Raw genomic sequence first — 57,671 nt, 5'->3', positions numbered from 1 at the left:
TTCTCCCTGATTCGAATCAAAATTCGTCGGACATTAGTCCCACACCAGTATTTTGCCAAATTATTGAGAAATAGTGACCAAGATTTTTGATAGGCTTTGCCTCTAATTATGAGGGGCTTAAAGGTTGAGATTTAAATTTTCTTCTGTAATATGAAGACGGTATTCTAACGGAGCTGAGTAATGACATGCTAAACGGTCGCAAGAGTCTTCCTCCATTGGACCATCTATTGGCGTTCCAGGTTACGGGTAAAACAGGAAGTTTTACTTCAGCATCCAAAGAGTTGAATATCTCAGAGTCATCGATAAGTAGAAAAGTTAAATTGTTGGAACAACATTATGGCGTTCAATTGTTTAATAGGGGTCATAGGTCTATTTCTATTACTCCAGAGGGTTTTGAACTACTGTCATCTGTATCAGAAGCAATCGATATTTTGAAGGAGGCTTCCTCTAGACTTCTCGAGAAGGAGTCGTCTGGTTCTATAACTTTGGCAGCCACAAATTCAGTGGCTTCGCTATGGATAATGCCGCGTTTAAATAACTTTCAAGCAGTTAATCCAAACTTAAATATCGCCATTGTATCATCGGATGATGATGAAGAGTGTATGGCAGAAAGTAATGATCTTGTAATTCTTAGAGGTAATGGAGATTGGCCGAATTTCCACAGCGAGCTTCTCTTTGGGGAAACTGTTTTTCCAGTTTGTTCGCCCGATTTTTTAGCGAATAACCCAGATGTCACATCAAAAAAATATATCAAAAATATGGACTTAATTGATGTTGCTAGTAGCCATCTTGAGTGGATGAATTGGACCACTTGGTTAAAAAATCACAACCTGAATAACCTTCGAAGTAGTAGGCGAACAATTGTGAACACTTATCCTCTAGCAGTTCAGGCTGCTGTAGATGGACTTGGAGTTGCGCTAGGATGGCAGCATCTGGTTGACCGTTATTTAGAATCTGGGAGGTTGTTATGCCCGCTTGGTGATAAACATGTAAAAACCTCTGATGGATACTACCTTTTAGTTCCAAAGAATGCGAAAAGCTCAAAAGAAAGAGACGTAGTTCGAAATTGGCTTCTTCAAATAAGTCGAGAAAGTGAGAATACCTTTTCAAATATGAAAATAAAAAGACCTTACTTGAAATCTGTTTCATAGGTCTTCACCTACCCCGAATTGGCAACATATTCGTATCTGTATTTTTCTGTGTCGCTTTCAGGTGTTGATGAATTTCTGAGAATTTATAAACTCAACATGATTGGATTCTGATATTAGTCATAAGTGTGGGAATATATAAAATTTAACTTTTGGATGATTGCTTAAACTTTTTCAGTAATTGACCTGTGGTTAAAAATTTTTAATATTAGGAAAAAAAATTAGTGGGACGAAATGTTAGACGGCATTTGGAAAAATGGTTCGGGTAAGGGCAGGAAGACGCCTAAGGGCCGTCAGTATGACGACAACGCCCTAAAAGAAGTTGAAGAAGTACTTAGCAATCTCGAATTAAGGTCAGATCTTCTCATTGAGCATCTGCATCGGGTACAGGATGAATTTGGTCATCTATCCATGAGACACTTGCGTGCATTGGCAGAATTATTAAAGATGTCAATGGCTGAAGTCTACGAAGTTGCCACATTTTACGCGCACTTTGATGTAATAAGAGAAGATGAAAAAGAACCCCCGGCGCTTACAATTCGTGTTTGCGATAGCCTTTCATGCGAGCTTGCTGGTAGTAACGAGTTGAAGGTTGCCCTGGAAAATGGGCTTGATGTCGATCAAGTCCGAGTTCTTCGAGCACCATGTATGGGGCGTTGTGATACTGCTCCAACTTTGGAATTGGGTCACAACCACATTGATAATGCTACTATTGAAAAGGTACAGGCCGCAATATCTTCTGGCGATACTAACGTAAAAATTCCGGACTATGAAACCTTAAAAACGTATTTAGAGAAGGGTGGATATTCAAAGCTCAAATCGTTCGAGAAAAGTGGCAATTGGCAAGAGGTGCAGGAAACAGTTCTATCTGCAGGTTTAAGGGGGTTAGGAGGGGCAGGCTTTCCTTCTGGAAAAAAATGGGAATTTGTTAGGGCAAATTCTGGACCTCGATATCTTGCGGTTAACGGCGATGAAGGTGAACCAGGCACTTTTAAGGATCGTTATTATTTAGAGCGGTCACCTCATTTATTTTTAGAGGGAATGTTAATAGCGGCGTGGGCAGTAGAGGCTGAAAAGGTATTTATTTACATGCGGGATGAATATCCAGCTGTATTGAAAATTTTGAGAACTGAAATAAGCGCCCTCGAAAAAAAGAAAATAGTATCCCCTGGTTACATTGATTTGCGTAGGGGGGCTGGAGCATATATTTGCGGCGAAGAGAGCGCTATGATTGAGAGCATTGAAGGCAAGCGAGGTCTTCCAAGGCATCGCCCTCCATTTGTGGCTCAAGTAGGAATATTTAATCGACCGACGTTAGTGCACAACGTAGAAACTTTGTATTGGATTGCAAGAATTTGTCGTGAAGGTCCAGAAATTCTAAATTCTGTAGAGAAAAATGGAAGAAAGGGCTTGCGAAGTTATTCAGTGTCTGGACGCGTTAACAATCCGGGTGTCCATCTTTTACCAGCTGGGTCTACCATTAAAGATATAATTGAAGCGGCTGGTGGAATGCCTGAAGGTCATAAATTTAAGGCGTATCAACCTGGAGGACCTTCATCCGGTATTCTTCCAGCTTCAATGGATGATATTCCACTCGATTTTGACACTCTACAGCCCCACGGTAGTTTTATTGGTTCCGCTGCGGTTGTGGTTTTGTCTGACCATGACAGAGCTCGTGATGCTGCTTTAAATATGCTTCGTTTTTTTGAGGATGAAAGTTGTGGTCAGTGTACCCCATGTCGGGTTGGTTGTGAAAAGGCAGTAAAATTGATGCAAGCAGAAGTCTGGGATGCAGATCTTTTAAACGAACTCGGTGACACTATGGTTGATGCTTCTATTTGTGGCCTAGGGCAAGCGGCTTCCAATCCAATCAAACTTACAATTAAGCATTTCCCAGATGAGGTGAGTTAGATGTCTGAGATTGTTCGCTTCACTTTAGATGGTAGAGAAGTAACTGCCAGTAAGGGCCAAAGCATTTGGGATGTTGCCAATGATGGAGGTTTGGTAATTCCTCACCTTTGCCATAAACCAACAACTGGATATCGGCCTGATGGAAACTGTAGAGCCTGCATGGTAGAGATCGAAGGTGAGCGTACTTTAGCAGCATCATGCGTTCGTGAACCTACAGTGGGCATGGTGGTACATTCAAATAGCATCCGAGCTACTTCGGCCAGGAAAATGGTTGTGGAAATGCTTATGGCTGACCAACCTGAAAGTGCTGAAGCGCACGACAGTTCGAGTCATTTTTATGAAATGGCAAAAATGAACGATGTTAAAAGTAGTCGATTGCCTCCTATTGAGCCTGATAGAATACCCATCTTAGATGATAGCCACATTGCTATGAGCGTTAATTTGGATGCATGCATCCAATGTGGTCTGTGCGTTAGAGCCTGTAGGGAAGTTCAGGTCAATGATGTAATAGGAATGGCAGGTCGCGGGCACGATAGTTTTCCAACTTTTGATTTTAATGATCCCATGGGTGAAAGTACCTGTGTGGCATGTGGGGAATGCGTTCAAGCATGCCCAACGGGTGCTTTGATGCCTTCAAGCGCAGTTAATGATGAGCAAGTTGGTGACAGTGGGGATTTTGATGAAGAAGTGAAGTCAGTTTGTCCATTTTGTGGGGTGGGGTGTCAGGTTAGTATCAAAGTCAAAAATAAGAAAATAAAATATGTCGAAGGGATTAATGGGCCAGCAAACCAAGGTAGATTATGTGTTAAGGGTCGGTTTGGCTATGACTATATAGATCATCCGCATCGTCTTACCAAACCGCTTATTCGCCGAAGTGATGCACCAGCAAAGGGTCTAAATGTTGATCCGGGCAATTATAAAAATGTTTTTGAAGAAGTTAGCTGGGCTGAAGCATTGGATTTTGCAGCTTCAGGTCTCAAAAGATTGCGAGATGAAAAGGGTGGGGCTGCAGTAGCAGGCTTTGGGTCAGCAAAGTGCTCAAACGAGGAAGCTTATTTATTTCAAAAATTAATTCGTCAGGGCTTTGGACACAATAATGTGGATCATTGTACAAGACTTTGTCATGCTTCATCTGTTGCGGCTCTTCTTGAAAATGTTGGTTCTGGAGCAGTCACTGCAACATTTAACGAAATCGAAAATGCAGATGTTGCAATTGTAATTGGTGCGAACCCGACAGAAAACCATCCGGTTGCGGCAACGTATTTTAAACAATTTACAAAACGTGGCGGAAAGTTAATTGTAATGGATCCTCGCGGCACCGCTCTCAAAAGATTTGCTACTCATATGCTACAATTTAAACCGGGTGCCGATGTCTCAATGCTAAATGCGATAATGAACGTTATCGTAGAGGAAAAGCTTTATGATCATGACTATATTTCCCATCAGACCGAGAACTGGCAAGCGGAAAAAGAGCATTTGAGTGCTTTTACTCCAGAGGCAATGGAAGACATTTGTGGAATCCCTGCAAATGAATTGCGAGCTGCAGCGCGTACCTTTGCAAGAGGGAAGGCGGGAATGATATTTTGGGGCATGGGCATAAGTCAACATGTTCATGGGACCGATAACAGCCGTTGTTTAATTTCATTAGCGCTGATGACAGGTAATGTTGGAAGGCCAGGTGCTGGCTTACATCCATTAAGAGGTCAAAACAATGTGCAGGGTGCATCAGATGCCGGCCTAATCCCTATGTTTTTACCTGATTATCAAAGCGTTACCGATCAAAAAATAAGGCATTCGTTTACTAAAGTTTGGCAGTCAGATGATTTTTCAAATGAAAAAGGCTTAACAGTCACAGAGATTATGGACGCAATACACGGCGATAGCATATTGGGCATGTATATTCTGGGTGAAAACCCCGCAATGTCTGATCCAGATGTTGAGCACGCTCGTGAGGCATTAGCGAAGTTAGATCATTTGGTAGTTCAAGATATATTTCTTACTGAGACGGCCAATTACGCAGATGTTATTCTTCCTGCGTCAGCTTTTTATGAAAAGTCTGGGACGGTCACAAATACTAACCGTCAAGTTCAAATGGGTCGTCGTGCTGTCGCACCACCAGGAGAAGCTAAAGAGGATTGGTGGATTGAAGTAGAGTTGGCTAAAAGGCTTGACTTGGATTGGGATTATAAAGGACCTGACGAGATATTTGCAGAGATGAAATTGAATATGAAGTCTCTGGATAATATCACGTGGGAAAGGCTAGAAAATGAAGGGGCTGTGACTTATCCCTCTTTATCATTTGATGATCCAGGACAGTCAATAGTCTTTGGAAATGGATTTCCAAGAGGTGGTGGTAAAGCCCGTTTTGCTCCGGCTAGTGTAATACCTCCAGATGACGTGCCAGATGCCAATTTCCCAATGGTTTTAACGACCGGTCGCCAGCTTGAGCATTGGCATACTGGTTCAATGACTCGTCGCGCTAGTGTACTTGATGCGGTAGAGCCGGAGGCAAATTGTTCTTTAAATCCCAAAACAATGGATCTTCTCGGAGTGCAGCCAGGTGAACATGTTAAGCTCTCAACAAAGCGTGGGAGTATAACGATAATGGCCCGGGCAGATAGAGCAATAGCGGAAGACATGGTTTTTTTGCCATTTGCTTATGTAGAAGCGGCAGCCAACATTCTTACAAACCCTGCCTTGGATCCATATGGCAAAATCCCAGAGTTCAAATTTAGCGCCGTTAAAGTTGAGAGCATCGCAAACTAATTAATCAAAAGGAATATTCGAGATGAGTTATAAGTCAGACATAGAAATTGCGCGAGAAGCTCAAAAACGGCCTATACAAGAAATTGGGTCTAAGCTTGGAATTCCATCCGAACATTTGCTTCCATATGGTCATGATAAAGCCAAAGTTAGCCAAGATTTTATCAATTCGGTGCAGAAAGATGATGATGGAAAGCTTATTTTAGTTACAGCAATTAATCCAACACCTGCAGGTGAGGGAAAAACTACTACTACTGTGGGTTTAGGAGATGGGTTAAATCGCATTGGCAAAAAAGCAGCTATTTGCATCAGAGAAGCCTCTCTTGGACCTTGTTTTGGTATGAAAGGGGGGGCTGCTGGTGGGGGATATGCGCAAGTAGTTCCAATGGAAGAAATGAATCTTCATTTTACCGGAGACTTTCATGCAATAACGTCTGCTCATAATTTACTGGCTGCTATGATTGATAATCATATTTACTGGGGTAACGCTCTAGAAATTGATGAGAGACGAGTGGCCTGGCGGCGAGTTATGGATATGAATGATAGGGCTCTGAGAGATATTGTTACTTCCCTCGGTGGAGTATCCAATGGGTTTCCTCGGCAAACTGGATTTGATATTACTGTAGCATCCGAGGTCATGGCGATATTATGCCTTGCAACTGATTTAGATGATCTTCAAAACCGACTAGGTGATATAATAGTTGCATACAGACGGGACAAAACCCCAATCTATTGTCGTGATATTAAGGCCGATGGTGCTATGACTGTTCTGCTAAAAGATGCCATGCAGCCAAATTTGGTTCAGACTCTTGAGAATAATCCAGCATTTGTTCATGGTGGACCTTTTGCCAATATTGCGCACGGGTGTAACTCTGTCATGGCCACAACTACAGCATTAAAAATTGCAGATTATGTAGTAACAGAAGCAGGTTTCGGTGCGGACTTAGGCGCCGAGAAGTTCATGAATATAAAATGTCGAAAAGCAGGCTTGGCCCCATCGGTTGTAGTTGTTGTGGCCACAATTAGAGCCATGAAAATGAATGGTGGCGTTGCTAAGTCAGACCTGGGAGATGAGAATGTGGATGCTGTTATTCAAGGCTGTCCAAACCTGGGAAGGCATATTGAAAATGTTAAATCTTTTGGAGTTCCAGTTGTTGTGGCTATCAATCATTTTGTTACCGACACTGACGCAGAGGTGAAGGCTGTGCAAGGCTATGTATCGGATATGGGTTCTGAAGCAATCTTATGCAAGCACTGGGAGAAAGGTTCTGAGGGAACATTAGACCTAGCTGAACGGATAGCAGAAATAGCAGACTCTGAAATTGGAAACTTTGCACCATTGTACAATGATGAGATGTCTTTACTTGGGAAAATCGAAACAATAGCAAAACGCATTTATCGTGCGGATGAGGTTTTAGCCGATGCGAAAATCCGAAACCAATTGAAGGAATGGGAAACTGCTGGTTACGGCAACTTGCCGGTTTGTATGGCCAAAACACAGTATAGCTTTACAACTGATCCAAACAGGAGAGGTGCGCCAACTGGCCACTCTGTACCGGTGCGCGAAGTTAGACTAAGTGCGGGGGCTGGTTTTATCGTAGTAATTTGTGGTGAAATAATGACTATGCCTGGACTGCCATCAAAACCTGCTTCAGAGAGTATTATGCTGAATGAAACTGGTCAGATAGAGGGATTATTCTGATCTAATCCAGCAATTTTAGTTTACCAAATAATTCAAATCAAAAAGGAAAATAAGCTATGTCTGCGGATGTGATTGATGGAAAAGAATTTTCTTTGAGAGTACGAAATAAGGTCGCCGAAGGTGTAGCAAAACTTAAGAAAGATTATGGTGTAAAGCCAGGTTTAGCCGTGGTTCTGGTCGGTGAAGACCCAGCCAGCCAAGTATACGTTCGATCTAAAGGCAAGCAAACCGTTGAAGCTGGTATGAATTCATATGAGCATACATTAGATGCTACCACGTCTGAAAGTGATTTGCTAAAGCTAATATCGAAATTGAATGAAGATCCTGATGTGCATGGTATATTAGTTCAATTACCCCTTCCTGGTCATTTAAATGAAGATTTGGTCATCAATTCTATCGCTCCTCAAAAGGATGTTGATGGGTTTCACATTTCTAATGTTGGGATGCTTGGTACTGGCCAAAAATCAATGGTACCATGCACGCCTTTGGGTTGTTTGATGATGTTACGTGATTATCATGGTTCTTTGTCTGGATTGGATGCAGTTGTAATTGGTCGATCGAACATTGTTGGAAAGCCCATGGCACAGTTATTACTTGGAGACAGCTGTACTGTCACAATAGCTCACTCTAGAACTAAAGATTTAAAAGATGTAGTTAAACGAGCTGATATCGTAGTTGCGGCCGTTGGCCGTGCAGAGATGGTGCCTGGGGATTGGATCAAAGAAGGTGCTACTGTAATTGACGTGGGAATCAATCGTATTGACAAACCGGAAGGTGGTACTCGCCTTGTCGGTGATGTCGACTATGACAGCTGCTCAGCTGTCGCAGGTGCCGTCACTCCTGTTCCAGGCGGCGTTGGACCAATGACAATAGCCTGTTTGCTAGCTAATACATTAACAGCTGCATGTAGGGCAAATAATGTTGAGGAACCAGTCGGTTTAACTGCTTAATATGACAGTATAGTCAACCCAAAAAACACGAACAATATGGCTATCCACTGCTTAGGGGAAATCCTTTCTTTTAAGATGAATGCCGCTAGTAAGATTGTGACCAGGCCGAATAACGATGCGCTGATAGACGCAAAAACTGGAAATTCTAGTTTGCCTGAGCTGATTACAAAGCCTTGAGCTATAGCATCTAGTAAAGCCATAAAAGCAAAGGTTCTCCATTCAGACAAATCCGGGACGATAGGCATATTTAGGTATTTGGCAATAAAAATTAAAGCCACAAGAGCAGAGACGCGATTTGGGAGCAAAAGTGCATATTGATCGCTTGAATTCGAAGCATACTGTCCTAGAGCAAAACTTGAGGCAAAGCTAAAACTTGATGCTATTGCCCAAAAAATTGCTGATTTTTTGTTTGATAGCGACCCTTGGTTTTCTTCTTTAGAAGCAGCTACGTATCCTGCAGAGATGACGATTATAATTACTGCCCCAAAATGTATATAGGTTGGTAGGTTTCCATTTAGACCAGAGAAAATTAAGGAGAAAACGGGATATGCACCAACAATCGGTGCAACTAGCTTTATTGGCCCAATTACAAAGGCTTTGTATAAAGCTATCCCAGCAAGTGCAAAAAATGATCCGGACGCTACTGAAACTGATAAGGCAAGATATGATATCTCAGAAAAATCCGCATAGAGAATTATCACTGGACTTTGAAACAAACATCCAAAAAATAGAACAGCAGCTATAGAGGCATAAATCCCTCTTGGTTGCTTAAGAATTCTGATAATAAAATCATGAAGACCCCAGCAAACAGCAGCTACTAGGCCAAATGTTAAAGACAGCATAAGCAGACGCCTTATTTGTAGTCATTGGTGACTTGGATACTCAGATTTTAGATATCTAGGGTGTTTTCCTTTTCCCAAGATGAAAAATGTGAAACGAAAGAGTTCCATTCTTCCATCTTAAGTTTCAAATAAGCTTCAGAGAACTCTTTACCCATCGCCTCCTTAAGACCTTTATCTTTGTCATATGCGCGCAGTGCATCAAGCATATTTAGCGGTAATTTGGGTGCACCTCTGACCGTATGGCCCTGAGCATACATGTCTATATCGTAACGTTTACCCGGATCAGCTTCGGATTTTACTCCCGATAGACCAGCTGCAATTATTACTGCCTGCAGCAGATAGGGATTTGTCGCTCCGTCTGCTAACCTCAGTTCAAAGCGGCCTGGTCCTGGCACACGAACCATATGAGTTCTGTTATTCCCAGTCCATGTGACTGAATTGGGTGCCCAGGTCGCTCCTGACATAGTTCTAGGGGCATTTATTCGCTTATAGCTATTAACTGTAGGGTTAGTTATCGCTGCAAAAGCCGAAGCATGCTTCATTATTCCGCCAAGGAAATGCCGTCCTTTTTCTGATAGGCCTAGTTCAGACGTTTGGCTATCCGTACTCGGGGTCGTCGCAAACACATTTGTCTTTGCTTTAGACCCCGGGGCATCCCAAACGGATATATGAGCATGACATCCGTTTCCAGTTAAACCTTCAACTGGTTTAGGCATAAAAGTCGCACGGAAACCATGTTTTTCAGCCACAGATTTTGTCATAAATTTAAAGAAGCTATGTTTGTCTGCAGTAGCTAAAGTATCATCAAATTCCCAATTCATTTCAAATTGGCCGTTAGCATCTTCATGGTCATTTTGATAAGGACCCCAGCCCAACTCGAGCATATAATCACAAATTTCTTTTATAACGTCATATCGACGCATCACCGCCTGTTGATCATAGCATGGCTTAGAGGCAGTGTCGTATTCGTCCGAAATTTGTGATCCATCCGGTGATAACAAGAAAAACTCAGCCTCGATTCCTGTCTTTACATGCATTCCGTCGGCTGCAGCCTGATCTATAAGCCGACGCAGAACATTGCGTGGAGCCTGGGCGACATACTCACCCTCCATTACACAATTTGCCGCTACCCAAGCAACTTCCGGTTTCCAGGGAAGCTGAATAACACTATTTGGATCGGGAACTGCTAGCATATCTGGATGTGCAGGCGTAAAGTCTAACCATGTCGCAAAGCCTGCGAAACCTGCACCTTCATCTTGCATATCCGCAATTGCCTGAGTTGGCACAAGCTTAGCTCGCTGACCTCCAAACAGATCAGTGTATGATATCATAAAATATTTTACGCCTTTTTCTTTGGCAAATGCTGCTAAGTCTTTCGTCATTATATTCTCCTAATCCAATTCATTCAGCTGCAATCTGCTTGTCAATCAGCTTTAATATGATGTTCCTGGCTTTCCAGGATACCAATCAGTTCCTGCAAGAGGTACTTGAGCCATAGCAGCAGCCTCTATTGTAAGAGCAACTAAATCTTCTGGCTCTAAATTATGCAAATGATTTTTTCCGCAAGCCCTAGCTATTGTTTGAGCTTCCAAAGTCATGACCTTAAGATAATTTCGCAATCTTCGGCCACCCTCTATAGGATCGAACCGCTTCATTAGCTCAGGATCCTGTGTAGTAATGCCTGCAGGATCCATACCCTCATGCCAGTCGTCGTAAGCTCCTGCAGTTGTTCCAAGTTTATTGTACTCTTCTTCATAAATTGGATCATTATCCCCTAAAGCAATCAATGCTGCAGAACCAATAGCTACTGCATCTGCACCCAAAGCTAGTGCTTTGGCGACATCGGCTCCATTACGAATGCCGCCTGAAAGTATCAACTGAACTTCACGGTGCATTCCTAAATCCTGGAGTGCTTGCACAGCTGGGCGCACAATTGCGAGAGTTGGCTGCCCTACATGCTCGATAAAGACATCTTGAGTAGCGGCCGTTCCGCCTTGCATTCCGTCTAAGACGATCGCGTCTGCGCCAGCTTTGATGGCTAAAGTGGTGTCGTAGTAGGGACGTGCTCCAGCTACTTTTACGTAGATCGGGACTTTCCAACCCGTAATTTCGCGAAGCTCTAATATTTTAATCTCAAGATCATCCGGACCGGTCCAGTCAGGGTGTCTGCATGCAGAGCGCTGGTCTATTCCGGTTGGCAGATTTCTCATTTCCGCAACACGATCTGAAATTTTTTGACCTAATAGCATGCCACCCCCACCGGGTTTTGCTCCTTGACCAACGACTATTTCAATAGCATCAGCCTTCCGAAGGTCATCTGGGTTCATGCCGTAACGTGATGGAAGGTATTGATAAACTAGTTTCGTTGAGTGTCCGCGCTCTTCTGGGGTCATCCCACCGTCCCCTGTCGTTGTTGAGGTTCCTGCTGCAGATGCACCTCTACCTAGAGCTTCTTTTGCAGGCCCTGAAAGGGCGCCGAAACTCATACCAGCTATTGTTATTGGAATATCCAATTCAATTGGATTTTTAGCATACCGCGTCCCGATCGTTACGCTCGTTTCGCATTTTTCTCGGTACCCCTCCAGTGGATATCTCGAAATAGAGGCTCCCAGAAATAATAAATCGTCAAAGGTTGGAAGTTTCCTTTTCGCTCCACCACCTCTAATGTCGTATATGCCTGTGGCAGCAGCACGGCGTATATCGCTGTTTACGTCGTTTGAGAATGTTGCAGAGTATCTAGGAGTTGTATGTGGTATTTTTGTTTTTCCAATTTTATTCATTTTATCCACCCTCAATATGCATCTGAATTATCAATATTAAAATTATACAATTTTCTTGCAGACCCATATCTAGTAAATTCCTCGGGTTTTGCATCGCACTCAGCCTCGGAAAGTAACTGTTCGAGTAGCTCTAGGTGTTCAGGCCGCATTTCCTTCTTTTCACAATCCGCTCCCAGACTTTTTACATTCCCTCTTACGAATAATTTCGCTTCGTAAAGGCTGTCGCCGAGTGCATCTCCAGCATCACCGCAAACAACAAGGGTACCTGACTGAGCCATGAAGGCAGACATGTGTCCAATATTTCCGTGAACGACGATGTTTATGCCTTTCATTGAAATTCCACACCGCGAAGAGGCATTGCCCTTTATGACTAAGAGGCCCCCGTGGCCGGTAGCCCCAGCATACTGGCTGGCATCGCCGTCAATTACAACTTTGCCACTCATCATATTTTCTGCTACACCCGGGCCAACTGAGCCTTTAACATTAATGTTGGCCAGCTTATTCATTCCGCCGCAGTAATACCCTGTTGAGCCTTCAATGTTTACTTCGATGGGTGCGTCTATTCCAACAGCAATTGCATGGCTCCCCTTTGGATTTGTTATTTTCCATACTGTCTGATTGCTATTCTCTTTCTGATCATGCAACGCACTATTCAGCTTTCGGAGTCCATTTTCCTGAAGGTCAAATTCTAACATTTTAGTGTTTCCAAAAATATACTGTTGCAGGCTCTGGTTCCCAAACATGGGCACTTTCAATTTCTGGTAAATTTACCAATGCCCGATATTCACTGCCGAAGGCGACATATTGATCGGTTTCTGCCATAACCGCTGGTTTGCAAGCGATAGGATCTCGAACAACCCCAAATCCATCCTCTGTTCCCACTAAAAAGGTAAAAAACCCATCCAAATCCTCCAAAGAACTTTCCAACGCTTCGCCTAGGGTTGCACCGTTTTGCATTTTCCAAGTCAGATAGGCAGCTCCTACCTCGGTATCATTTTCTGTCTCTATATGAACACCCTCTCTTCTCAACCTTCGGCGTAAAGAGTTGTGATTAGATAGAGACCCATTGTGAACTAAGCATTGATCCAGACCAGTATTGAATGGGTGAGCTCCCATAGTCGTGACAGCAGATTCTGTCGCCATTCGGGTGTGACCGATGCCGTGCCGTCCAGACATCTGCGGAATATTGAACCGTTGGGTTACTTGTTTAGGCAATCCAACTTCCTTGTAAATTTCTAATGACGAGCCACGGCTCATTATTCGTATTTCTGGATTGAAAGATGCTAAAGCTTCTGAGAATTTACTCGTTGCGCTTTCATCTATTATGACTACTGAATGGGTATCGTTAACTTTGGTCTCTACCTTGCAATTCAGATGCTTGCTTAGATAATTTGGTAAAGCCTCAAAATCTGTTTTAGCGTTTTCAGATTGAATGGTGAACTTAGATCTGCCAGTTTCCTTATCGGCGTAGATAGCGATTCCTGCACTATCAGGCCCTCTGTCACTCATAGAAATCAGCATGTCACTTAGAAGATTACCGAGATTAGCTTCTAAACTGTTATCTTTCAAAAACAATCCTACAATGCCACACATCAACCTGCTCCATTTTTTTAACCAGACCTTGTCCACAACGCAGAACAATGACAGATACCTTTATAAACATCTGTACAGGATTAACAATTGGCATGAATAAAATTTTCATTTGAGTTAATTAATGCTGATTATTTTTTAATCGATTTAAATGATTTGCCTAATTCAATAAATAGCTTTCGATAGTGTCGTCCATCGCATCTTTCCATGGAGTGTGATGTATCGGTGCCATTGAGCCTGTGATTACAGACTTGTAAGAATTGTCTCTAAAGGTCATAATGTTCGTCTTCTTATGCCCTTTCCATTCCTTAAAAACTTTACACGCACCCTCAACATCAAAAGCCGGGTAGTCAGTCTCATCGATTAATTCCTTTACATAATCGCCCTGGTACCAAATAGCGTCATAATCATCCTGCCCAGCATCTTCACGAGCCACGCGATCGTTTACATCGCTGATCATAACTTCTTGGGTAGGCAGGTCAATTTTGCCCATGATTACATCCCTCGACCACCAAGCTTGGGCGTCAAACATATTGAAAGTAAACCACTGATCCTGCATTCCTATGTAGTGTATTTTGGGATTATGAATGAAAGCTACTCCCTTATAAAGATCGGCAGTTGCTAACCTATTCGCGGTAACTAGTCTCAGCTTATCTTCCATGAATGGGAAATAATGCAAATATCCTGTACATAATACAATTGCATCAATAGTTTTTGAGGATCCATCTTTAAAGTAAGCTGTTTGACCATCGACCTTTGTCAGCAAAGGGACCTCTTCCCAATTTGCGGGCCAGTCATACCCCATGGCAGCAGTTCGATGACTAACTGTTATAGACTTGGCGCCATACTTCCAGCACTGACTGCCAATATCCTCTGCAGAATAACTTGTGCCTATAAGGAGGACATCTTTCCCTTGGAATTCTGTTGCGTCACGGAAGTCATGGGCATGGAGGATACGGCCGGGAAATCGTTCAAATCCGTCAAAGCTAGGCATATTTGGCGTGCTAAAATGACCTGAGCAAACAATCACGTGATCAAAATATCCGACATTTGTGTTTGAAGTTGTTAAATCACATGTTGTTACCGTAAAACCACCATCAGACTCCTCAACATTTTTTACGGCTGTAGAAAATTTAATCCAGTCTCGCACATCAGTTTTCTTAATCCGGCCCTCAATATAATCAAATAAAACTGATCTGGGAGGGTAGCTTGCAATCTGTTTCCCAAAATGTTCCTCGAAAGAGTAGTCTGCAAACTCCAATCCCTCTTTAGGACCGTTAGACCATAGATATCTATACATAGAGCCATGAACTGCCTCACCATATTGATCGAGGCCAGTTCGCCAAGTATAATTCCATAGGCCACCCCAGTTATCTTGTTTCTCGAAGCAAACTATTTCTGGGATTTCATCGCCATTCGCCTTTGCAGTTTGAAAAGCACGGAGCACCGCTAAACCTGATGGGCCAGCTCCAATCACAGCTACTCTTTTTGTCAATTTTCATCCTCCTGACAATTTGAAATGTTCTAATACACTCAATTGTTTCCTTAGAATGCACGTTTATGAAAATTTTTCAACTCTCAGGAAATAATAGTGAATTTATGGAAAAAAAAACTTTATCTTTTACCACTTTTAGTGTTTGAGTGAGAACGTCATACCATAGGTGTGATTACAATTTGAGCTAATAGGGAGCTGAAAATGGAAAGTCAAATTGCGGAATTAACCGCACAAATCGCTGCTCTTCAGAGTAGTGCAGGCGTTACAAATACAAGTTTCGCCGAAGTTTTTTATTATTTGTCGATCCCACTTATGATCATAATTCACGCTGGATTTTTAGCGTATGAGATGGGGGCGTCGAGGGCCAAAAATGTATTGTCATCAGGTACTAAAAACTTGCTTGCATTTGCGTTCATGATACCAACCTTTTACTTCTTTGGTTGGTGGGTGTACTGGGGTTTTCCTACAGGGTTAACTTTCAGCGAGGGTCCCAATGGGATTTCTGGTGCGGCCTATGCAAGCGCAATAGCCTGGGGATGGGGCGAATCTGCCCAGTATATGGGGCCAAATGCTGCTGATCAGGCTTCTGGCGTTTTCTTTGGAGCGTTTGCCTTGTTTGCAGCTACAACAGCATCGATTATGTCTGGTTCGGTAATTGAGCGAATTCAAACTGTTGGGTTTGTTATACTAGCAGTGATTCTTGGTTCATTTGCCTGGGTCGTGGCAGCTGCTTGGGGTTGGCATGCCGACGGTTGGTTAGTGACACAGTTTGGAGTTCATGACTTTGGAGCTGCTGGCTTAGTGCACGCTGTTGCAGGTTTCTTCGCTTTGGGAGTGCTGATCAACTTGGGTCCACGTATTGGAAAATTCAATGCTGACGGGACTGCAAACCATATTGCAGGTCACAATTTACCGCTGACAGTTATCGGACTTATGTTCATTATCGTGGGTTTTTGGGGCTTCTTGATGGCGTGCGTTATTTTGCCAGGGGAAGCGTGGTCGTGGTTAGGGCACATGCCTACTACTATTTACGGCACTCCGATAACCTTTTCAGCTTTAGCGTTTAATATATTGATGGCTATCGCAGGTGGTATAATTGGCGCATGGGTAATGACCAAGGATCCATTTTGGATGATGTCAGGTGCTCTTGCCGGAATTATCTCAACAGCATCTGGCTTGGATATTTATTATCCAGCACTAACCTTTATAATTGCTTTTTCCGCCGGTGTGATTTTGAAATACTGCGCGACGTGGTTAGAACGTAGAGGAATTGATGATGCAGTTGGTGCAGTCACAGTCCACGGTACGATCGGGCTATATGGCGTGGTATTGCTTGGAATTTTTGGATCTGGCTTTCCTGCTCTTGGAGGAGATGTTGGGGTTCCGACAATCACGTTGTACGGGCAAATAGTTGGTGCGATAGTATTCTTTTTGCTTGGTTTTGTTCCGGGATACATAGCTTCATACATCCTAAATATGTTTGGCATGCTTAGAGTGCCTGCAGGAGCAGAAGAGGCCGGAATGGATACCGTTAAGGTTCCAGCACAAGGATATCCAGAAGGCATTGCGCAATCAGCGCCGCCTGCTGAGTAAACAGATAGAAAGGAAAAGAAATGTTTCCATATAGTGAAGCTTCATGGTCTGTTGTTGATGGAGCAATGTTTATGGGATGGGGAACAGCCCTTCCAGGCATTACGACTTTGATTGCAGCAGCGATATGTGTTTTTGTCCTAGTTGTTGGACAAAGCTCAGAAGCAAAGAAATCTTCAAAATTTTAAAATTAATGAGGCCGGGCTTTGTTAGCCCGGTCTCAACTAACCAAACAACTTTTCTCCAAGTTGTAAAATCAAAATCTTTTAATTTGTATTTTTTTTGTTATTTATCTAACGGATACGAGATAATTGATAAAAATCGAGCTGGAAGTTTATCAAGAGTTACAGGCCCGTGCGGTGTATTAGCATCAAAGAACAATGTATCTCCCGGCTGAAGTTTATACTCCCCATCACCATGCCGATAAGTTATTTCACCAGCTAACATATAAATAGTTTCTAAGCCGCCATGCTGAAATGTCTTAAATGTGTCGGTTTCACTGGTCAGCTCAATTAGATACGGCTCTACGATTACACCGCTATCATTAGATCCTAAGTGACCGAGCAAATTGTACTGATGCCCCGCTCTAGTTCCTTCTCCCTCAACCTCAACACCTTCGTTTGCTTTGGTATGAATGCATTCCCGCTTTTGCTCAAATTGCTTAAAGAAAGCAGTCATTGGAATTGAGAGGGCATTGGATAATGTTTGTAATGTAGAAAGTGACGGAGACGTATTGCCATTTTCAATTTTCGACAACATGCCAGTAGATAAGCCTGTCATCTTTGATAGATCAGATACCGTTATCTCCATTTGTTTTCGATAGATCCGTATCTGACGCCCAATTGCAACTTCGAGAACGTTTTCTCGATATTCACTCAAAGAGTGAGGGTTTTGTTTCGATACAGAGTTTATTTCCACCTTTGGCATTATGGTCTCTTATTTTTTCTAAAGTATACTTAAGCTTACTTGATTTGTACAAAGCTTAATTTGAAATAAAAGCATTATTTTTTGACCTATGTGCCTCTCAAAAGGACCCAAATTGTTAGATTTTATTTTGGCGTAGCATTAAATTTAAACAAGGCTTGTCCATCAATTTCGTAGCCGTTTATCATACTTTTAGCTGTCGTAGAGGTTAGCCAATTCTCGAGCTTTTCTACTAAGTGATAGTTTACATGTGTATGAAGACTTGGGTTTATAGGAATGAAAGAGTATTGATTGAATAAAAGCTTATCCCCTTCAAACAAAATCTCTAAATCAGATTTATTTTTGAAGTTTAACCAGCTTGCTCTGTCAGAAAGAATGTATGCACCCAAGCTCGCGCTTACGTTCAATGAAGCTCCCATCCCTGACCCGACAGACTTATACCATTTCCCAAATTTGTCTGGATCAAGACCACTATACTTCCATAAACCAACTTCCATTTTATGGGTTCCGCTATCATCGCCCCTGCTTACAAACGAGGCGGAGTTTTGGCTTATTAAAGTTAATGCCTCATGAACACTTTTAGAATTTCTAACAATTGCTGGATCATGTTTTGGCCCTATGATTACGAAGTCGTTGTACATAATTTCTCGCCTGTGAAGGCCATATCCATCTGTAACAAATTGCTCTTCGGCTTTTTCTGAGTGCACTAAAATTGCATCAACATCACCTGCAGCTCCAAGTCGGAGTGCTTGCCCGGTTCCCACCACAAGTAACTTAATGTTCAAGCCAATATCAGACTTAATTCTTGGCAGCAGTACGTCGCTTAAACCAGAATTATTAAATGAAGTGGTTACAGCCAACTTAATATTATCCGCAATAGAAGTTGTCGCAATAAGTATAAAAATTGGCACACAAATTAGCTTAAAAAATCCCATCATTCAAGTATCTCACCTGCTATAAATTTTTCGGCATTCGGAGACTTTGGCTCAAGAAAAAAAGTCTCGGCTAATTGATTGCTTTCTAAAATTCCTTTATTCAAAAAGAGGATATTTTTTGCCAATCGTTTTGCTTGACCAATATCATGCGTCGACATCATAATAGTTGTTCCGTTTTTTGTGCAACTTTTTAGCAGATTCTCAATCTCTACGGTTGTTTTGCCGTCTAATGAGGCGCTGGGTTCATCTAGAAATAACATTTCTGGTTCTGTAATTAATGCTCGCGCAAGCGCTAATTTTTGTTTTTCTCCACCTGATAATCTGGTTGCGGAAAGTTGCATGATTTCTTTTAAACCAATCTTTTCTGCCCACTCAGTGGCTAATCTATGTACTTTTGAGTTTGAAACTTTTCGAAGTAAAAGTGGGTAAGTTAAGTTTTCAAGAACTGATCTGCGGAGCATGATTGGGGTTTGGAAAACAAACATTTGTTTTTGCATGCTAGACTTATCTGAACAAGACCATTTTATTGAGCCGCGTTTTAGTTTCATAATGCCATGTAAGCTTTTCAAAAGAGTGGTTTTCCCAGATCCATTAGGCCCAAGAATTAACGAAATATCGCCTTTGTTAACAGTAAGGTCTAGAGGGCCAAGAATGTGTTTTCCATTGAACTCCACGACTAAATTTTCTGCAATTAGAGGGAACATTACCAACGGCCCTCTCTCTCTGTTTTACTAAGCCAATGCGTCGCCAAGTTTAACGCAATAGCAATTAGAATAAGAACAAATCCCAATGCGAGCGCTAATGCAAAATCGCCTTTAGATGTTTCTAGCGCTATTGCTGTCGTTAGTACGCGCGTCGCGTTATCTATATTGCCACCCACGATCATAATTGCACCAACTTCTCCTATTGCACGCCCAAACCCCGCCAGGGAAGCTGTTAAAAGTGCTCTGCGGGCATCCCATAACAATGTCTTAATTCTTTGTATGTGAGAGGTATTCATAGAAATCAGCAGGTCATGATATTCTGACCATAATTCTCGTAACGACTGGTGTGCAATTGAGGTAATCAATGGCGTTATTATAACTATCTGTGCAATAACCATGGCTGCTGTTGTGTAGAGTAAGTCCAAAGCGCCAAAAGGTCCTGAACGAGATAAAAGTATGTATACTATTAGGCCTACTACTACAGGTGGAAGTCCCATCAGAGCGTTCAGGAGTGCTATTATAAATCGTCTAAATTTAAATCTTTTTACAGCTAAAACTGCTGCAAGTGGCAATGCAAATAATGAACTTATCACCAAGGCTGAAAGTGTAACTTGAAGAGATCTTACGGAGATTTCAATTAAATCTTGGTCTAGAGTGTATATAAGCTGACACGCCTGTAAGATACCGTACCATATATCATTCATCGAGGCTTCCATGAATAGCAAATTGATCCAGCCCGGCGTCTTCAGGATCTATTATTCGAAATGTCTCTTTTACTCCTGCTTCGGTCAGTTCTCGAGAAACGACCAACAAAGTATTGTCGTCATGTTCGTCACAAAGATCAGCCATAGCCTGCAATTCAGCACTTGCTACGGGGAGTGCAAGCTCCTTACTAGGAGCGCCATAGTATGTTACAAAATGATCAGCTAAAAGCTCTTCAAGATGTGATACTTCTTGTGAGGTAACCTTTGCAACAGCAACAAAGGTTACTCGCCCTGAAGTTTCTAGTCCAAACCATCCATTTGAAAAAGCTTGCTTAGCCTTTCCGTCTAAATCAGCTTCCGACCAATTAGAAAATTCGAACCCACCTGAAACACACCATTCACCGGTACGAGCAGAGTTACTGTATACACGTGTATCACTTTCATCGAAATGAATGGCTCTAGCTAATTTCATATTTATTCCTCAAGTAAGGCTGTTAAAGGTATGTTTGATGTCGTTCCGTCTTCATCTCTTAACAACATACCAAAATTATCATCCACTCCCATAAAGACTGCGTTTGAATCTTTCATGTAGGTTTGTTTTTCTCCAATCCCATGTGCAAGGCCGCGCCACTCGTTGTGAACCGTTCTTGCCCCATCTGCTTCCCATCTGGTCAACCAGTTTAAAGTATGGCGCGCCCAAGCTTCGAGCAAGGTCGAAGCGTCAACCTCTGAGCATCCCTCAGCGTATAGTGCTGTTTCGTTTGGAGTTTCCCCCATATTCTCGGAAGCTGGCCATAAGTCTAATTCTAACCCAACACAAAGCCAATCTGGTACCTTTGTTGGATCTTGATGGTTTGCTGAAACCCTTAATTTCCCACAACGAGCTCCATTGATTAAAACACCTCCACTCCAAAGCAAGTGAACAGCAACTTCAGGGGGAGCCAGAGCCCCGAGAGCATTTTGAAAGCCAATACCGCATATTGGCAACATAATCATTGCTTGGTTGAGTGAAACTTCTGGAGTAAAAATAAAAGTGGCTCTTAGAGCCTCATGAGTAAGATTATAGACCACAAGACCAGCCTCAACCCCTTGGATTGCCTTGCTTTTAGCTACCTCAAATGGGTCATGACCAGGTTTGTCCAACTCGTAACCATGCATTAGAGGGGGAAACACTAAAGACATTGTCAAGCTTGCCCTTGTTCGATCATTGATTTTGCTAATGCGTTAAAAACGTTAGCTTGTGGGGAGCTTGGGTCAGACACTACTATTGGAACCCCACCGTCAGAGGCAGATCTTATATCTAGATGTAGCGGCACTTCTGCAAGTACGGGCACACCTATTTTCTCAGCTTCTTTTCGCACGCCACCATGTCCAAACACGTGTTCCTCATGCCCGCATTTAGGACATATGTGAGTAGACATATTTTCAATCATACCGTGAATGGGTACATTAAGCTGGTTGAACATATCGATGCCTTTTCTGGCATCAATGAGAGCAACGTCTTGAGGAGTAGAAACGATTATTGCACCGCTTACTTCTGTTTTCTGGGCGAGGGTCATTTGCACATCACCAGTTCCTGGTGGCAAGTCAACAATTAAAACATCTAAAGCTCCCCACTGAACCTGCATCATCATTTGCTGGAGTGCCCCCATTAACATTGGACCGCGCCATACAACTGCCTGGTCTTCATTTGTCATCAGGCCGATTGACATCATAGTAACGCCGTGGTTCCGAAGTGGGAGGATAGTTTTTCCATCAGGACTGGAAGGCCTTCCTGAGACTCCAAGCATCCTTGGTTGGGATGGCCCATAAACATCGGCATCCAGCAGACCAACGCGCCTGCCTTGGGCTGCTAGAGCGCAGGCAAGATTAGAGCTTACAGTAGATTTGCCGACGCCACCTTTTCCTGACGCGACTGCTAAAACGCGATCTACCCCAGGTATTTTTTCTGGACCCTTTGGTTCCGATTTTCTGTTTGGCTTCAAGTCAGGAGGGGCTTTTTGTAAAGCATGTGCCGTAAGCACTACAGAAACTTCGCTGGCACCAAGTTTTTTAAGTGCAACTTCAGATGCGTCCTTAATTTTGGAGTATTCATCGGCAAGCGCCTGATCAATTTCTAAAACAAAACGCACATCTTTTTCACCAACATCAAGAGCTCGCACTTCTCCGCCAGTTACGATATCCTGACCCTTCGGGCCCTGAATGGTCTTTAATGCCTCGATAACACTTTCTCTGGTAAGAGCCACTTTTTAATCTCCATTTTTAATTGTGCCGGAAACCGTATGCTCCATCCCAATATCTTTAATAGTAATTTTGGCCTCTACTATATATTCACCATTATTTGCATCGCGCAATGCATCTTCTATGGCTTTTTGAGAGGTTACTCCCACCTGCTTCAAAAATTTACGCATTGACATATTGAAATCATCGTTCATTTTATTCTCCCAAATTACTCGCTTTTTAATTCGAATACCAATCTTAAACATAGCCAATTACAGCCATTTAAGGTTTTCATGCGAATAGTAAAATATATATGCTCTGTTATTTTGCTGGTTACAAGCCTCAGCTATGCAAATGCCGAAGAACGCATTGTCACAATAAGCGCCCCGAATTCGTTGATTGCCTCCGGATTTTTCGATTATATTATTCCTCGCTTCAAGTTAAAAACTCAAATATCGGTTAAATTAGTTCCCGACTCTGCAATGATCGCAATTTCGAAGAATTCAGGTCGGGCGTTTCTTCAGATGGGTGATATAGTATTTAAAATTGATATTATCGAAGAAAATAACTACTCACAGAGGTTTTTTAATTGGTTAAAAAGTGACGTTGGTAAGAAAACTATTTCATCTATTCAAGAAAATGATGCGCCCGTTTTTGTTTCATTAGAAATTGAAGAAGAGGCGACAAGGCAAGTTAGACTTTCTGGTAATGCAAAACTAGGCTTGGAGCAATCTCAGCAAAAATGTGCGCGGTGTCACGTTGTCGAAAAAGGACGTAAAAACTCTATCGGATCAACGCCGTCATTCTTTGCTCTAAGAACTTTTGATGATTGGGATTTGAGGTTCAGTGGTTTTTATCTCCTTCGGCCTCATCCAGCATTTACAATAATACCCGATGTGACTGAACCATTCGATGATAGTAGACCGGCGCCAATTGTGCCGATCGAATTAGATCTAAACGAACTCCAGGCGATAATTGCATATGTGCAAAATATCCCTCCCGCAGATTTAGGTGAACCTGTAAAACATCAGTGATCTTTGCGCTTTGAAAGGTAATCTTCTGTTGTCCGCACTCTTGGGCGCTCACCGCCGGCAAACGGGTTATTGTCCGAATGGTACTGGGCATTAATCCGACAATCATCACACATCTGAATTAGTTTTGTTGCATCTGAATTTGAAAACATTGAGTGCTTTCCTGCAAGCTTATCAATTATGCGCTCAACGGATGATTTTACCCCAAACAAGCTGCCGCACTCTATACAAGCAAACGGCTCCTCTTCCTTTAGAATGGTTTGCTCCAGAGCGGCGTTTGATAGATTAAGGCGTTTTTCATAAGAGATTGCGTTTTCAGGGCAAATGTTTGAGCATAATCCGCACTGTAAACATGCATCTTCTTGAAATCGAAGTTGTGGTAAGTCTGGGTTTTCTCCCAAAGCTCCAGAAGGACATAGAGAGACACAAGATAAACAAAGGGTGCAACTGTCATTATCGAGAAGAACGGCGCCGTACGGTGCATGATCGGGTAAGGGCAAAATTTCTTTTTCTGGGTTTAGTGTTTTGGACGCTACCCTCGTAACTTGCCGCCTGCTTCCCATTGGTTTGCTTAGTTGAGTTTTATTAGCTCGCTTAGCCAGCCCCTCAAATATATTGGAGAGTTCTAATGGATCGTTTACCTCAACTACTCGAAGGGCGTTCTCAAATATAGCATTTGCTATTTCTGCTTCGCCTAAAATTGTGTCTGTATCAGATTTTGGGCCTGTAAGTAGAAATACTTCTTCAAAGCCGGACGCATGTGCTGCGAGTGCTTCAGCATGACCAAATGTGGCGATCGCATCTAATTGCATCGGAATTACGTTTGACGGAAGGCCGTCTCCGTATCTGGCCGAAAAAGAAATCAATTCTCTTCCATGGCCGTCGTGAACTAAAAGAAAAGGATTTTTTCCACCCGCGTCTTTATAATATTTTTGAATCACAGCCAACCGAGCTAAAATCCAAGAAATTGGTCCTGGCTCATACTCGATAGCCCCAGATGGACAAACAGCAGCGCAAGCTCCGCATCCAGCACAAATGCCTGGGTCAATGGTCACGGTTTCACTACTCGAAAGAATAGCTCCTGTTGGACAAACGTTTATGCAGTTAGAACAAGCAGGTTTCTCGGCTCGACTGTGCGCGCAGACAGAAGCCTCGTATTTGATGTATAAACTTTTTTCAAATGTCCCTTGCAGCTGTGATGCATTTAGAATTGCTGAAGTAAATTTGGTTTTTTGACCAATGTCTGCACGAATATATCCATCTCTTTTCTCCGAAGCTGGAAACAATGCATCATCTTTGGAAAGGTCTAGTATTATATCGCAGGATGATGTTGCTCCATCTTGTGCGTGTGTCCATTTGAAGGGTCCGCGCCCAGAAGGAACTAATTCCTGCAAGTTATCAAAAACAATAGTAAAATTTCCAAAACTACCTTTGGCGTTCTTGATCTTGCCAAGCACTACGTCGAAACCATTAACATTTAAAATTTCATCGCCATCTTTGGGATCAAGCAATGCCGTAACAGATAAAGCTTCTTGTAAAATTTGAGCTGCTTCAAGAACCGATTCACAATCACCAAAGATCAAGCACCGACCTTGCGATGTAACGTCTTTTGTCTTATGGATAGGTTTTTCCATCAATGCTTCAGCTGTCAGAGCGGCCATTTTTGGCACCAATGTTTTCTTATCGACGGTCCAGCCAGCCCTATCTCTTATGTCAAATACTATCGGTGGGTCTTTATCAATATCGGCTGCAATTTCATCAAAAATACTAGATTGTTGTTCGCAGCAAATAGCTGTGTCACCTGATTGAATAGCTTTCTCAACTATGTCTAAATTTTTTATGCATAATTCAGAGTATACCTTTGAACATTTTAGGCCAGTTGCGTCTGCTAAGGCTGCACTGTCAACTTTTTGCGATCCTTCGCAATCGCAAAGCAGCAGTTTTTCAATTTTATCAACCAATTTTTCAATCCCTTGCTTAACGTTCTGATAGTTTCTCTGGAAAGATACAAAACACTTGGCTATTCGATTTTAATGGGGAGAAAGTAGCCTTTTCCGTTGAATTTACCAGCTTTAAAATTTTTTACAAATTCCGGATCAAATAAAAATTAAGAAAATGTTCTTTTTTTGGATTTAAAAAATTGACAGATGAGTATTATGGGGGTTACTCTTTTTTTAGGGACAATAATCAGTTCGCAATTAGGAATAGAAACACTTTAAGGTAGTGGAGGACCTGAGTGTACTTCAACCCAAAGCGATACCAATCCATGCCAGTTGGGGTGGTGGTAAGAAAGACACCAGGAGTGACAAAATGGTCTGAATGGTCATGGGCAGTTAGTGCTGTGCTTCCTGGTGCCGGACCGGCAGAAAATCGTATCTTGAGAACTGAGGGAGATTGCACTGAATATCACTTTTCCACAGTAAATATTGAACTTCACGGTGCTGAAACAGAAGCCTATATGACTGGCCTCGCCTCCAAAATTCCAAGTGTTTATGTTGTCCTGAGAGAGCAAGTTGGAGCTGAAATTCCTCTGGAAGTTTTGCTCGTAACGGCTTCTCCATACGAAGCTCAAGATTATACTGATAGTGGTGAAGAAATTGTTGAAAAGGTGCCTATGCCGGTCGGTTTAATCGCATGGGTCCGAGATTTTATAGAGAATCATCACGTTGAAGAAGCGTTTGTAAAACGCAAAAGAGATAAAAAAAGGGTAGACATTCACCAAGATGGAATCGGTGATCCTCGGATTGAGCAGATATCTGATGTTTACCGCGCCCCCTCCTCAAGAAAAGTGGGGTTCATCCAATGAGTGATTTTTGGAGCAGACGCAAATCAGCTGTAAAAGAAGAGTTTGAAGAGGAAAGACGTCAGGCGGAGATAAAGCGAGCTTCGGAGATACAGGTCGAGCTTGATGTAAAAACTGATGAGGAGGTTCTGAAAGAGCTTGGTCTGCCTGATCCTGATACACTCGAGCCGGGAGATGATTTTAAGGTCTTCATGAAAGAAGTTGTTCCTGAGCGTCTCAGGAGAAGGGCTTTGAAGAAACTTTGGCTATCTAATCCGTTGCTCGCAAATGTAGATGGTCTGGTTGATTACGGAGAAGATTTCACAGATGCGGCCGTTGGAGCTGGTTTTGTTGAGACAACGTATCAGGTTGGTAAAGGTATGTTGAAGCACATCGAGGAGTTGGCTCGAAAAGAGCAAGAAAAGCAGAATGATAAGCCTCCCGAAGTCGCAGATGATGAGCTATTAGCTGAGGCTTCAAGAGAAACTGAGGAAGCCGAAAATGTAGAAGTCAGCGAAGACCCAAGAAGCATTAATGACCTGTCAGAGCTACCACTTAAGTCGAATGCGCAAAATTCCGACCAAGAGATAATCGAAAGTTCTGAAGCTTCCGTTTTCATCGAAGAGGAGCCGGTCATCCCTGTGCCTCGCCAGCGAATGAAATTTGATTATGGCGGAGCAGCGGCGTGAGCAGGCAGGATAGAATAGAAATGGACGAAAGAATGGACCTGAAACACAAGGCGGATGTCTCTCAAGAAGACCGTAGTAGAGCTGATATGTATAATTTTCTTGGGCTTGTTTTGGCTCGTCCAGCCGACGAAATTCTATTGGAGCAAATGTCGCAACTCAGTGGTGATCAATCCGAGTTAGGCAAGGCCGTCGAAACCCTCAAGCGGGTTTCCAAGGTTTCCAAGCCTAACTCAGTGGAAATTGAATTCAATAAACTGTTCATCGGAGTTGGCCGTGGTGAACTTTTACCTTATGCGAGTTACTATTTAACAGGCTTTTTGAATGAGAAGCCCTTAGCTGCTCTAAGGCGAGATATGGTTAATTCGGGCCTTTCCCGCGCGAGTAATGTTTATGAGCCAGAAGATAATATCGCTAGCTTGATGGAAATGATGGCTGCTCTGATTGTTGGGCGCTTTGGTTCGCCTGTCTCATTAGGCAAGCAATTAAAGTTTTTCGATAAACATATTCGTCCATGGGCAGGACATTTTTTTACAGATTTGGAAGCAGCGGAGTCCTCTATTTTGTATGCGTCTGTCGGTTCAGTCGGCAGGCTATTCATGGAAATAGAGGTTGAAGCGTTTCGAATGAGTGCGGAGAAATCTGCGTAATGTGATTTTTGATCACGTAACCATGTGGCCCTTGGCCGCAATAACAAGAGGGGAGGAGAACTCTCATGACTAAGAAGAACGACACGGATGGAACAAGCCGTCGAGATTTTCTCAAGTTAGCTGGGGCTGGTGCTCCGGTTGCAACCGTTGCTTTAGCCGCATCAAGTTCAGTGGCAAACGCAGCTAATGATCCTGATTTAAGCAAAACATTAATTCAGGATACTGAGCACACACGTGCTTATCTAGACTCTATTCGGTTTTGATACTGAATTTGAAACCGCTATCGACGACTGGTTGCGTGACGCCCGACAGTTGATAGTAAATGTTAGTACTTAGGGCCAAATGGTCCAAGGGAGGAAAAAATGCTTAGGAAAAAGACCAACGGGGTTGCGCGACGCTCCCAAAGGACAAGTATCCTTTCAGAAGTAGCCAATAAATCTGTAGATAGACGTGATTTTTTACGTGGTTCAGGTTTGGCAATCGGAGGATTGACAGCAATAGCCGCAACAGGTGGCGCTGTTACTCAGGCTGCAGCAGCATCAGCTGCTAATCAGTCGGTAGAAACTATTAAGTCAGTGTGTACTCACTGTTCGGTAGGCTGCACGGTTGTAGCTGAAGTGCAGGATGGAGTTTGGACTGGCCAAGAGCCTGGCTGGGATAGTCCATTCAATTTGGGCGCACATTGTGCCAAGGGCGCTGCTGTAAGAGAGCATGCGCACGGCGAAAGAAGACTTAAATATCCTATGAAAAAAGAGGGTGGCGAGTGGATTAGAATTAGCTGGGAACAGGCCATAGATGAAATTGGCGACGGCATGATGAAGATCCGTCAAGAAAGTGGCCCAGATAGTGTTTATTGGCTAGGTTCTGCAAAGGTAAATAACGAACAAGCCTATCTATTCAGAAAATTTGCCGCTTATTGGGGTACAAATAACGTAGACCACCAGGCGCGAATTTGTCACTCAACCACAGTTGCCGGTGTTGCAAATACATGGGGCTACGGCGCCATGACCAATTCCTACAATGACATTCACAATTCACGTGCAATCTTCATTATAGGCGGTAATCCGGCAGAAGCACATCCTGTTTCATTGCTCCATGTAATGAAGGCGAAGGAACAAAATAACGCACCTCTGATTGTTTGTGACCCAAGGTTCACAAGAACGGCAGCCCACGCTGACGAGTATGTTCGCTTCAGACCTGGATCAGACGTAGCGCTTATTTGGGGCATTTTGTGGCATATTTTCGAAAACGGTTGGGAAGATAAGGAATTTATCCGAACACGCGTTTGGGGTATGGACCAAATCAAGGAAGAGGTTGCTAAGTGGACACCTGAGGAAGTTGAAAGAGTCACGGGTACTCCGGGTTCTCAGCTTAAGCGTGTTGCTAGAACTATGGCAAACAATCGCCCTGGAACAGTTATCTGGTGTATGGGCGGAACGCAGCATACGAATGGTAACAACAATACGCGTGCATACTGCGTGCTTCAGTTAGCATTAGGAAACATGGGTACAACCGGAGGTGGTACTAACATTTTCCGAGGTCACGATAACGTGCAAGGTGCAACTGATTTAGGTATTTTATCTCATACATTGCCAGGCTATTATGGTTTGTCTAAGGGCGCCTGGGGTCATTGGGCTCGCGTTTGGGGTGAAGATTTCGATTGGCTTTCTAATCAATTTGCTACGGTTAAAGGAGCAGATGGTAAGGATAAAAACCTAATGAACCTTACCGGAATTCCAGTTTCGCGCTGGATAGACGGCGTTCTAGAAGATCCAAATAATATGGATAACCCTGACCGTGTACGCGCGATGGTTCTTTGGGGCCACGCTCCGAACTCTCAAACACGAATGACTGAAATGAAAACGGCAATGGAAAAACTAGACATGCTAGTTGTTATTGATCCATATCCTACTGTTTCAGCTGTTTTGAGTGATCGAACTGATGGTGTATACTTGCTTCCTGCATGTACTCAATTCGAAACTTATGGTTCAGTTACAGCTTCTAACCGTTCAATTCAATGGCGTGATAAAGTTGTCGATCCATTATTTGAAAGTAAGACAGACCATGAAATCATAGGTTTGTTTGCTAAAAAGTTTGGTTTTCATGATAGATTTTTCAGAAATATCAAGATTGAGGCCGACGGGGTTACACCTAATATAGAGGATACCCTCCGCGAGATTAACAGCGGTATGTGGACTATCGGGTATACAGGGCAATCTCCGGAGCGTTTGAAATTGCATATGGAGAACCAGCATACATTCGACCGTACAACGCTTCGCGCTAATGGTGGCCCAGCAGATGGTGATTATTATGGACTTCCATGGCCGAGCTGGGGAACTCCTGAGATGAACCATCCCGGAACTCCAAACCTGTACGACATGAGTAAACCTGTAGCTGAAGGTGGATTGACCTTTAGAGCACGTTTCGGTGTCGAACGAGATGGTGATAATCTTCTGGCTGAAGGTGTTTCAAACCCTGGAGCAGAACTACAAGATGGTTATCCTGAATTCACAATGCAGATGCTAATGGATTTAGGTTGGGATGGCGATTTAACTGCGGACGAACGTGCCGCAATCGACGCCGTTGCTGGGCCAAAGACAAACTGGAAGACAGATTTGTCCGGTGGTATCCAGAGGGTTGCCATTAAGCATGGTTGTGCTCCGTTTGGAAATGCGAAAGCTAGAGCAGTTGTCTGGACTTTCCCTGATCCTGTTCCTCTGCATAGAGAACCCCTCTATACAAACAGACGGGATCTCGTGGAAGATTATCCAACTTATGAAGATCGTAAGTTTTACAGACTTCCTACTCTTTATGCTTCAATTCAAAAGCAGGACTTTAGTAAGGAATATCCTATGATACTAACGTCAGGTAGACTGGTTGAGTATGAAGGTGGGGGTGATGAAACGCGGTCTAATCCATGGTTGGCTGAGCTTCAACAGGATATGTTCGTTGAAATAAACCCTCGGGACGCCAATAATTTGGGGGTCCGCGATGGTGCTCAGGTTTGGGTTGAAGGTCCTGAAGGCGCGAAAGTCAAGGTTATGGCCATGATTACAAATCGCGTCGGCGAGGGGGTCGCGTTCATGCCGTTCCATTTTGGAGGACACTTCCAGGGTGAGGACTTGCGTGACAAGTATCCAAAAGGTGCAGATCCATACGTACTTGGTGAGAGCTCAAATACTGCTCAAACTTATGGCTATGACTCTGTTACTCAAATGCAAGAAACCAAAGCAACGCTTTGTAAAATCTGGTCAGCGTAGGGAGGATAAGATATGGCAAGAGCTAAGTTTTTATGTGATGCCGAGCGCTGCATCGAGTGTAATGCTTGTGTAACTGCTTGTAAGAATGAGCACGAGGTGCCCTGGGGTATTAACCGCCGAAGGGTGGTTACTATTCAAGATGGTAATCCTGGAGAGCGTTCTATTTCAGTTGCATGTATGCATTGTTCCGATGCTCCGTGTATGGCTGTATGTCCGGTGGACTGCTTTTATCAAAATGAAGAAGGTGTTGTATTACATTCCAAGGATTTGTGTATTGGGTGTGGATACTGCTTTTATGCCTGTCCTTTTGGAGCTCCGCAATTTCCTCAAGCAGGAAATTTTGGGTCTCGTGGTAAAATGGATAAGTGTACATTCTGTGCTGGTGGTCCAGAAGAGAACCATTCGTCAGCGGAGTTCTCTAAATACGGTCGTAACCGAATTGCTGAGGGTAAGCTTCCTGTTTGTGCTGAAATGTGTGCAACTAAAGCGCTACTTGCGGGAGATGGCGATATCGTCGCTTCTGTGTATCGTGAGCGAGTAGTTGCGCGTGGTTTTGGCTCAGGTGCTTGGGGCTGGGGAACAGCTTACGAGCAAAAAGGCGGCTAATATATCTAAACATTGGAGGGCAGACGAAATAAGTCTGCCCTTTTATATTTTTCCAGCTAATTCATTTTAGGGTGAGGTAAATATGCGTTCAGTATTGAGTTTCATATTGGTATTTTTTCTGGCGTTTCCATTAGTTGCACAGGAACAAAAAGTTGATAGAGCTTCCACAGGTGGTGCGCAAACTTTGGAAGACATAATGGCGAGGCAAAAGGGATTGTCTGTAGATGATAACGATCGTCGAAATAGTACCGGTGGACCCGGCTCCGCTAAGGGAATAACAGATCAACTGGGTACCTTGGGCGGAGCATCTGATCCAGAATTATGGAGAGCTATACGATATGGATCCGCAAATGCGCAAAGTGCTTCTAACGGTGATTTGGGACCTGTATTAATTCAAAGTGCTGGCATGCCTTGGTGGAAATTTAGAGAGGGTCCATTACGCACGTATGGCGGCTTCCTACTCCTTGGTACTATAGCAGCGCTTTTACTATTTTATCTCGGTAGAGGCAGGATACCTGTAGATGGTGGTATGGCTGGCACGACGATTACAAGATTTAAAGCCTTTGAGAGGTTTGCACATTGGCTGCTTGCAGGCTCCTTTATTCTTTTGGGTTTTACTGGGTTACTGAGTTTGTTTGGGCGGGCTATCTTGCAGCCTTATTTTGGTAAAGAGCTAAATTCAGTTGTTTTAATTGCCTCTAAGTGGGTGCATAACAACGTTTCCTGGGCTTTTATGATAGCTCTAGTTATAGTTTTTGTGTTGTGGGTATATCACAATATTCCAAATAGAACTGACCTGGTGTGGATAAAACAGGGCGGTGGTATTTTTAGTGATGCACATCCGCCCGCAAGAAAATTTAATTTTGGTCAAAAAATTATATTTTGGGGGGTTATTGTGCTTGGTGCCTCTGTGTCTGCCTCTGGTCTTTCGCTATTATTTCCATTTGAGATACCGATGTTTGCTAAAACGTTTGCTATTTTGAATGATACTGGTTTACCACAAGCATTTGGCTTAGGCACCTTACAAACTGAGATGTCTCCGCAGCAAGAAATGCAATTAGCGCAAGCGTGGCACGCAATTGTATCATTTGTAATGATGGCGATGATAATAGCGCATATTTATATTGGCTCAGTAGGTATGGAAGGTGCTTACAGCGCTATGGGCAATGGAGAAGTCGATGAGAAATGGGCCCATCAGCATCACTCAATTTGGTATGACGAGGTAAAGGGTAAGGTTTCAACAAAAGAGCCTGCTGAATAGGTCTAGGTTGTTTAAATAGTATTAGCTTGAGTAGGTAAAAATGAAGGTAATGTTAATAGGGTTCGCGGCTACAATAGTGATAGCTTTTGCAGCTGACGAACTGTTGTCAAACAGTGGTTTCTCCACACCTGAAGTATATTCGGGACCTGCGGTACGTTTAGATTAGAATACGCTAATTCAATGGCCGTATCACTTTTGGGGAGCTAGGCGAATTGCGTCTTCCAATCGGTCGTCTCCCCAAAATATCTCGTTTGAAAAAGAAAAACTTGGGACGCCGAAAATGCCAAAGTCTAAAGCTTGCTTAGTATTCTCTATGTACCGCTCTTCCATTGTGTCTGCTAAAGTAATTGTTTCCTGTAAATCCAAGCCTAATTTTTTCAGCGTTACCTCAAGGTTTTGTTTCGAACCAGCTTCGTTCCCGTTTAAAAACCACTCCTCATAAGTACACTTGAAGTAATCCAAGTAAAGTCCTTTGTCGTTCATAACTATCCCTACTAAATTTGCTCGGTCAAACTCTTTTAAAGGATAAGGCGCGGGCACTTTTGGAACGGGCACTTTGTACAGAGACGCTCTTCTCTCTATATCCCGCCACATATAATTTACCTTTGTTTTTTTAGAGGGAGGAAACGGAATATTGTCCATACTTTTCATTATTTGTCTGATGCTTATAGGAATAATCGAAAGATTGATATCTTCTTCCTTGACAACTTCTTTTATACGCATCGCAGTTAAGTAAGAATATGTGCTGCCAATTGACAACCACGCCGTTAATTTTCTAGCCATACAGTAACCTCCGGTTTTGTTGTTCTAAATACACAGCATCAGGGTCCCAGAGACAAGCATTTTGTAATCAAAGATTTCTATTTTAAAGTCCCTTGGAAGATTTTGGGAGAGCCTATACAAGCTGTTTCATTCATACCTAATCAACTTTAATTTTTTTGTCTTGCTTGTTTTATTTAGACATGTCTAATTGCTGCAGGAATGGAGGATAAATGCATTTACTCGTTTTACAGCATGCGCGGATTGAGCATCCGGGAATATTTCAGAAGTTTCTTAAAGAGGATGGTCACAGTTGGGAAGTTGTTCATCTTGATGAGGGTCAAGAGATTCCTTCGATAGATAGCTTCGATGGTTTGTGGGTATTAGGTGGGCCAATGGATGTATGGCAAGAACAGGATTACCCGTGGCTTAAAAAGGAAAAAGCTTTCATTAAAACGGCGGTAGAGGAAAAGGGCATACCATTCCTTGGCTTGTGCTTGGGTCATCAATTGTTAGCTGAGTCTCTCGGTGGTGTTGTTGGTAAGTCAGAAACTGCTGAGGTCGGTGTCATGGAGGTTCAACTGACCGAAGATGGAGCGTCCGGAATTTTATTCGATGGTATACCCGAAAAAATATCCTGCCTCCAATGGCATGGTGCTGAGATAAAGAAACTTCCAGCAGGTGCCAAAGTGCTTGCGACCTCTAAAAATTGTGCAGTTCAAGCGATGAGTTGGGGTCCTAGAGCCTATTCGATGCAGTTTCACGTCGAAATCGAGCACTCTACAATTGCTGATTGGGCAACTATTTCTGAATATGCCGACAGTTTGAAAGCAGCCCTAGGCCCCAGCGGGCAGGAAAAACTTGAGAAAGATTGCGCGGTCCATATGAATGATTTTAATACGATGGCAGAACGTCTTTATCTTAATTGGCTCCAGACTTCTGCGCGCGTTTAAGCCTTAGTTCTAAATCTAGGCTGCTGCAGCTCGTGTTAAAGATAATCTAACTGTTTCTAAATGCTCTTTCATACTGTTAGCCGCTGCCTCAGGCTCGCGTCTATATAGGGCTTCGAGTATTTTACGATGTTGTTTATTATATTGATCAATTACGGTCGGATTGAGTGTCAGTCCGCGCATTCTCTTCCAGTCAGTTTGCCCTCTCACTGAGTTGATTTGGTCAATAATCCAAATTAATAAAACGTTCCGTGTACATTTTACGAGCGTGTGATGAAATTCTGTATCTGCTGCTGAAAATTCTAAAGTATCATGCAGGCTCGATTCCATTTTGTCACAAAGCAAGGTTAATTTGTCGAAATCTTCCCGCCTACCGTGTAGTACTGCAAGACGGCAAATGTGGGGTTCTAAAGCAAAACGTGCATCTATCAATTCTAATGGATTCGCTGATTGGATCGCGTTTGGTGTGGATGATTTTCCGTCAAAAGTTACATATGTACCACTACCATGTTTAATTTCAACTAGTCCATTTTCCATTAATTTTGTTAGTGCTTCTCGTACTGTGCCTCGGGAAACGCCATAAGTATCCGCCATATCTCGCTCTGTTGGAAGTTTGTCATTGCGAACATATTGGCCAAGATTAATCTCGCTTCGCAATAGAGAAGCAAGGTTAGCTGCATTTAACTTTTTTTTATTTTCCGCCATCACAACCATTATTTGCTCCAATTTTGAACCAATATATACAAATTTGAAAAATAAATCAAGTATTGGAATAAAAAAGGTTGACTTTTGGTTCACTATTCACAAAAAATATACTGGGATAGGGTTTCCAAATAGTGCGAAGTCAGTTGTTCGCTTGAATTAGAAGGGGAGTAGGTTTTATGGCATTTCCAACGCATGCGGATTATTTAATTATAGGGGCTGGTATACATGGTCTCTCAACTGCCTGGCGTTTAGCAGAGCGTTTGAGTTCCATAGGTGAAGCTGTCGAAGGACGTATAATTGTTTTAGATAAGTCAGGAATTGCTTCTGGAGCTTCTGGGATTGCATGTGGCGTTGTGCGAAACAATTACTATCAGCCAGCAATGCGTCGGTTGATGGCCCACTCCGTAGATGTCTGGGAAAGCGATCCAAAGGGTCTTAGCTATCACCCAGTAGGTTACATGCAGATTTCGTGTGAATCTATGCATGAGGATGTGGCCTCAATTTATGAGCAGCAGAAGGCCATTGGGTATGAAAGTGTTTTTATAGAAGGTGCAAGTGCCTCAGACGCATACATGAAAGATCTGTTTAGCGATTGGCAGGCACAGAATATCACGTCTGTTCTACATGAAAAAAGAGGCGGTTACTCTAACAACACTAAATCGATGTATGGGTTGGCCAAAAAAGTTGAAGACCGAGGGGTGCGCATCATTTCTGGGGTCGAGGTGAAAGGCCTAAATACCGAAAGTGGTTCTTCAAGCATAAAGTCAGTTGATACTTCGCATGGAATAGTATCGTGTGACAAGCTCGTGGTTGCTCCAGGTCCCTGGGCGCGTGACTTTTGGGAAATGTTGGGCATGCCGAAAAAGATCAGTCTGAAGGATCTATCTGGTGAATTGCATCATGATATTGATATGTGGCGGTTCTGGCAACTTGAAGAGGGCGTTCTGCAATTGCCACCAGAGGTTTTGCAGACGAACGATGGCAAAACCCCGCCAGTGGTGCATGTAGATACAGATGCACCCTTACACTCTTGTGTTGATGGGTCGCTAATTTCAGATGAAATGTGGGGGATTTATTACAAGCCTGATTGGCACTTCAACGGTATTCAGGGTGGGGCCTCTCCATACAAAGTCGACACGGAGGTAGACAAAGTGGCTATTGATCCATACGGCCCTTCATCACCGGAGTTTGTTGCCTCCGAAGGATTTGCACATATGTGGGTATCTGCGCTCGCTCATTGTCATAAAAGATTTGAGGGCATGATGGGTAAATACCATAGGGAGGCATCTGGCGGTATTGGCTGCTTTACAGCCGATAGTTTCCCTGTTTTTGATCACTTTCATGACAATGCAACTTTAATCGCTGACAGCAATCATGGGTGGAAGATGATCGGAGTTGGTCACCTTATAGCTGACGAGTTATTGGGCGAGAGCCAAGAACTTCTCGAACCGTTTAGGTTTGATCGTTTTGAGAAGGGTAATCTTCACCCTGTATCGAATAGTCCATATCCTTGGAGCTAAGATGCGTAAGAAGATAACATAAACTCAAATGGCTAAGTGCCAGGAATACTAAACAGGGAGAGTTAAAGTGGCTGAAATGGATATTGAACGTTTTGTCGAGGCGCCTGGGCGCGATGAGAAAATTAAACAAGTGCGTGCGATGATTGACTCGATGGGAATTGAGTACTTGTACCTTCAATTCGTATCAGTGACCGGAAAGATCATGGGTAAAGGGATACCCTCCGATCATTGGGAATCAGTCGCTATGAAGGGATTTCAGCTGGTTTATGGCGCAACTGTTAATCTGTTCACTGACCGCGCAGGTAATTACTTGGGGTATGGTCCGGAAGCGGCAGAGTTGGTGGGAATACCAGAACCCGAAACATTTATGCAATTACCGTGGGCGCCGGAAATTGGTCGTTTTTATTGCACGCTATTCCGCAACCGCGAGGAAAAAACAGATCCGGGGGCATATTTAACCGCTGACTGTCGTGGGAATTTGCGTCGCATGCACGAAGAATTCCAAGCGAAGCATGGCAGACAGTTGAGGATTGGGACAGAGCCAGAAATGATGTGGCTAAAATTTGATGAAGAAGGCAAGCCAAAAGATGGTTTTTCAAAGCCCTATTGCTATCATATTGATCAGTTCGAAAGCCTACGTCCAGTTACTATGAAGGTTATGGAGTACACTCGTAAAATGGGCCTAGATATGATCCAAGGCGATCATGAGGACGCCCCGGGTCAACTTGAGCTAAATTGGATGTTTGACGATGTTTTGCGAAATGCAGATCGGCTCACTACTTACAGGCAAATTTGTGCCCAAGTAGCTAGAGAGCATGGTATATTTGCTTGTTTCATGACGAAACCATTTATGGGTGTTTCAGCATCTGGCTGCCATCATAACATGTCGCTCTGGAGAGGTGGCGAAGATCAGTTCGTTAAATGTGGAAATGATCCTGATAATCTCCCAGGAATGCGCGAGAACTACATGTATGTAAAGGGCGGTAGTAACACATTCATGCCAGATGATGATGATCCACAAATGCCTGGTGCTGAAGGATTAGTCGCGATCGGTGGTGTTGTTAAAAACCTTCAAGCCTTGACCGCTATTGGGTGTTCAACAGTTAACTCCTACAGGAGGCTATGGGATACAGGTTTCTGGGCGCCAGTTTTTGCAGATTGGGGTTTTCAAAACCGAACAACAGGTCTTCGCGTGTCAGCGCCTGGGCGTTTCGAGTATCGTTCTGTCGACTCTATGGTCAATCCTTACTTAATGGGTTCAACGTTGTTGGCGGCTATGGACGACGGCATTGATAATAGTATCAGCCCGGGAGAGCCAGAGGAGAGAAATATCTATGAGGCGATCAAAGAAGGTAAAGATGTGAAAAAGCTTCCTATGTCGCTAGGTGAAGCTCTTAGCTATCTTGAGCAGAGTGACGTCGTGCGTAAAGGTATGCCAGGTGAAATGTATCGATTGTACCATGAGTACAAATTTGATGAATGGGCTCGTTTTATGTCTACAGCCACTGATTGGGATAACGATATGTACATGGAGTGCCTCCCATAGGGCACACCAGTAATTTTTTAAGGCAATGAAATGCTTGATTTTTATATAGCCGCGAGGAGGTGAAGAATACTATGTGTGGTATCGCTGGATTAATACATAAGGGTAAAAGGTCGAATGTTGGGGGCGAGATGACAGCTATGCTGCAAGCTCTCAAACATAGAGGCCCAGACTCTACAGGTTATGCTGTTTATGGTGAGTCTAAAGAGGGTGTCTATGTGCTTCGTTTAAAGGTTGGAGAAGCTGAGGACATGGCTACAGGTCGGGGTATACATAAAGTGCTTGCTGATCGGATTTCTGCAGTAGAAGATATAATGGAAGAACATGGTGTGAAGGTGATTTCAAAAGAGCAGTCCACCGAATACGCGTTGCGTTATCTGATTTCGCATGATGGTGACACTGCTGAGTTGGCCGAGCATATCGAGGAGACGGAAAATGTTGAAATTCTTTCACTCGGAAATGGGCTTGAATTAATTAAAGATCTGGGCGATGCGGCTGATGTGGCTGGGCTCTATGGTTTGAATGAATTCAATGGCACTCATGGAATAGGTCATACGAGAATGGCTACCGAATCCGACGTTGATATTAGGTCTGCTCATCCGTATTGGGCCTTCCCATATAACGACGTGAGTGTAGTTCATAATGGTCAGATTACTAATTATTGGATTATGCGTAGAGAGATGGAGCGGAAAGGACATCGTTTCATGTCAAATTGCGATAGTGAGCTTTTAGCAGTCTATACGGCACATAATTTAGCCAATGGCCTGACACTAGAGCAGTCGTTGCGTAACTCGATAGAGGAAATTGATGGCGTCTTTACCTATTTGGTGGCCACAAAAGATCACCTTGGTATGGCAAAAGATACGATGGCAGCAAAGCCGCTCGTGCTCTATGAAAGTGATGATTTGATAGCGATGGCTTCTGAGGAAGTCGCTATACGTGCTATTTTGCCGCAAGAAATCGATACATATGATCCATATGATGAGGAGGTTCGGGTATGGAAAGCGTAAGTGATGCAGAATTGAAAAATATGACACAAGAAGAGCGTGTAACAGCTCTCGGAATGAGAACTGAAGCGCTCAGCGGAAAATCGCTTTACATCGAGTTTGATCCTGACGCGGAGGAGCGCTTCACATACCCGTGGGCTCCAGATGTCGATTACAATAAGCGGACCGAGCTTGATACCGATAATATGACCACTACCGAAGTAAACTCTAATATCAGAGCTCTGATGGCAGAGGGATACGGAACTATCGTATTGAAGAATCCCCGCGGGAAGCACTCACTTGGTGTTGGCATTCTCAGTCGGCTAAACCTTATTATCGAGGGTTCCATAGGGTATTTTGGAGTAGGTTTGATCGATGGTCCTAATGTACGGATCAATGGGCGTGTTGGCTGGTCGTGTGGAGAGAACATGATGGCTGGTACAGTTGTAATCGAAAAAAATGCAGGTTCAACTTTTGGCGCAGCTATTAGAGGTGGTGATCTCGTGTGTCGAGGATCTGTTGGCTCTAGGACTGGTATCGATCAAAAGGGTGGAACGATAATTGTTGGTGGGGACACCGGGGCTCTTTCAGGCTTTATGATGCAACGAGGGCGTATGATTGTTTGCGGTAATGCTGGTAAAAATCTTGGAGACTCTATGTATGATGGCACCATATTTGTTGGTGGTGAAATCAAATCCCTTGGGGTTGACGCAGTAACGGCTGAACTTACTGAGCTTGACCGAAACTGGTTGAATAGCAAGCTAGTTCAATATGGAATGTTACCAGAAAAGGGCGTTGATCATTTTACAAAGATTGTGGCCGGTAAACAGCTCTGGAACTACGACAATCTGGAACCAAACGAAAAGAAATTAATTTTATAAGTTTAATGAAAGGATAGAACCTATGGCCGACGGAGATATGCCTAGAAAAAAAATACTGGACCGCGATGTAAACCGTATCGGGGATAGCTTTATATTCCCGCCTCGTGTGATGGATGATATTCATATAAAGTCTGAACTTGGACGTTACAGAATGCGTGGGTTTTCACTATTTAAGAAAATTCCACACTGGGATGATTTAACTTTTTTACCAGGAACGCTTACTCGTTTCGTTATTGAAGGTTATCGTGAGAAATGTGAGACAAAAACAGTAATTGGTCCTCGAGCAAAGCGTCCGCTTGAACTTGATATACCCGTTTATATAACTGGTATGAGTTTTGGAGCCCTAAGCTATGAAGCTAAAACGGCTCTTGCTCGTGGAGCTACTATGGCTGGAACTGCGACCTGTTCTGGCGAAGGTGGTATGATCCCAGATGAGCGTCGATATAGCTCCAAATGGTTTTATCAGTGTATTCAGTCACGGTACGGTTTCAACCCGAACCATCTAGTATTGGCGGATGGATGCGAGTTCTTCATTGGTCAAGGTTGTAAGGTTGGTCTAGGTGGCCATTTGATGGGGCAAAAGGTTACCGATCAGGTTGCTGAAATGCGTTCTCTTCCTGCTGGAATTGACCAAAGATCGCCAGCTCGACATCCAGACTGGCTCGGTCCAGACGATCTTGCATTAAAGATTCAAGAGATTCGCGAAGCAACCGATTGGCAAATTCCAATTCAGCTTAAATTAGGTGCTGCAAGAGTCTATGATGATGTTCGGATGGCGGTAAAATGTGATCCAGATTCTATATACATAGACGGCATGGAAGGTGGTACCGGAGCTGGTCCACACTTAGCTACCGAAGATACTGGTGTGCCTGGGATGGCGGCTATTAGACAAGCACGCAAAGCTATAGATGACCTCGGGAAACGAGGTGAAATTAGTTTGGTTTATGCCGGTGGTATCAGAAATGGAGCTGATATTGCAAAAGCTATCGCCTTGGGGGCTGACGCAATTGCGATTGGTCATTCAGCCATGATGGCATTGAACTGTAACAAAGATATCCCAGAAGCCAATTTTCCTGAAGAAATTGGTGCAGAGCCTGGATATTGCTACCATTGCCACACTGGGCGTTGTCCAGTTGGTGTGGCAACGCAGGATCCGGAGCTGCGTAAACGTCTTGATCCTGATGAAGCTGCTGAGCGTGTATATAATTTCTTACACACTCTGACCATAGAGGCGCAGCTATTCGCGCGTGCTTGCGGTAAGACACATTTACATAGTCTAGAGCCAGAAGATTTGGCCGCGTTGACTATGGAAGCATCTGCAATGGCAGGAGTACCTTTGGCTGGAACCAACCATACGGTTGGTATCGAAGATTACCATCATCTTTAAGGAGTAATTAATATGGCTGGAACACAATATCGCGGGTCTGAAATTAAAGATGTTAATCAATTCATCGATGATGCTGATGGCCTAGAAAGTGAACGTGAGAAAGAAATAGGTCAGCATATCGGGTATCGGTATGACGTAAATTTAGTGCCTGACAAGTCTAGGCTCACCCCATTTTTGAAAAAATACATGGAAATTATGGGCTGGGATGACTTAAATTGGCTCGAAGACATTCATATGGGTTACGAAGAAGGGGCACCGGCAGTTTTTGATCGAAACAATAACGGTTGGGTTCGAATTCCAAGCAGCATTGATTTGCCTGATAATCAGCAAGATCGAGACATGATCGCGCGCGAACTCCTGTTAAAATTTCAAATGTCTGATCGCCATCCTTTGGCTAGGTTGCGTAAAGCATATATGAAGTTCTAAGTTTGTGGCACGACGTCTGAGTATAGCGTGCCTTCAAACCTGTCCCAAAGCCACTATAGGCGAAGCAATTGATGAGGCTTTGCCTATAGCCGAGGAAGCAGTAGAGGCGGGGGCAGACATCCTATTTCTTCCAGAGTACTGTTCCGGTCTGGTTAGTGAAGAGGGTGTGTTGAAGCCTCCAGCTGCTCCTGAAGCGGATCATCCAATGGTGTCACTTTTTCAGCAGTTTGCAAGGCGAACCAAGGTCTGTGTTTCGTTGGGATCCGTTGCGGTATCTTCTGCTAGCGATAAAATCATAAATCGTGCGATAATGATTAATGCCGAGGGAAAGGTAATTAGCCGATATGATAAAATCCATCTTTTCGATGTCCAAATATCACCGACCGAAATTTATCGCGAAAGTGCAACTGTAATCGCGGGAGATAATGCGTCAATAATCAATTTTGATGATGTTAAATTAGCGCACGTGATTTGTTACGATTTACGTTTTCCACAACTTTTTAGAGATTTAGCTCAAGCCGGTGCGGAGGTTATTGCAGTTCCTGCCGCGTTTATGAAAAAAACTGGCGAAGTTCATTGGCATGTATTGAATCGCGCTCGCGCAATTGAGAATGGATGTTTTATAGTTGCTCCCTGCGCTGTAGGTGAAATACCAGGGGGCGGTGAAAGTTATGGTCACAGTTTAATTGTCAATCCCTGGGGCGAAGTTTTGGCTGATGGTAAGGCGGAGAGGGGCTTTATTCAGGCTCGTATCGATCTTGATGAAGTAAAAGATGTGCGCGCAAGAATACCTAGTTTGTCGCATGATCAAAATTACAAAGTTACTAGTTAAAAATGAGAGGATAGGAAGGACATGAGTTCGGTTGCATCACTTTTAGGTGACAGTTATACAAATCATCCGTTGAAGGAGAGATTTTTAAAGTGGCAATGTCATTGCCGCCAGTTAATGATGCGAGACAATATGGGTCGTCCCGATAATTCTATAATGCCCGATGTCTTGATAGAGGGTAGTGACGAAAGTATGGGAGCGATTATTACCATTCTGAACAAACTACCTGGATATTCTGAGACGCCTGAAATGCTTCACATGGCTCGCAAAACTAATGATCCGGCGCAGCGTCGTAATCAAGCCATTCAATATTTCTCTGCTACATATTATCAGAAACATAAACAATTTTCAGACATTCTCACCTCTACATTCCCTCCCAATTCTCCTGGTGCAACAAAAATTCGAGCCGCGGAAAACTGTCGATTGATTTTTTCTGCGTATTCTCAAAGTTTCGAGCTTTATTGCAAAGTTTGGATGCTAACACCTAAAAACCTTCTGAACCAGTCCACTATGGCGCATAACCGTTTATTTAATCCCGATTTGCCAAATGAAACGATTGTACTAGGTTTTGAGCCGGACTGGGCTGTCTCTAAAGAACTCTGAAATAAAGACTTTATTAAATGCCATACGGATACGTTATTGCTCAAATTTCAATCAAAGATCCACAAGCATATGCAGAATATGTCAATATGGTGCAACCAACACTAGATGCCTTTTATGGCGAATTTTTGGTTCGTGGGGGTAAAGCAACAAGTTATGAAGGTGATCCTCCAGGCGATCGTAATGTGATAATTCGTTTCCCAAGCTATGATCATGCTATGAATTGGTATCATTCGGAAAAGTATTCTGAGGCGAAAAAGAAAAGACAAGCAGCGTCAGACAGCGTTCAGACAATCGTTGAGGGTTTTTAGAAATAGAAAAAGAGAGTGAGAGTCAGTTATCATAAGCCTCTATATCTATTCTTATGTATTTATTTTACTCCAATAATCCCAAAGCCGTCTCATTATCTCTGATTGCGCAAAAGCCAATAATAAGTAACGCTTAGTTTATGATTTGTTCTATATTTTAAGCTGCATAGATTGCGGATTACTACATTTATAAGTTTCTACAAAATTTAGAAAAGTTTTGACAAACATCGCTATATATAGTACCTTACACATACAACCTGGTTTAGTTGTATCGGCGAGTTCGCTTGGTATTCCTCTTCCCATCAAGCGACCTCGCCTAACTTCATAAAAATTTTTTATAAACTGGTATTCTTTGATTAGTTGCATCTAGCAAATACAATCTATAAGGCCTGCAGCAGAAATTTGTAATCATAACGGAGGACCCAATGCCGAGAAAAGTAATTATCAGACAATTCGGTGGCTCTGAGAACTTAGAGATAGCCGAATTTTCGTTAGAAACCCCAATTTCTGGCGAGGTAACGGTAGAGCACAAGGCGGTGGGTTTAAACTATATAGATATCTATCAAAGAACCGGTCTTTATCCGCTTGAGTTACCCACTGCTTTAGGAGTAGAGGCATCCGGTGTTGTGACAAAAGTAGGTGATGGTGTAGCACACTTAAAAGTGGGTGATCGGGTTGCATATGCCAGTGGGAAGCCAGGCGCATATGCTGATGCGCGAAATTTGGTGGCTGCACAGGTTTGTAAGCTTCCTGATGATATAAGTTTCAAAATTGGTGCAGCAGTAATGTTGAAAGGGCTGACCGTTCAGTACTTATTTCATCGGACAACCCATCTTAATCGCGGAGATACTGTGCTGTTTCATGCCGCTGCGGGTGGTGTCGGTTTAATTGCTTGTCAGTGGGCAAGATCGGAAGGTATTAATTTAATAGCTACTGCGGGTTCAGATGAAAAGTGCCAACTGGCACTGCAACATGGTGCAAAATACTGCATAAACTACAAAAGCCAAGATTTTGTAAAAGAAGTAAAAGAAATTACTAATGGTGCGGGTGTGGAAGCTGTAATGGATTCTGTAGGCGCATCAACATTTCAGGGATCTTTAGATTGCTTGAAACCCCTAGGAATGATGATCAGTTTTGGTAATGCGAGTGGTAAAGTACCACCATTTGATATCGGTATACTGGCAGCAAAAGGATCCCTGAAAGTTACCAGGCCAACAGTATTCTCCCACATTTCTAATCGTGACACCTGTCAGCTGATGGCAGATCAACTTTTCAAAAAAGTCAGCGATGGCACTATTAATCTGCTAGTTGGCCAAGAATTTCCGCTATCAGATATTAGTAAAGCCCATGATATGCTTGAGGGAAGAGAAACAACTGGGTCGACTATTTTAACTCCATAAATAAAAACAAATAGATCGATATTCATATAATTTTTCGCTGATGTCCGATTTATTTGAAAACATGTCCGATTTGTAAATTGTAATCGAGATTCTTGAGTCACATAAGTGGCAAGGGAGTTTTGAAATGAAGTATTCTGGGTTTAGAGTTATCAAGGAAGCGTTGACTGGCCATCGAGGTTGGGGACCTGCTTGGCGTTCTCCTGATCCAAGTAGTGAATATGACTACGTAATAATTGGTGGTGGCGGTCATGGGTTGGCTACTGCATATTACTTGGCGAAAGAATTCAAGCAATCTAAAATAGCAGTACTAGAAAAAGGCTGGATTGGCGGCGGCAATGTCGGGCGTAATACAACTATAATTCGTTCAAATTATCTTTTGGATGGAAACGAGCCATTTTACGAGTTTTCACTCAAACTTTGGGAAGGTTTGGAAAAGGAACTTAACTATAACGCAATGGTTTCTCAGCGAGGAATTTTAAATCTGATCCACAGTGATGCTCAAAGAGATGCATTCGTTCGCAGGGGTAACGCTATGCTTCTTAACGGGGCTGATGCAGATTTGCTCACGACAGAACAGATCAAGAAACGGTATCCCTTTTTAAATACTGACAATGCTCGCTTTCCGATCAAAGGTGGTTTAGCTCAGCATAGAGGCGGTACAGTCCGACATGACGCCGTTGCTTGGGGCTATGCAAGAGCTGCCGACTCCTGTGGTGTGGATATAATACAAAATTGCGAAGTTATTGGCTTTAAGATTGCGAATGGCACGTGCCTTGGGGTTGAGACAACAAAAGGGTTCATTAAGGCAAAGACTGTCGGTGCCTGTGTTGCTGGTTCATCTAGTCGTTTGATGCAACTGGCTGGTATGCGTTTGCCAATAGAAAGCCATGTTTTGCAAGCCTTCGTATCTGAAGGTCTAAAACCGCTATTGCCGGGAGTAATTACCTTTGGCGCAGGTCACTTCTATTGCAGTCAGTCAGACAAAGGAGGGCTTGTATTTGGTGGGGATATTGATGGATACAATTCCTATGCGCAGAGGGGAAATTTACCAGTAGTCGAAGATGTTTGTGAAGGTGGAATGGCAATATTCCCCATGCTTGGTCGAGTGAGATTGCTCCGCATGTGGGGTGGCATAATGGATATGTCTATGGACGGTTCTCCAATAATAGATAAAACTGATATTTCTGGCCTCTATTTTAATGGTGGATGGTGTTATGGTGGTTTTAAAGCTACACCAGCTTCAGGGTGGGTGTACGCGCATTTGTTGGCAACCAAAGAGCCTCATAAAACGGCACGTGCTTTCCGTTTTGACAGATTTTCCAAAGGATTAATGATCGATGAAAAAGGCATGGGTAACCAGCCAAATTTGCACTAGGAGATCTTATGATTATCAATCATCCATTATTGGGACCACGCGATAGCTCTGAATTTGTGTATCTTGGAGACGCAAATTTGATAAATCGTCCAAATTGGCAAGAAGACAGTGCCTTAGAACACTTCGTAGACTATGGCTACCTTCGCGATAATATTGCCGGTGTGCATCGTGAGCTATGGTTCCACGAATACGGTGATAGATCCTGGTTAGTGGTCACACGCGATACGGTGAGTCATGAGATAACAGAAGTCAGACTGGCCAGCGATGTGGCTATCAAAGAGGGTCGGTAGTATGGCACAAAAAAATAGATTAGAAGGTGGTCTAATCAACCGTAAAAATCCATGGGCTTTTGAATTTAATGGGCAATCGATGCAAGGGTTTGAGGGTGATACACTCGCGTCAGCATTGCTTGCAAACGATGTAAGGCTAGTCGGACGTTCGTTCAAATATCATAGGCCAAGGGGTATGATATCTGCGGGTTCGGAGGAGCCGAATGCAATTGTGGAATTGCGGACTGGAAGTCGCAAAGAACCTAATTCTCGTGCTACCACAACCGAACTTTATGATGGACTAGTAGCTCATCCACAAAATTGCTGGCCTTCTTTGAATTTTGACTTTTTAGGAATCAATGATCTACTAGCGCCTTTTTTGACCGCAGGATTTTATTATAAAACATTTATGTGGCCATCTGTTTTTTGGGAAAAGGTATATGAACCAATAATTCGACGAGCTGCAGGTTTGGGCTCTGCGTCTTTGGAGCCAGACCCAGATTGTTATGACAAAGGTTTTCTCCATGCAGATATTTTGGTTATCGGAGCTGGTCCGGCTGGCTTGTCTGCGGCACTTACTGCTGCGAGATCGGGTGTCAGAGTTATTGTTGTTGATGAGGACTTTGTAACTGGAGGCCGCCTTAATGCAGAGAATTATATCTTGGATGACAAACCAGGCAGTAAATGGGCACAAGATATTACTGACGAGTTGTGTAGTTTTAAAAATGTGAGGGTTCTTACTCGAACAACAGTTATTGGTGCATTTGATCATGGTATTTACGGAGCAGTTGAGCGTGTTTCGGATCATCTTAAAACTCCAGATCCTGGAAAGCCCAGGCAAATACTTTGGCGAATTTACACGAAGCAAACCATACTTTGTTCCGGTGCTACTGAAAGATCAATAGTTTTCGAGAATAACGACCGACCCGGTATAATGTTATCAGGCGCTATTCGAAACTATGTTAACAGGTGGGCGGTAACGCCTAATCAAAATGTGGCAATCTTTACAAATAATAATGATGGCCATCAGACTGCGCGCGCGCTCATTAATAAAGGTGTAAATGTTGCAGCTGTTATTGATACAAGAAAGCAAAAAATTGACTCTCCTGACTATGAAACATTTTCAAATTCTGTTGTGTCTAATACTAATGGCCGCTTAGGTCTGGATAGTATCAATATAAAACACGAGGATGGCACCCAAAGGACTGTAAAATGTGGAGCTCTGGGTGTATCCGGTGGATGGAACCCTAACATTCATATAAGCAGTCATCATCGTGGACGCCCAATCTGGAATGAAGCTATTCAGTCATTCATTCCTGATGATAATAGTCCAAGCGGTATGCTCATAGCAGGCTCAGCAGATGGCTTTATGGAATTAGAAGATGTTATAAGGTCTGGCTATGAGTCGGCAAAACAAGCACTAGATAAATTGAACGTAAAATCCAAAAAAATTGATTTGCCGAAAACACAGGGAGATGACGAGTTAGCTATAGAGCCCTTCTGGATGGTACAGGGCACTTCTAGAGGATGGGTTGATCAGCAAAATGATGTGACGGCAAAAGACATAAAGCTAGCAAAGCAAGAAAATTTTACCTCTGTTGAACATTTAAAAAGGTATACGACTTTAGGGATGGCAACCGACCAAGGAAAAACAGCGAATATCTCTGGTCTAGCAATAATGGCTAATCTACTTGGCAAGCCAATTCCAGAAGTCGGAACAACTATTTATCGGCCACCATATACCCCAACAGCCATTGGTGCGTTTGCTGGCAGATCACGTGATAAGGACTTTAGGCCTGTCAGGAAAACCCCAAGCCATATATGGGCTGAAGAAAAGGGGGCTGTTTTTGTAGAGGTTGGAATGTGGATGCGTGCGCAATGGTTCCCAGAAAAGGGTGAAACTCATTGGCGGCAATCGGTAGATCGTGAGGTTCTTCAAACCAGAAAATCAGTTGGAGTATGTGATGTAACCACCTTGGGAAAGGTCGATGTACAAGGAAAAGACGCTGCTAGCTTTCTTAATTTAATTTATTGTAATGGATTTGCACAGTTAGCGATTGGTAAAACGCGTTATGGTTTGATGCTGAGAGAGGATGGTATCGCTTTGGACGATGGGACTGCAGCTCGCTTAGATGAAAATCATTTTGTTGTAACGACGACAACTGCAAATGCTGTATCAGTTTATCGACACATGGAATTTGTTAGACAATGCTTGTACCCAAAAATGGATGTTCAGTTAATTTCTACCACAGAAGCTTGGGCTCAATTCGCTATCGCAGGGCCCAACAGCCGAAGTGTATTAAGAAAAATTGTCGATAAAGAATATGACATATCGAACGAGGGATTCCCCTTTATGGCGTGCGGACAGATTACTGTTTGCGGGGGTCTCAGAGCTAGGTTGTTTAGGATCTCTTTTTCTGGGGAGTTAGCTTATGAGCTGGCAGTACCCACCCGATATGGTGACTCATTAATACGTGAAATAATGAAGGCTGGAGAGGAATTTGATATAGTCCCTTACGGCACTGAGGCTCTAGGAGTAATGCGTATCGAAAAAGGACATGCGGCAGGAAACGAACTAAACGGAACTACCTCTGCATTAAATCTAGGAATGGGCAGAATGGTCTCGAAAAAGAAGGATAGCATTGGATCCGTTATGTCAGAGCGTGAAGGTCTTAACACTCAGGATGCTTTGAAATTGGTTGGCTTTATGCCTGTAAATAAAAATGATCGAGTTCCTGCGGGATCGCATTTAATGAGTACTGGCAGTCCAGTGGATGCAGCGCATGACCAAGGTTATATAACATCAGCATGCTTTTCGCCGAATTTAAATTGCCATATTGGAATAGGATTTTTAAAGGCAGGCGATACTCGAATTGGAGAAGTAGTGCGTCTTGTTAGTCCACTTACGGGGCAGGATCATAATGTCCAGGTTGTAAGTGCTCACTTTATAGATCCAGAAGGAGAGCGTTTACGTGCATAATTTAAATCCCATATCACCGCTAGGAAACACAAAACCGTTGAGTGAGGAGTTTGGCTTATATACTCTCTCAGAAATTACCTCCTTTTCGTTGGCGTCATTTACTTTACGAAAAGGAACTGAAGGTGATGCAAGGAAAATCATTGAGCAGTTTATACAGGGTTCACTTCCAGATATTATGTCGTCTAATTTTGGCAAAATTTCTTCATTTTGGATAGGTCCGTCTCAATGGTTAATTGAAGCCTCTGTGGAAACCCATGAAGACTTGGCTGGTGAGCTCACTGAAATTTCTAACGGAAAGGCATCAGTAACTGAGCAAACGGACGCATGGTGTAGATTTGATTTAAACGGCCAAGAATTGGCATCACCACTCGCTCTTTTGTGTAACGTAGATGTCCCAGCTTTCAAAGGTGGAGAAGTCACGCGCTGTCAAATGGATCATATGGGTTGTTTTCTAATCTGCCGTGATTTGACTAATGTCACTATTTTAGGTCCAAGATCTGCTGCTAATTCTTTGCATCATGCGATTGTAACGGCGTTGAAGGCAGTGATTTGATTAGGTCGCTGGTATTGGAGAGTTGTCTTTAACTCTAAATAAATTCACTCTTTTTCGTTCTTCCTCTGGAGATAAAGAGAATAAATCAATGTAATGGCGACGTAAAATAGACGCACTTGGAAATCCGACTGATATAGCAATTTTACCTATCTTTTCGTTTGTATACAGTACCATTTGCCGCGCAGCATTTACCCTGAGTTTTCGAAAATATTGCCGAGGGCTTTCACCCGTTGACTCCTTAAAGATCCTAGATAAATGTCGAGAAGTAATCCCAATTTCATCAGCAATATCATTCACTTGGAGAGGATAATTGATTTTTTTATTTACAAGCGAAATTGCTTTCTGAGCTATTTCAGGCATCTCCTCTGACCCTTCGAACTCACTCAAACTGGGAATAATTTGTTTTACGTCTTGGTTCCTCATAATTGGGTGCTGAAACCAACATGCAACCTCCGCTGCTGTACTTGATCCTAACCTCGCACTTATCAGTAACAGCGCAAGATCAAATGCCGCGGCCGCGCCTGACGCTGTTATTATATTTTTGTCCGTTTCTATTACCTGTTCAGATGAAATATTGTTTGGAAATTGGTTTGCAAAAGCAGCAGCATAACACCAATGCACAGAGTATCTAATGTCCAGACGAACTTTAGCTTTTGCTAATAAAAAAACTCCTCCAGACACAGCGCCTAGTGTGCAGCCATGTCTCTCTAATTTTCTCAAGACACCAACAGTTCTGCTATTTGAAAACTGCGCACTTGGAGGTGATAGTAAAATTAAGGCGTCTAATTTTTCTACTTCTGTAATTCGTCCATCAGTCTCAAATGATACGTTTGCACTGGCTTTGACCTTGTGCTCATCTTCAGAGTATAATTTCCATTCAAAGCTATTAGTATTTGAGATTTCATTCGACGCTCTCAAGGGCTCTATTACAGATGTCAGGCAAGCCATTGGAAAGCCATCGAAAATTAAAAATCCTATACGATATGCACTTTTGTTCAAGGTGGTTTGCCAGTATCTGTGAGTAATCTAGGCAACCTACATAGAGTGCTTTTTGTTTTATTTCAAATAATGATTGTCCTTAAACTTTAATTCTGGCGAGACGCTCCAATCCGTTTAGAAAATTTGACCTATCATTTTTGCTAAACGATTTACCACCGCTCTGACGAAATGGGTCTGCTGACCTTAAATCATGCATCAAATCACGTATTGCCAAAATCTCTCCAATATTTTTACTATCTAGAATATCTCCATTGGGCTTAATGGCTCTGGCCCCTTGCTCAATAATATTTGCGGCTAAAACAATATCAGAAGTCACTACAATATCATTTGCAACTATATTTTCAGATATCCAGATATCAGCGGCGTCTGATTCATTGCCCACTACGACCAATTTAAATAGCGGGTTCGGAGACGGACGAATGCCACCATTGCTTACAATGTAAGTGTGAATTTTATGGCGGGTTGCAACTCTTTCAACTTCTGACTTTACCGGACAGGCATCAGCATCAACAAAAATTCTTACAGGATTAGTGCTCATTTCGGAATCTCACATTGATACTAACCATCTAAGACTTAGATTTAAATTGTCTAAATCTAAGTTTAACCGATTAAGCTTGGTTTGGAAAATAGTCTTCGCATGACCCTTCGCGAAAAACATCAGCCGTACAGCAGTGCAACCCTCCACCGAATGCGTAAGCATCTCTAAGATCGACGGGAACTACTTCCATTCCTAGTTTATCCATTTGTTCGGCTTGATAAACTTCAGATTTTTCAACACAAACCGTTTTAGGATCCAATACAAGAACGTTCATACTTAGCCAGGTTGATGAGTAGCACAATGGTGGCGGAGTATTATGAGCTGGTTGAGCGGCGTCAATAATTTCCCAATCATTTTTTTCAAACATTTTCCGCTGCTCTTCAGGCAGCCCGCGCTGAGGATTATTCAATATCAAACCAGGTCGCAGGGGTGTAAAAGTAGCGTCGATATGGATTGGGTAGGGGTCGCCAGGAAAATTTACGGCATGGACTCTGTGATCAGAAAAATGTCGGCGGATCCATTCAATTCCTTTTAAATTAGTTGTGAAGCCATGTTGTACAACTAGATCCTTACCGAATCTCAAAACATCTGCAGCGTCAAACAATGGTTCTTCTTCAGTCGTGACAAAGAATTTCTCTGCAGTCCATTTTAACCGCTTTTCTACTCCAATTTTTTCTGACAAATAATCTTCATGATAGTCTGCATCTGTCAAACGTGGTTTGGGAGCGGCTTCATGTTTAAAGTTTTTATCGTCTTCCCAATATTTTTGCATGAGTGGTCTGTAACATAGATATTCAAACCAGCGGCATCTGTAAGACATCGTTGCCTCTAAGATTTCAGACCCAACTGTCAACAAAACGTCGCGGGGTGGCATACATCCAAATTGACTCTCTGTATGAAAATCTGGCGTCGATGCTGGCAGCGAAAAATCTATTGGTGTTGGCCTGTCAACACGAATTCCTCGTTTCGTAAGCAGTGACGCGAAGTCATCCAACAATTCATTCGCTCGATCTATTGTTTCTTGTGGTCTCCTGCCCCATTGGCCTCGCATGTCGCTATCTTCTGGCACTTTCGCGTCCAATGCGGGTTCCTCGGGCGGTATATGGCAATTGTCGGCTTTCCCAACAATAACATGTTTAAGTGGGTCCCACTCATTCCAGCTATTTACTACTGCTTTCATATGCATTGCCTCATAAATTAATCACAAAATATCATTTTAAAAATAGCACTTGGGACGATTGATGCCAACCAAGATCGGCCTGGAAAGTTGGCAAATAACAAATAAATTATAAATTTCATTGAATGCTTTTGAGGTGTAAGGGTACGTTTTTGTACATTTTGAACGCTTGACAATAGTCATCAATTAAGTCCTGTCTTGGTTCAATCATTTCTGAGATAGATGGCTGTGATAAAATATTTTTTATGGGTTCGCCGGTTTTCCCCAAGATAGCTAGACGCGCGGCACCCAAAGCTGCACCATATTCTCCGTCCGTGGGACAGGCGATGGGTGTGTTTAAACAAGTCGCTATAGTCTCTAACCAGTACCGGGATCGGCCACCTCCTCCAATAGCCAATAATTGTTCTGGACAAGGGCCAGCCTTTTTCAGCGCCTCTAGGCAGTCACGTAACGCAAATGCTACCCCTTCCATTACCGCCTGAGTCAGTTTTGTGGCGGTGCTATTGGTTGATAATCCGGCAAAACCACCGCGGATATGGGCGTCATTTAAAGGAGTTCTTTCACCTGACAGATACGGATAAAATTTTTCAGAAGAAGGCCCATCAATCTCATCATTTAATTTAGCAGCCAATTGGCTTGGAGATTGTCCGATAATGCTTGATAGCCAGTTTAAACTATTTGTCGCGGATAAAATAACGCCCATTTGATACCATGTATTAGGAAGGGCGTGACAAAATGTGTGAACCGCTGCTTCGGCTAAAGGATTACATTCACTTCTAGCTGTCAGAATAACACCAGACGTGCCAAGTGAGACAAAACCTTGACCCTCCTGCATAATGCCAACGCCGCATGCAGCTGCGGCATTATCTCCGGCTCCCGCAACTACAGACACACCTCTTGGTATGCCTAACTCATCAGCAATAAATTTTGAAACACTTGAGGCGAGCTGAGAGCCTTCAAATAGAGCTGGCATTTGGTCTGACCTCATATTACCTGCATTCAAAGCATAGTCTGACCAGCAGCGATTTCTGACATCTAACCAGCTGGTTCCCGCCGCATCAGACATATCCATGAAATAGTCACCTGTTAGGTAGTATCCAAGATACGAAGCTGGTAACAGAACCTTTGCAATATTTGTAAAGAGTTCTGGTTTATTTTCTTGCACCCATAGTAATTTTGGTGCGGTAAAACCTGGAAATATAATGTTCCCAGTTATATTTCGTAAATTTTTATCTTGATCCAATTTTGATGCTTGTTTGTGACTTCGAGTATCGTTCCACAAGATACAAGGGTGTAGGATTGCACCATTTTTATCAAGCAATGTTGCACCATGCATATGACCTGCAATACCAATTGCATCAAGATTAGCGACAGCCTCTGCGTTTGTTCTTCTTAGTTCGCTCAAGGCGGCTTTGAGAGCATCTATCCAATCTTTAGGATTTTGCTCATTATATCCGGATGATATACTGGATACAGAATAGCTCTGATCTGAAACTCCCAAAAAGTTGCCGGCTTGGGTCACAAGTAAGCATCTTAAACCAGATGTGCCCAGGTCTATACCCAGATATGTTGGCCCTAATTGATGTCCTATATCTCACCTATGGTATTTAAATTTAGATTTTAGACAATTCCTGTTCTAAATCCTTAATTTCTGCCCCACCTGCCATGAGCCTCCTAATATCACCTCCCTCTAACTCTGCTTTAGTTCCCTGACCTATAACTTGCCCGAGAGCTAGAAAAGTATAGCGATCTGCGATGAGCCGAGAATGTATTTCATTATGGGTGATAAATATAATTGCGATATCGCCTCTTGCTCTGACGCGTTTAATGGTTTTGAGGACTTCCATTTGCTGCTTTTGACCCAAAGCCGATGTTGGCTCATCCAAGATCAGAACTTTCGCACCAAAATAAATCGCGCGTGCAATTGCAAGGGTTTGGCGCTGACCACCTGACATAGTTCCAACTGCTTGAGATGGATCTGAAAAATCAATTCCAATTTTGAGCATCTCATCATGTGCAATTTGGTCCATTTCATCTATTCTAAGTTTGCCCAGAGTAGAAGTAAGTTCACGCCCCATAAAGAAGTTTCGAGTAACACTCATTAATTGATTGATCGCTAAGTCTTGGTAAACAGTTCCAATACCTGCAGCTGAAGCATCTCGAGGACTTCGAAAAGATCGTTCTACTTCTTCCATGTAAATAGTACCACTTGTTGGCTGATGAACTCCTGACAAAATTTTGATCAGTGTAGATTTTCCAGCCCCGTTGTCACCTAACAATGCGTGAACTTCACCAGGATATACCTCCAAGTCAACGCCATTCAATGCCGTAAAGGGACCAAATTTCTTAGTGACATTTTCGACCCGCATATAACTCTTCGGTGCCATGTCTATATTCCCCCAGTTATACGTTTTCTAATACGCTCATTGGCGAAAACGGCCGCTAGTAGAACTGTACCCACGAAAACTCTAAACCAAGCCCCATCTATCCAAGGGATAAAGAATACGGCATTAGCAACAAGGCCAAAAGTAACCGCTCCAAAAATTACCCCTACTATTGAGCCGAAGCCACCTGTCATTAAGATCCCGCCCACTACTGCAATCGCAATTGCTTCTAGCTCTTTAAACATTCCTTTTGCAGCATCAGATGAGTTAGTATCGAAGACTTGGCATGCCGCGAAAATTGTTGCGCAGAAAGCAGAAAACATAAAAAGTCCGACTTTCACTCTGTTTACTGGCACCCCATTTGCACGGGCGCTCTCTTTATTATCCCCAGTGGCATAAATCCAATTTCCAATCTGTGTTTTTGCAAGTACATACCAAGCCACGCCTGCAATAATGATGAACCAGAGAAGTCTCGCATCAAATCCAGTAACCCATTGCTCCATTTTCCGATTGATATTTAAAAAGCTTAAATAGTTTATAAGGTCAATTTTTTCGTCTTTGGTCATCCCGGCCGTGAATTCCAAACCGGCTGCTACCTTCTGGCCAATCCAGAACCAAGCATCGTAAAGCCAACCAAAAACTTCACCACCCATTTGCTCGGCAAACCAGCTTTCTTGTTTGAAATCAGGCAGTCCAGACACGTTGGTGTTTTGGTTAATTAGTCTGAAGCAAACTTCTGTAAGACCGCGAAGAAAAAACCAAAATGCCAGGGTTACTATGAAACTTGACAAACCTGACCTGACCACAATTGTTCCAATGAGCCATCCAAACCCAAGTGTCATGCACATAGTTATTATAAAAGCCGTGAAAGGCGTTGCCTCTCCTAAACCGAATGGCAAACCCCATTTCAACATTATGGCCATGGACATCCCAGCGAAGGCAATCATTGGCCCAATGGATAAATCAAACTCGCCAGCAATCATCAATAAAGCAGCTCCAACCGCTATTATTCCCAATTGGGCGATAATGGCTATATTATTCTTTAATCCCAAAGCATTAAAAGCTTTTCCTTCTGATGCTAAGCCGAGGGCCAAAATAATTATGATCATGACTATGAAAGAACCGATTTCGGGTCTTCTTATCATGCGCTGGATCCAGCTTTCTTCTTGAAGACGATCAGATTCATTACGTTCTGACATTTTAACCTCTGATATCTATTTTTAGTGTCTTTTAAGTAAACAGGCGAGCTTTCGCTCGCCTGTTATAATTACCTGCTAATGCATAAGGTATTAGCGGTTTATGCCTGCCTGAGACGCAACGTTATCGATGTTTGAAGCGTCAACAAAACCAGGGCCTGATGGAATGTTAGCACCTGGCAACATACCAGCGTTTGTATTGTAAAGATGCAGTACGATGATCGGCATGTAACCTTGCAAACGCTGTTGCTGATCGATCGTGAATGATGCATCACCAGATCTAAGCATCGCGGTCACAGCATCTGACATGTCGAAACATGCTAAGTGTACATCTGCGCCAACATCTTTGATAGCTTTGTTAGCTGCATCACAAACATGTGGGCCAGCAGCCAAAATTCCGTCAATTGAAGGATCTGCTGACAATGCAGCTGCTGTTCTGGTTTCAATTTGCTGAACATCGTTGGACACGTCGATCATGTTCAATGATCCGCCAAGACCTGAGAAATAACCTTCACATCTATCTACAAGTGCGGTGTTCCAAGCTTCTTGGTTCAAACAAAGACCGTTTGTTACACCCTCAGCTTTGGCACGCTCTCCAGCTTTTTGCCCTGCTAGAAGCTCTGGCTGGCCAACGTGCATCAATGCACCAACTTTAGCTGAATTCTCAAGGCCTGAGTTCATTGTGATTACCGGAATACCAGCGTCTGCAGCAGCACGAATTGCACCGCCGAGTGCGTCAGGATCAGGCAAAGAAACAACGATTCCGTCCGGGTTAGATGCAGCCGCCGCCTCAATCAGTTTTGCCATGCCAGACATATCGCCGGATGGGTCGAAGTTATATTCAAAATCTGCACCAATTGCAGCAGCGGCATCTCTACCGCCTTTTTCAACTACTGGCCAAAATGGGTCAGTACCCTGTGTGTGTGTAATCATTACATAACGTTCAGCGATTGCTGTAGACGCCATCATTGCGAGCGCAGCGCCCGCCATAACTAATTTTTTCATAATTTTCTCCCAATAAGTACTTACGTACCGAATTACTGTATCAACTGATTCTATTTTGTTAAAGTATCAAAAGACAAAGATGGTCAATTTTTACCTAACGAAATAGCCACAGTTAGCGCTAACACTTATAGATTGAATCTTATTTTTGCAACCTGTTTTTAGATTTTTTTTGAGGAGTTTATATTTTTCATTTATTATTATGTTTTGCATTTCAGCCGAAGTTATCTATTTTATAACATAATAATCTAATCGCTCTTTTATTATCTACAGTGATTTTTGTGTGAAGACGAATTAAAAAGGATACCGATTTTCATGCAATGTAAATATATTAAATATTACCTAGTTATTTGCTTCGGAATTTGAACAT

General features: G+C 43.0%; 56 protein-coding genes (1 of these 56 only partly in view). 31 read left to right on the top strand and 25 right to left on the bottom strand.

Annotation, left to right across the window (positions count from 1 at the left end):
* Positions 1-185 precede the first annotated feature (185 nt).
* From ACTF5Q_RS01955 to folD, 5 genes are all read left to right on the top strand, one after another.
* Positions 186-1,151 (top strand): LysR substrate-binding domain-containing protein, encoded by a 966-nt coding sequence (locus tag ACTF5Q_RS01955; protein WP_438953023.1) that lies wholly within the window; start codon positions 186-188, stop codon positions 1,149-1,151.
* Between the two features lie 231 nt (positions 1,152-1,382).
* A complete protein-coding gene (locus tag ACTF5Q_RS01950) occupies positions 1,383-3,059 on the top strand; it encodes an NAD(P)H-dependent oxidoreductase subunit E (protein WP_438953022.1) in 1,677 nt (558 codons plus the stop codon).
* The gene (gene fdhF, locus ACTF5Q_RS01945) at positions 3,060-5,825 is read left to right on the top strand and encodes a formate dehydrogenase subunit alpha (protein WP_438953021.1); all 2,766 of its coding nucleotides are present in this window, start codon (positions 3,060-3,062) and stop codon (positions 5,823-5,825) included.
* 22 nt (positions 5,826-5,847) lie between these two features.
* Complete coding sequence (locus ACTF5Q_RS01940) at positions 5,848-7,524, top strand: formate--tetrahydrofolate ligase (protein ID WP_438953020.1); 1,677 nt, start codon at positions 5,848-5,850, stop codon at positions 7,522-7,524.
* A 56-nt stretch (positions 7,525-7,580) separates the two neighbouring features.
* Entirely contained in the window at positions 7,581-8,474 is an 894-nt protein-coding gene (gene folD / locus ACTF5Q_RS01935) for a bifunctional methylenetetrahydrofolate dehydrogenase/methenyltetrahydrofolate cyclohydrolase FolD (protein WP_438953019.1), read from the top strand.
* On the opposite strand, the gene ACTF5Q_RS01930 is transcribed toward folD, so the two are convergent.
* The 6 genes from ACTF5Q_RS01930 to ACTF5Q_RS01905 form a co-directional block, all read right to left on the bottom strand.
* Positions 8,471-9,316: an EamA family transporter gene (locus ACTF5Q_RS01930; protein ID WP_438953018.1), complete on the bottom strand. Its 846-nt coding sequence runs from the start codon at positions 9,314-9,316 to the stop codon at positions 8,471-8,473. The two genes, folD and ACTF5Q_RS01930, sit on opposite strands and share 4 nt — an antisense overlap.
* Positions 9,317-9,363: 47 nt before the next feature.
* Positions 9,364-10,698: a type III glutamate--ammonia ligase gene (glnT, locus tag ACTF5Q_RS01925; protein ID WP_438953017.1), complete on the bottom strand. Its 1,335-nt coding sequence runs from the start codon at positions 10,696-10,698 to the stop codon at positions 9,364-9,366.
* 51 nt (positions 10,699-10,749) lie between these two features.
* Entirely contained in the window at positions 10,750-12,096 is a 1,347-nt protein-coding gene (locus ACTF5Q_RS01920; RefSeq protein WP_438953016.1) for an FMN-binding glutamate synthase family protein, read from the bottom strand.
* Between the two features lie 11 nt (positions 12,097-12,107).
* Positions 12,108-12,791 (bottom strand): protein GlxC, encoded by a 684-nt coding sequence (locus ACTF5Q_RS01915; protein WP_438953015.1) that lies wholly within the window; start codon positions 12,789-12,791, stop codon positions 12,108-12,110.
* Position 12,792: 1 nt separating this feature from the next.
* A complete protein-coding gene (locus tag ACTF5Q_RS01910; protein ID WP_438953014.1) occupies positions 12,793-13,689 on the bottom strand; it encodes a class II glutamine amidotransferase in 897 nt (298 codons plus the stop codon).
* A 157-nt stretch (positions 13,690-13,846) separates the two neighbouring features.
* A complete protein-coding gene (locus ACTF5Q_RS01905; RefSeq protein ID WP_438953013.1) occupies positions 13,847-15,181 on the bottom strand; it encodes an NAD(P)-binding domain-containing protein in 1,335 nt (444 codons plus the stop codon).
* Between the two features lie 201 nt (positions 15,182-15,382).
* Between ACTF5Q_RS01905 and ACTF5Q_RS01900 the strand changes: the two genes are divergently transcribed.
* Entirely contained in the window at positions 15,383-16,774 is a 1,392-nt protein-coding gene (locus tag ACTF5Q_RS01900) for an ammonium transporter (protein WP_438953012.1), read from the top strand.
* 20 nt (positions 16,775-16,794) lie between these two features.
* Positions 16,795-16,959 (top strand): hypothetical protein, encoded by a 165-nt coding sequence (locus ACTF5Q_RS01895; protein ID WP_438953011.1) that lies wholly within the window; start codon positions 16,795-16,797, stop codon positions 16,957-16,959.
* Between the two features lie 97 nt (positions 16,960-17,056).
* Here ACTF5Q_RS01895 and ACTF5Q_RS01890 read toward each other — a convergent pair whose 3' ends face one another.
* The 8 genes from ACTF5Q_RS01890 to ACTF5Q_RS01855 form a co-directional block, all read right to left on the bottom strand.
* Entirely contained in the window at positions 17,057-17,698 is a 642-nt protein-coding gene (locus ACTF5Q_RS01890) for a helix-turn-helix domain-containing protein (protein ID WP_438953010.1), read from the bottom strand.
* A gap of 122 nt (positions 17,699-17,820) precedes the next feature.
* Positions 17,821-18,633, bottom strand: coding sequence for a substrate-binding domain-containing protein (locus ACTF5Q_RS01885; RefSeq protein WP_438953009.1), 813 nt, complete (start codon positions 18,631-18,633; stop codon positions 17,821-17,823).
* Positions 18,630-19,334 (bottom strand): ABC transporter ATP-binding protein, encoded by a 705-nt coding sequence (locus ACTF5Q_RS01880; protein ID WP_438953008.1) that lies wholly within the window; start codon positions 19,332-19,334, stop codon positions 18,630-18,632. The genes ACTF5Q_RS01885 and ACTF5Q_RS01880 overlap by 4 nt, the downstream gene beginning before the upstream one ends.
* Positions 19,334-20,038, bottom strand: a complete 705-nt coding sequence (locus ACTF5Q_RS01875) for an ABC transporter permease (protein WP_438953007.1) — start codon at positions 20,036-20,038, stop codon at positions 19,334-19,336. The genes ACTF5Q_RS01880 and ACTF5Q_RS01875 overlap by 1 nt, the downstream gene beginning before the upstream one ends.
* Complete coding sequence (locus ACTF5Q_RS01870; protein ID WP_438953006.1) at positions 20,031-20,510, bottom strand: DUF6505 family protein; 480 nt, start codon at positions 20,508-20,510, stop codon at positions 20,031-20,033. Before ACTF5Q_RS01870 ends, ACTF5Q_RS01875 begins: the two co-directional genes overlap by 8 nt.
* 2 nt (positions 20,511-20,512) lie before the next feature.
* Positions 20,513-21,220 (bottom strand): DUF4444 domain-containing protein, encoded by a 708-nt coding sequence (locus ACTF5Q_RS01865; RefSeq protein ID WP_438953005.1) that lies wholly within the window; start codon positions 21,218-21,220, stop codon positions 20,513-20,515.
* Positions 21,221-21,222: 2 nt separating this feature from the next.
* Entirely contained in the window at positions 21,223-22,284 is a 1,062-nt protein-coding gene (locus tag ACTF5Q_RS01860; RefSeq protein ID WP_438953004.1) for a P-loop NTPase, read from the bottom strand.
* A gap of 3 nt (positions 22,285-22,287) precedes the next feature.
* Entirely contained in the window at positions 22,288-22,473 is a 186-nt protein-coding gene (locus ACTF5Q_RS01855) for a DUF6494 family protein (protein WP_029208023.1), read from the bottom strand.
* A gap of 78 nt (positions 22,474-22,551) precedes the next feature.
* Between ACTF5Q_RS01855 and ACTF5Q_RS01850 the strand changes: the two genes are divergently transcribed.
* The gene (locus ACTF5Q_RS01850) at positions 22,552-23,292 is read left to right on the top strand and encodes a hypothetical protein (protein WP_438953003.1); all 741 of its coding nucleotides are present in this window, start codon (positions 22,552-22,554) and stop codon (positions 23,290-23,292) included.
* Here the strand turns inward: ACTF5Q_RS01850 and ACTF5Q_RS01845 are convergent.
* Positions 23,286-25,250, bottom strand: a complete 1,965-nt coding sequence (locus tag ACTF5Q_RS01845; RefSeq protein WP_438953002.1) for a 4Fe-4S binding protein — start codon at positions 25,248-25,250, stop codon at positions 23,286-23,288. The genes ACTF5Q_RS01850 and ACTF5Q_RS01845 overlap by 7 nt on opposite strands.
* Before the next feature lie 305 nt (positions 25,251-25,555).
* On the opposite strand from ACTF5Q_RS01845, the gene ACTF5Q_RS01840 reads away from it, so the two are divergent.
* From ACTF5Q_RS01840 to ACTF5Q_RS01805, 8 genes are all read left to right on the top strand, one after another.
* On the top strand, positions 25,556-26,095 hold the full coding sequence (locus tag ACTF5Q_RS01840) for a DUF3305 domain-containing protein (protein WP_438953079.1): 540 nt from the start codon (positions 25,556-25,558) through the stop codon (positions 26,093-26,095).
* The gene (locus ACTF5Q_RS01835; protein ID WP_438953001.1) at positions 26,092-26,760 is read left to right on the top strand and encodes a DUF3306 domain-containing protein; all 669 of its coding nucleotides are present in this window, start codon (positions 26,092-26,094) and stop codon (positions 26,758-26,760) included. The genes ACTF5Q_RS01840 and ACTF5Q_RS01835 overlap by 4 nt, the downstream gene beginning before the upstream one ends.
* A gap of 20 nt (positions 26,761-26,780) precedes the next feature.
* Positions 26,781-27,407 (top strand): TorD/DmsD family molecular chaperone, encoded by a 627-nt coding sequence (locus tag ACTF5Q_RS01830; protein ID WP_438953000.1) that lies wholly within the window; start codon positions 26,781-26,783, stop codon positions 27,405-27,407.
* A 65-nt stretch (positions 27,408-27,472) separates the two neighbouring features.
* Positions 27,473-27,670 (top strand): twin-arginine translocation signal domain-containing protein, encoded by a 198-nt coding sequence (locus ACTF5Q_RS01825; RefSeq protein WP_153902994.1) that lies wholly within the window; start codon positions 27,473-27,475, stop codon positions 27,668-27,670.
* Between the two features lie 99 nt (positions 27,671-27,769).
* Positions 27,770-30,667: a formate dehydrogenase subunit alpha gene (locus tag ACTF5Q_RS01820; RefSeq protein WP_164377264.1), complete on the top strand. Its 2,898-nt coding sequence runs from the start codon at positions 27,770-27,772 to the stop codon at positions 30,665-30,667.
* Positions 30,668-30,679: 12 nt separating this feature from the next.
* Positions 30,680-31,273, top strand: a complete 594-nt coding sequence (fdh3B, locus tag ACTF5Q_RS01815; RefSeq protein WP_164377265.1) for a formate dehydrogenase FDH3 subunit beta — start codon at positions 30,680-30,682, stop codon at positions 31,271-31,273.
* A gap of 82 nt (positions 31,274-31,355) precedes the next feature.
* On the top strand, positions 31,356-32,534 hold the full coding sequence (locus tag ACTF5Q_RS01810; RefSeq protein WP_164377266.1) for a formate dehydrogenase subunit gamma: 1,179 nt from the start codon (positions 31,356-31,358) through the stop codon (positions 32,532-32,534).
* A 40-nt stretch (positions 32,535-32,574) separates the two neighbouring features.
* Positions 32,575-32,700, top strand: a complete 126-nt coding sequence (locus ACTF5Q_RS01805; protein WP_438952999.1) for a hypothetical protein — start codon at positions 32,575-32,577, stop codon at positions 32,698-32,700.
* A 23-nt stretch (positions 32,701-32,723) separates the two neighbouring features.
* Here ACTF5Q_RS01805 and ACTF5Q_RS01800 read toward each other — a convergent pair whose 3' ends face one another.
* Complete coding sequence (locus ACTF5Q_RS01800) at positions 32,724-33,317, bottom strand: 2-hydroxychromene-2-carboxylate isomerase (protein ID WP_438952998.1); 594 nt, start codon at positions 33,315-33,317, stop codon at positions 32,724-32,726.
* Positions 33,318-33,526: 209 nt separating this feature from the next.
* Here ACTF5Q_RS01800 and ACTF5Q_RS01795 point away from each other — a divergent pair, with 209 nt between their 5' ends.
* The gene (locus ACTF5Q_RS01795) at positions 33,527-34,246 is read left to right on the top strand and encodes a type 1 glutamine amidotransferase (protein ID WP_438952997.1); all 720 of its coding nucleotides are present in this window, start codon (positions 33,527-33,529) and stop codon (positions 34,244-34,246) included.
* Positions 34,247-34,261: 15 nt separating this feature from the next.
* Here the strand turns inward: ACTF5Q_RS01795 and ACTF5Q_RS01790 are convergent, their stop codons facing one another.
* Positions 34,262-34,957 (bottom strand): FadR/GntR family transcriptional regulator, encoded by a 696-nt coding sequence (locus tag ACTF5Q_RS01790; RefSeq protein WP_438952996.1) that lies wholly within the window; start codon positions 34,955-34,957, stop codon positions 34,262-34,264.
* Positions 34,958-35,124: 167 nt separating this feature from the next.
* On the opposite strand from ACTF5Q_RS01790, the gene ACTF5Q_RS01785 reads away from it, so the two are divergent.
* The 14 genes from ACTF5Q_RS01785 (at position 35,125) to ACTF5Q_RS01720 (ending at position 50,005) form a co-directional block, all read left to right on the top strand.
* Positions 35,125-36,468: an NAD(P)/FAD-dependent oxidoreductase gene (locus tag ACTF5Q_RS01785; RefSeq protein WP_438952995.1), complete on the top strand. Its 1,344-nt coding sequence runs from the start codon at positions 35,125-35,127 to the stop codon at positions 36,466-36,468.
* Positions 36,469-36,544: 76 nt separating this feature from the next.
* Positions 36,545-38,014, top strand: a complete 1,470-nt coding sequence (locus ACTF5Q_RS01780; RefSeq protein ID WP_164377281.1) for a glutamine synthetase family protein — start codon at positions 36,545-36,547, stop codon at positions 38,012-38,014.
* A gap of 71 nt (positions 38,015-38,085) precedes the next feature.
* Complete coding sequence (locus ACTF5Q_RS01775; protein ID WP_438952994.1) at positions 38,086-39,021, top strand: glutamine amidotransferase; 936 nt, start codon at positions 38,086-38,088, stop codon at positions 39,019-39,021.
* On the top strand, positions 39,009-39,878 hold the full coding sequence (locus tag ACTF5Q_RS01770; protein ID WP_164377272.1) for a GXGXG motif-containing protein: 870 nt from the start codon (positions 39,009-39,011) through the stop codon (positions 39,876-39,878). The genes ACTF5Q_RS01775 and ACTF5Q_RS01770 overlap by 13 nt, the downstream gene beginning before the upstream one ends.
* Before the next feature lie 22 nt (positions 39,879-39,900).
* A complete protein-coding gene (locus tag ACTF5Q_RS01765; RefSeq protein ID WP_154034253.1) occupies positions 39,901-41,265 on the top strand; it encodes an FMN-binding glutamate synthase family protein in 1,365 nt (454 codons plus the stop codon).
* Between the two features lie 12 nt (positions 41,266-41,277).
* On the top strand, positions 41,278-41,691 hold the full coding sequence (locus ACTF5Q_RS01760; RefSeq protein ID WP_438952993.1) for a hypothetical protein: 414 nt from the start codon (positions 41,278-41,280) through the stop codon (positions 41,689-41,691).
* A 4-nt stretch (positions 41,692-41,695) separates the two neighbouring features.
* Complete coding sequence (locus tag ACTF5Q_RS01755) at positions 41,696-42,523, top strand: carbon-nitrogen hydrolase family protein (RefSeq protein ID WP_438952992.1); 828 nt, start codon at positions 41,696-41,698, stop codon at positions 42,521-42,523.
* A gap of 21 nt (positions 42,524-42,544) precedes the next feature.
* Complete coding sequence (locus ACTF5Q_RS01750; RefSeq protein ID WP_154038760.1) at positions 42,545-43,123, top strand: hypothetical protein; 579 nt, start codon at positions 42,545-42,547, stop codon at positions 43,121-43,123.
* 17 nt (positions 43,124-43,140) lie between these two features.
* The gene (locus tag ACTF5Q_RS01745; RefSeq protein WP_438952991.1) at positions 43,141-43,431 is read left to right on the top strand and encodes a DUF1330 domain-containing protein; all 291 of its coding nucleotides are present in this window, start codon (positions 43,141-43,143) and stop codon (positions 43,429-43,431) included.
* Positions 43,432-43,853: 422 nt separating this feature from the next.
* The gene (locus tag ACTF5Q_RS01740) at positions 43,854-44,828 is read left to right on the top strand and encodes a quinone oxidoreductase family protein (RefSeq protein WP_438952990.1); all 975 of its coding nucleotides are present in this window, start codon (positions 43,854-43,856) and stop codon (positions 44,826-44,828) included.
* A gap of 124 nt (positions 44,829-44,952) precedes the next feature.
* Positions 44,953-46,203 (top strand): sarcosine oxidase subunit beta family protein, encoded by a 1,251-nt coding sequence (locus ACTF5Q_RS01735; RefSeq protein WP_438952989.1) that lies wholly within the window; start codon positions 44,953-44,955, stop codon positions 46,201-46,203.
* An 8-nt stretch (positions 46,204-46,211) separates the two neighbouring features.
* Complete coding sequence (locus ACTF5Q_RS01730) at positions 46,212-46,493, top strand: sarcosine oxidase subunit delta (protein ID WP_438952988.1); 282 nt, start codon at positions 46,212-46,214, stop codon at positions 46,491-46,493.
* 1 nt (position 46,494) lies between these two features.
* The gene (locus tag ACTF5Q_RS01725) at positions 46,495-49,452 is read left to right on the top strand and encodes a sarcosine oxidase subunit alpha family protein (protein WP_438952987.1); all 2,958 of its coding nucleotides are present in this window, start codon (positions 46,495-46,497) and stop codon (positions 49,450-49,452) included.
* Positions 49,445-50,005 carry a sarcosine oxidase subunit gamma gene (locus ACTF5Q_RS01720; protein WP_438952986.1) on the top strand — a complete coding sequence of 187 codons (561 nt, stop codon included), beginning with the start codon at positions 49,445-49,447 and terminating at the stop codon, positions 50,003-50,005. The genes ACTF5Q_RS01725 and ACTF5Q_RS01720 overlap by 8 nt, the downstream gene beginning before the upstream one ends.
* Here the strand turns inward: ACTF5Q_RS01720 and ACTF5Q_RS01715 are convergent, their stop codons facing one another.
* From ACTF5Q_RS01715 to ACTF5Q_RS01680, 8 genes are all read right to left on the bottom strand, one after another.
* A complete protein-coding gene (locus ACTF5Q_RS01715; protein ID WP_438952985.1) occupies positions 50,006-51,004 on the bottom strand; it encodes a GlxA family transcriptional regulator in 999 nt (332 codons plus the stop codon).
* A 79-nt stretch (positions 51,005-51,083) separates the two neighbouring features.
* A complete protein-coding gene (locus ACTF5Q_RS01710) occupies positions 51,084-51,542 on the bottom strand; it encodes a YaiI/YqxD family protein (RefSeq protein ID WP_438952984.1) in 459 nt (152 codons plus the stop codon).
* Positions 51,543-51,612: 70 nt separating this feature from the next.
* Entirely contained in the window at positions 51,613-52,722 is a 1,110-nt protein-coding gene (locus tag ACTF5Q_RS01705; protein ID WP_438952983.1) for a serine/threonine protein kinase, read from the bottom strand.
* 115 nt (positions 52,723-52,837) lie between these two features.
* Positions 52,838-54,277, bottom strand: coding sequence for a xylulokinase (gene xylB / locus ACTF5Q_RS01700; protein ID WP_438953078.1), 1,440 nt, complete (start codon positions 54,275-54,277; stop codon positions 52,838-52,840).
* 55 nt (positions 54,278-54,332) lie between these two features.
* A complete protein-coding gene (locus tag ACTF5Q_RS01695; RefSeq protein ID WP_164377225.1) occupies positions 54,333-55,106 on the bottom strand; it encodes an ATP-binding cassette domain-containing protein in 774 nt (257 codons plus the stop codon).
* 2 nt (positions 55,107-55,108) lie between these two features.
* Complete coding sequence (locus ACTF5Q_RS01690; RefSeq protein ID WP_438952982.1) at positions 55,109-56,302, bottom strand: ABC transporter permease; 1,194 nt, start codon at positions 56,300-56,302, stop codon at positions 55,109-55,111.
* A gap of 90 nt (positions 56,303-56,392) precedes the next feature.
* Positions 56,393-57,304 (bottom strand): sugar ABC transporter substrate-binding protein, encoded by a 912-nt coding sequence (locus tag ACTF5Q_RS01685; RefSeq protein ID WP_155495675.1) that lies wholly within the window; start codon positions 57,302-57,304, stop codon positions 56,393-56,395.
* A 339-nt stretch (positions 57,305-57,643) separates the two neighbouring features.
* On the bottom strand, positions 57,644-57,671 hold the 3' end of the coding sequence (locus ACTF5Q_RS01680; protein ID WP_438952981.1) for a hypothetical protein. The gene runs 347 nt beyond the window's last position; the window shows 28 of its 375 coding nt (coding positions 348-375); its start codon lies beyond the right edge, outside the window — the gene reads right to left on this strand; its stop codon occupies positions 57,644-57,646.

The organism is Candidatus Salinivivens marinus (assembly GCF_965655845.1).
Classification (GTDB): Bacteria; Pseudomonadota; Alphaproteobacteria; order Rhodobacterales; family Rhodobacteraceae; genus Salinivivens; species Salinivivens marinus.
This window is presented reverse-complemented; position numbering and strand designations above follow the sequence as displayed.

Bases quoted from the DNA above. Each gene is read 5' to 3' on its own strand.
- ACTF5Q_RS01705 (WP_438952983.1), bottom strand. From the start codon at position 52,722: ATGAAAGCAGTAGTAAATAGCTGGAATGAGTGGGACCCACTTAAACAT.
- ACTF5Q_RS01865 (WP_438953005.1), bottom strand. From the start codon at position 21,220: ATGTCTTTAGTGTTTCCCCCTCTAATGCATGGTTACGAGTTGGACAAA.
- ACTF5Q_RS01695 (WP_164377225.1), bottom strand. From the start codon at position 55,106: ATGGCACCGAAGAGTTATATGCGGGTCGAAAATGTCACTAAGAAATTT.
- ACTF5Q_RS01920 (WP_438953016.1), bottom strand. From the start codon at position 12,096: ATGAATAAAATTGGAAAAACAAAAATACCACATACAACTCCTAGATAC.
- ACTF5Q_RS01805 (WP_438952999.1), top strand. From the start codon at position 32,575: ATGAAGGTAATGTTAATAGGGTTCGCGGCTACAATAGTGATAGCTTTT.
- ACTF5Q_RS01830 (WP_438953000.1), top strand. From the start codon at position 26,781: ATGGACGAAAGAATGGACCTGAAACACAAGGCGGATGTCTCTCAAGAA.
- ACTF5Q_RS01800 (WP_438952998.1), bottom strand. From the start codon at position 33,317: ATGGCTAGAAAATTAACGGCGTGGTTGTCAATTGGCAGCACATATTCT.
- ACTF5Q_RS01840 (WP_438953079.1), top strand. From the start codon at position 25,556: ATGCCAGTTGGGGTGGTGGTAAGAAAGACACCAGGAGTGACAAAATGG.
- fdh3B (WP_164377265.1), top strand. From the start codon at position 30,680: ATGGCAAGAGCTAAGTTTTTATGTGATGCCGAGCGCTGCATCGAGTGT.
- ACTF5Q_RS01685 (WP_155495675.1), bottom strand. From the start codon at position 57,304: ATGAAAAAATTAGTTATGGCGGGCGCTGCGCTCGCAATGATGGCGTCT.
- ACTF5Q_RS01760 (WP_438952993.1), top strand. From the start codon at position 41,278: ATGGCTGGAACACAATATCGCGGGTCTGAAATTAAAGATGTTAATCAA.
- ACTF5Q_RS01910 (WP_438953014.1), bottom strand. From the start codon at position 13,689: ATGTGTGGCATTGTAGGATTGTTTTTGAAAGATAACAGTTTAGAAGCT.
- ACTF5Q_RS01875 (WP_438953007.1), bottom strand. From the start codon at position 20,038: ATGAATGATATATGGTACGGTATCTTACAGGCGTGTCAGCTTATATAC.
- ACTF5Q_RS01955 (WP_438953023.1), top strand. From the start codon at position 186: ATGCTAAACGGTCGCAAGAGTCTTCCTCCATTGGACCATCTATTGGCG.
- ACTF5Q_RS01885 (WP_438953009.1), bottom strand. From the start codon at position 18,633: ATGATGGGATTTTTTAAGCTAATTTGTGTGCCAATTTTTATACTTATT.
- ACTF5Q_RS01940 (WP_438953020.1), top strand. From the start codon at position 5,848: ATGAGTTATAAGTCAGACATAGAAATTGCGCGAGAAGCTCAAAAACGG.
- ACTF5Q_RS01785 (WP_438952995.1), top strand. From the start codon at position 35,125: ATGGCATTTCCAACGCATGCGGATTATTTAATTATAGGGGCTGGTATA.
- ACTF5Q_RS01900 (WP_438953012.1), top strand. From the start codon at position 15,383: ATGGAAAGTCAAATTGCGGAATTAACCGCACAAATCGCTGCTCTTCAG.
- ACTF5Q_RS01810 (WP_164377266.1), top strand. From the start codon at position 31,356: ATGCGTTCAGTATTGAGTTTCATATTGGTATTTTTTCTGGCGTTTCCA.
- folD (WP_438953019.1), top strand. From the start codon at position 7,581: ATGTCTGCGGATGTGATTGATGGAAAAGAATTTTCTTTGAGAGTACGA.
- ACTF5Q_RS01870 (WP_438953006.1), bottom strand. From the start codon at position 20,510: ATGAAATTAGCTAGAGCCATTCATTTCGATGAAAGTGATACACGTGTA.
- ACTF5Q_RS01770 (WP_164377272.1), top strand. From the start codon at position 39,009: ATGGAAAGCGTAAGTGATGCAGAATTGAAAAATATGACACAAGAAGAG.
- ACTF5Q_RS01735 (WP_438952989.1), top strand. From the start codon at position 44,953: ATGAAGTATTCTGGGTTTAGAGTTATCAAGGAAGCGTTGACTGGCCAT.
- ACTF5Q_RS01950 (WP_438953022.1), top strand. From the start codon at position 1,383: ATGTTAGACGGCATTTGGAAAAATGGTTCGGGTAAGGGCAGGAAGACG.
- ACTF5Q_RS01775 (WP_438952994.1), top strand. From the start codon at position 38,086: ATGTGTGGTATCGCTGGATTAATACATAAGGGTAAAAGGTCGAATGTT.
- ACTF5Q_RS01690 (WP_438952982.1), bottom strand. From the start codon at position 56,302: ATGTCAGAACGTAATGAATCTGATCGTCTTCAAGAAGAAAGCTGGATC.
- ACTF5Q_RS01780 (WP_164377281.1), top strand. From the start codon at position 36,545: ATGGATATTGAACGTTTTGTCGAGGCGCCTGGGCGCGATGAGAAAATT.
- ACTF5Q_RS01930 (WP_438953018.1), bottom strand. From the start codon at position 9,316: ATGCTGTCTTTAACATTTGGCCTAGTAGCTGCTGTTTGCTGGGGTCTT.
- glnT (WP_438953017.1), bottom strand. From the start codon at position 10,698: ATGACGAAAGACTTAGCAGCATTTGCCAAAGAAAAAGGCGTAAAATAT.
- ACTF5Q_RS01710 (WP_438952984.1), bottom strand. From the start codon at position 51,542: ATGAGCACTAATCCTGTAAGAATTTTTGTTGATGCTGATGCCTGTCCG.
- ACTF5Q_RS01765 (WP_154034253.1), top strand. From the start codon at position 39,901: ATGGCCGACGGAGATATGCCTAGAAAAAAAATACTGGACCGCGATGTA.
- ACTF5Q_RS01825 (WP_153902994.1), top strand. From the start codon at position 27,473: ATGACTAAGAAGAACGACACGGATGGAACAAGCCGTCGAGATTTTCTC.
- ACTF5Q_RS01750 (WP_154038760.1), top strand. From the start codon at position 42,545: ATGAGTTCGGTTGCATCACTTTTAGGTGACAGTTATACAAATCATCCG.
- ACTF5Q_RS01730 (WP_438952988.1), top strand. From the start codon at position 46,212: ATGATTATCAATCATCCATTATTGGGACCACGCGATAGCTCTGAATTT.
- ACTF5Q_RS01915 (WP_438953015.1), bottom strand. From the start codon at position 12,791: ATGTTAGAATTTGACCTTCAGGAAAATGGACTCCGAAAGCTGAATAGT.
- ACTF5Q_RS01795 (WP_438952997.1), top strand. From the start codon at position 33,527: ATGCATTTACTCGTTTTACAGCATGCGCGGATTGAGCATCCGGGAATA.
- ACTF5Q_RS01855 (WP_029208023.1), bottom strand. From the start codon at position 22,473: ATGAACGATGATTTCAATATGTCAATGCGTAAATTTTTGAAGCAGGTG.
- ACTF5Q_RS01880 (WP_438953008.1), bottom strand. From the start codon at position 19,334: ATGTTCCCTCTAATTGCAGAAAATTTAGTCGTGGAGTTCAATGGAAAA.
- ACTF5Q_RS01890 (WP_438953010.1), bottom strand. From the start codon at position 17,698: ATGCCAAAGGTGGAAATAAACTCTGTATCGAAACAAAACCCTCACTCT.
- ACTF5Q_RS01820 (WP_164377264.1), top strand. From the start codon at position 27,770: ATGCTTAGGAAAAAGACCAACGGGGTTGCGCGACGCTCCCAAAGGACA.
- ACTF5Q_RS01725 (WP_438952987.1), top strand. From the start codon at position 46,495: ATGGCACAAAAAAATAGATTAGAAGGTGGTCTAATCAACCGTAAAAAT.
- ACTF5Q_RS01790 (WP_438952996.1), bottom strand. From the start codon at position 34,957: ATGGTTGTGATGGCGGAAAATAAAAAAAAGTTAAATGCAGCTAACCTT.
- ACTF5Q_RS01850 (WP_438953003.1), top strand. From the start codon at position 22,552: ATGCGAATAGTAAAATATATATGCTCTGTTATTTTGCTGGTTACAAGC.
- fdhF (WP_438953021.1), top strand. From the start codon at position 3,060: ATGTCTGAGATTGTTCGCTTCACTTTAGATGGTAGAGAAGTAACTGCC.
- ACTF5Q_RS01745 (WP_438952991.1), top strand. From the start codon at position 43,141: ATGCCATACGGATACGTTATTGCTCAAATTTCAATCAAAGATCCACAA.
- ACTF5Q_RS01835 (WP_438953001.1), top strand. From the start codon at position 26,092: ATGAGTGATTTTTGGAGCAGACGCAAATCAGCTGTAAAAGAAGAGTTT.
- ACTF5Q_RS01740 (WP_438952990.1), top strand. From the start codon at position 43,854: ATGCCGAGAAAAGTAATTATCAGACAATTCGGTGGCTCTGAGAACTTA.
- ACTF5Q_RS01895 (WP_438953011.1), top strand. From the start codon at position 16,795: ATGTTTCCATATAGTGAAGCTTCATGGTCTGTTGTTGATGGAGCAATG.